This is a genomic window from Methylophaga muralis, from assembly GCF_001720165.1.
Taxonomy (GTDB): Bacteria; Pseudomonadota; Gammaproteobacteria; order Nitrosococcales; family Methylophagaceae; genus Methylophaga; species Methylophaga muralis.
Genome location: NZ_MCRI01000015.1, coordinates 1 through 57,485, shown reverse-complemented (window position 1 = coordinate 57,485; position 57,485 = coordinate 1). Strand labels below are relative to the sequence as shown.

Annotated in this window: 54 protein-coding genes, 1 tRNA gene and 2 pseudogenes; 32 read left to right on the top strand and 25 right to left on the bottom strand. The window is 44.4% G+C overall.

Annotated features, from left to right (window positions below):
* The coding region (locus tag A9E74_RS14500) for a hypothetical protein (protein ID WP_218104300.1) at positions 1-263 on the bottom strand (263 nt) is incomplete at its 3' end.
* A 104-nt stretch (positions 264-367) separates the two neighbouring features.
* Here A9E74_RS14500 and A9E74_RS07970 point away from each other — a divergent pair.
* The gene (locus A9E74_RS07970) at positions 368-622 is read left to right on the top strand and encodes a type II toxin-antitoxin system Phd/YefM family antitoxin (RefSeq protein WP_069296106.1); all 255 of its coding nucleotides are present in this window, start codon (positions 368-370) and stop codon (positions 620-622) included.
* Positions 615-878, top strand: coding sequence for a Txe/YoeB family addiction module toxin (locus A9E74_RS07965; RefSeq protein WP_069296105.1), 264 nt, complete (start codon positions 615-617; stop codon positions 876-878). Before A9E74_RS07970 ends, A9E74_RS07965 begins: the two co-directional genes overlap by 8 nt.
* Positions 879-1,535: 657 nt before the next feature.
* On the opposite strand, the gene A9E74_RS07960 is transcribed toward A9E74_RS07965, so the two are convergent.
* Entirely contained in the window at positions 1,536-3,548 is a 2,013-nt protein-coding gene (locus A9E74_RS07960; protein ID WP_084002999.1) for a cache domain-containing protein, read from the bottom strand.
* Between the two features lie 279 nt (positions 3,549-3,827).
* On the opposite strand from A9E74_RS07960, the gene A9E74_RS07955 reads away from it, so the two are divergent.
* Both A9E74_RS07955 and A9E74_RS07950 read left to right on the top strand, forming a co-directional pair.
* Positions 3,828-4,094: a DksA/TraR family C4-type zinc finger protein gene (locus tag A9E74_RS07955; RefSeq protein WP_069296104.1), complete on the top strand. Its 267-nt coding sequence runs from the start codon at positions 3,828-3,830 to the stop codon at positions 4,092-4,094.
* A 203-nt stretch (positions 4,095-4,297) separates the two neighbouring features.
* A complete protein-coding gene (locus A9E74_RS07950) occupies positions 4,298-4,714 on the top strand; it encodes a hypothetical protein (RefSeq protein ID WP_069296103.1) in 417 nt (138 codons plus the stop codon).
* A 51-nt stretch (positions 4,715-4,765) separates the two neighbouring features.
* On the opposite strand, the pseudogene prlC reads toward A9E74_RS07950, so the two are convergent.
* Positions 4,766-6,804: pseudogene (prlC, locus tag A9E74_RS07945) on the bottom strand (oligopeptidase A).
* 139 nt (positions 6,805-6,943) lie between these two features.
* Here prlC and A9E74_RS07940 point away from each other — a divergent pair.
* The 10 genes from A9E74_RS07940 to A9E74_RS07895 all read left to right on the top strand — a co-directional run bounded on the left by A9E74_RS07940 (position 6,944) and on the right by A9E74_RS07895 (position 17,079).
* Positions 6,944-7,738, top strand: a complete 795-nt coding sequence (locus A9E74_RS07940; protein WP_069296102.1) for a UDP-2,3-diacylglucosamine diphosphatase — start codon at positions 6,944-6,946, stop codon at positions 7,736-7,738.
* Positions 7,738-8,784 carry a glycosyltransferase family 4 protein gene (locus A9E74_RS07935; protein WP_069296101.1) on the top strand — a complete coding sequence of 349 codons (1,047 nt, stop codon included), beginning with the start codon at positions 7,738-7,740 and terminating at the stop codon, positions 8,782-8,784. The genes A9E74_RS07940 and A9E74_RS07935 overlap by 1 nt, the downstream gene beginning before the upstream one ends.
* A 127-nt stretch (positions 8,785-8,911) precedes the next feature.
* Positions 8,912-9,643, top strand: coding sequence for an MlaA family lipoprotein (locus A9E74_RS07930; protein ID WP_069296100.1), 732 nt, complete (start codon positions 8,912-8,914; stop codon positions 9,641-9,643).
* An 82-nt stretch (positions 9,644-9,725) separates the two neighbouring features.
* Complete coding sequence (locus A9E74_RS07925; protein ID WP_069296099.1) at positions 9,726-10,712, top strand: calcium/sodium antiporter; 987 nt, start codon at positions 9,726-9,728, stop codon at positions 10,710-10,712.
* Positions 10,709-11,686 carry a KpsF/GutQ family sugar-phosphate isomerase gene (locus A9E74_RS07920; RefSeq protein ID WP_069296098.1) on the top strand — a complete coding sequence of 326 codons (978 nt, stop codon included), beginning with the start codon at positions 10,709-10,711 and terminating at the stop codon, positions 11,684-11,686. Before A9E74_RS07925 ends, A9E74_RS07920 begins: the two co-directional genes overlap by 4 nt.
* Positions 11,687-11,703: 17 nt before the next feature.
* On the top strand, positions 11,704-12,225 hold the full coding sequence (kdsC, locus tag A9E74_RS07915) for a 3-deoxy-manno-octulosonate-8-phosphatase KdsC (protein WP_069296097.1): 522 nt from the start codon (positions 11,704-11,706) through the stop codon (positions 12,223-12,225).
* Entirely contained in the window at positions 12,209-12,778 is a 570-nt protein-coding gene (gene lptC / locus A9E74_RS07910; protein WP_069296096.1) for an LPS export ABC transporter periplasmic protein LptC, read from the top strand. The genes kdsC and lptC overlap by 17 nt, the downstream gene beginning before the upstream one ends.
* The gene (gene lptA / locus A9E74_RS07905; RefSeq protein WP_069296095.1) at positions 12,759-13,568 is read left to right on the top strand and encodes a lipopolysaccharide transport periplasmic protein LptA; all 810 of its coding nucleotides are present in this window, start codon (positions 12,759-12,761) and stop codon (positions 13,566-13,568) included. The genes lptC and lptA overlap by 20 nt, the downstream gene beginning before the upstream one ends.
* A gap of 14 nt (positions 13,569-13,582) precedes the next feature.
* Positions 13,583-14,308 carry an LPS export ABC transporter ATP-binding protein gene (lptB, locus tag A9E74_RS07900; protein ID WP_069296094.1) on the top strand — a complete coding sequence of 242 codons (726 nt, stop codon included), beginning with the start codon at positions 13,583-13,585 and terminating at the stop codon, positions 14,306-14,308.
* A gap of 86 nt (positions 14,309-14,394) precedes the next feature.
* Entirely contained in the window at positions 14,395-17,079 is a 2,685-nt protein-coding gene (locus tag A9E74_RS07895) for an ABC transporter substrate-binding protein (protein WP_069296093.1), read from the top strand.
* On the opposite strand, the gene A9E74_RS07890 is transcribed toward A9E74_RS07895, so the two are convergent.
* Positions 17,061-17,900 carry a peptidoglycan DD-metalloendopeptidase family protein gene (locus tag A9E74_RS07890; protein WP_069296092.1) on the bottom strand — a complete coding sequence of 280 codons (840 nt, stop codon included), beginning with the start codon at positions 17,898-17,900 and terminating at the stop codon, positions 17,061-17,063. The genes A9E74_RS07895 and A9E74_RS07890 overlap by 19 nt on opposite strands.
* Positions 17,897-19,399: an exodeoxyribonuclease VII large subunit gene (xseA, locus tag A9E74_RS07885; RefSeq protein WP_069296091.1), complete on the bottom strand. Its 1,503-nt coding sequence runs from the start codon at positions 19,397-19,399 to the stop codon at positions 17,897-17,899. Before xseA ends, A9E74_RS07890 begins: the two co-directional genes overlap by 4 nt.
* 62 nt (positions 19,400-19,461) lie before the next feature.
* Here xseA and guaB point away from each other — a divergent pair, with 62 nt between their 5' ends.
* From guaB to A9E74_RS07860, 5 genes and pseudogenes are all read left to right on the top strand, one after another.
* Entirely contained in the window at positions 19,462-20,925 is a 1,464-nt protein-coding gene (guaB, locus tag A9E74_RS07880; protein WP_069296090.1) for an IMP dehydrogenase, read from the top strand.
* Positions 20,926-20,987: 62 nt separating this feature from the next.
* Positions 20,988-22,564, top strand: a pseudogene (gene guaA, locus A9E74_RS07875) (glutamine-hydrolyzing GMP synthase).
* Positions 22,555-22,830 (top strand): acylphosphatase, encoded by a 276-nt coding sequence (locus A9E74_RS07870; protein ID WP_069296089.1) that lies wholly within the window; start codon positions 22,555-22,557, stop codon positions 22,828-22,830. Before guaA ends, A9E74_RS07870 begins: the two are co-directional and overlap by 10 nt.
* A gap of 27 nt (positions 22,831-22,857) precedes the next feature.
* The gene (locus tag A9E74_RS07865; RefSeq protein ID WP_069296088.1) at positions 22,858-23,286 is read left to right on the top strand and encodes a DUF6524 family protein; all 429 of its coding nucleotides are present in this window, start codon (positions 22,858-22,860) and stop codon (positions 23,284-23,286) included.
* A 154-nt stretch (positions 23,287-23,440) separates the two neighbouring features.
* Positions 23,441-24,319 carry an SdiA-regulated domain-containing protein gene (locus A9E74_RS07860; protein ID WP_069296087.1) on the top strand — a complete coding sequence of 293 codons (879 nt, stop codon included), beginning with the start codon at positions 23,441-23,443 and terminating at the stop codon, positions 24,317-24,319.
* On the opposite strand, the gene A9E74_RS07855 is transcribed toward A9E74_RS07860, so the two are convergent.
* The 10 genes from A9E74_RS07855 to A9E74_RS07810 form a co-directional block, all read right to left on the bottom strand.
* Positions 24,308-25,078, bottom strand: a complete 771-nt coding sequence (locus A9E74_RS07855) for a lipopolysaccharide kinase InaA family protein (RefSeq protein WP_069296086.1) — start codon at positions 25,076-25,078, stop codon at positions 24,308-24,310. The two genes, A9E74_RS07860 and A9E74_RS07855, sit on opposite strands and share 12 nt — an antisense overlap.
* Before the next feature lie 99 nt (positions 25,079-25,177).
* Positions 25,178-26,641 carry a decarboxylating NADP(+)-dependent phosphogluconate dehydrogenase gene (gene gnd, locus A9E74_RS07850; protein WP_069296107.1) on the bottom strand — a complete coding sequence of 488 codons (1,464 nt, stop codon included), beginning with the start codon at positions 26,639-26,641 and terminating at the stop codon, positions 25,178-25,180.
* 5 nt (positions 26,642-26,646) lie between these two features.
* Positions 26,647-27,603 (bottom strand): nucleotidyltransferase domain-containing protein, encoded by a 957-nt coding sequence (locus tag A9E74_RS07845; RefSeq protein ID WP_069296085.1) that lies wholly within the window; start codon positions 27,601-27,603, stop codon positions 26,647-26,649.
* Positions 27,604-27,650: 47 nt separating this feature from the next.
* Positions 27,651-28,358: a hypothetical protein gene (locus A9E74_RS07840; RefSeq protein ID WP_084002998.1), complete on the bottom strand. Its 708-nt coding sequence runs from the start codon at positions 28,356-28,358 to the stop codon at positions 27,651-27,653.
* 149 nt (positions 28,359-28,507) lie between these two features.
* Positions 28,508-28,726, bottom strand: a complete 219-nt coding sequence (locus A9E74_RS07835; RefSeq protein WP_069296083.1) for a hypothetical protein — start codon at positions 28,724-28,726, stop codon at positions 28,508-28,510.
* 29 nt (positions 28,727-28,755) lie between these two features.
* A complete protein-coding gene (locus tag A9E74_RS07830) occupies positions 28,756-29,022 on the bottom strand; it encodes a hypothetical protein (RefSeq protein WP_069296082.1) in 267 nt (88 codons plus the stop codon).
* Between the two features lie 2 nt (positions 29,023-29,024).
* Positions 29,025-29,210 (bottom strand): hypothetical protein, encoded by a 186-nt coding sequence (locus A9E74_RS07825; RefSeq protein WP_069296081.1) that lies wholly within the window; start codon positions 29,208-29,210, stop codon positions 29,025-29,027.
* A gap of 110 nt (positions 29,211-29,320) precedes the next feature.
* Positions 29,321-29,836 (bottom strand): Slp family lipoprotein, encoded by a 516-nt coding sequence (locus A9E74_RS07820; RefSeq protein WP_069296080.1) that lies wholly within the window; start codon positions 29,834-29,836, stop codon positions 29,321-29,323.
* Positions 29,837-29,900: 64 nt separating this feature from the next.
* Positions 29,901-30,815 carry a ribosome biogenesis GTPase YlqF gene (gene ylqF / locus A9E74_RS07815; RefSeq protein ID WP_069296079.1) on the bottom strand — a complete coding sequence of 305 codons (915 nt, stop codon included), beginning with the start codon at positions 30,813-30,815 and terminating at the stop codon, positions 29,901-29,903.
* 53 nt (positions 30,816-30,868) lie between these two features.
* The gene (locus A9E74_RS07810; protein ID WP_069296078.1) at positions 30,869-34,027 is read right to left on the bottom strand and encodes an HD domain-containing phosphohydrolase; all 3,159 of its coding nucleotides are present in this window, start codon (positions 34,025-34,027) and stop codon (positions 30,869-30,871) included.
* Positions 34,028-34,272: 245 nt separating this feature from the next.
* Here A9E74_RS07810 and A9E74_RS07805 point away from each other — a divergent pair, with 245 nt between their 5' ends.
* Genes A9E74_RS07805 through A9E74_RS07795 form a run of 3 tightly spaced genes read left to right on the top strand, consistent with a single transcriptional unit; the run spans position 34,273 to position 35,680 of the window.
* A complete protein-coding gene (locus tag A9E74_RS07805; RefSeq protein WP_069296077.1) occupies positions 34,273-34,662 on the top strand; it encodes a YbaN family protein in 390 nt (129 codons plus the stop codon).
* Entirely contained in the window at positions 34,652-35,317 is a 666-nt protein-coding gene (locus tag A9E74_RS07800; RefSeq protein ID WP_069296076.1) for a nitroreductase, read from the top strand. The genes A9E74_RS07805 and A9E74_RS07800 overlap by 11 nt, the downstream gene beginning before the upstream one ends.
* A 15-nt stretch (positions 35,318-35,332) precedes the next feature.
* Positions 35,333-35,680 carry a HopJ type III effector protein gene (locus tag A9E74_RS07795; protein ID WP_069296075.1) on the top strand — a complete coding sequence of 116 codons (348 nt, stop codon included), beginning with the start codon at positions 35,333-35,335 and terminating at the stop codon, positions 35,678-35,680.
* Positions 35,681-35,739: 59 nt separating this feature from the next.
* Here A9E74_RS07795 and A9E74_RS07790 read toward each other — a convergent pair whose 3' ends face one another.
* On the bottom strand, positions 35,740-39,597 hold the full coding sequence (locus A9E74_RS07790; RefSeq protein ID WP_218104299.1) for a DUF3683 domain-containing protein: 3,858 nt from the start codon (positions 39,595-39,597) through the stop codon (positions 35,740-35,742).
* 121 nt (positions 39,598-39,718) lie between these two features.
* On the opposite strand from A9E74_RS07790, the gene A9E74_RS07785 reads away from it, so the two are divergent.
* The 4 genes from A9E74_RS07785 to A9E74_RS07770 all read left to right on the top strand — a co-directional run bounded on the left by A9E74_RS07785 (position 39,719) and on the right by A9E74_RS07770 (position 42,042).
* Entirely contained in the window at positions 39,719-40,516 is a 798-nt protein-coding gene (locus A9E74_RS07785; RefSeq protein ID WP_069296073.1) for an undecaprenyl-diphosphate phosphatase, read from the top strand.
* An 86-nt stretch (positions 40,517-40,602) separates the two neighbouring features.
* Positions 40,603-41,031, top strand: coding sequence for a 50S ribosomal protein L13 (gene rplM, locus A9E74_RS07780; protein WP_014705973.1), 429 nt, complete (start codon positions 40,603-40,605; stop codon positions 41,029-41,031).
* Between the two features lie 12 nt (positions 41,032-41,043).
* On the top strand, positions 41,044-41,433 hold the full coding sequence (gene rpsI, locus A9E74_RS07775) for a 30S ribosomal protein S9 (RefSeq protein ID WP_014705972.1): 390 nt from the start codon (positions 41,044-41,046) through the stop codon (positions 41,431-41,433).
* Between the two features lie 123 nt (positions 41,434-41,556).
* Complete coding sequence (locus A9E74_RS07770) at positions 41,557-42,042, top strand: acyloxyacyl hydrolase (protein WP_069296072.1); 486 nt, start codon at positions 41,557-41,559, stop codon at positions 42,040-42,042.
* Here A9E74_RS07770 and lpxL read toward each other — a convergent pair.
* On the bottom strand, positions 42,032-42,952 hold the full coding sequence (lpxL, locus tag A9E74_RS07765) for an LpxL/LpxP family Kdo(2)-lipid IV(A) lauroyl/palmitoleoyl acyltransferase (RefSeq protein WP_069296071.1): 921 nt from the start codon (positions 42,950-42,952) through the stop codon (positions 42,032-42,034). The two genes, A9E74_RS07770 and lpxL, sit on opposite strands and share 11 nt — an antisense overlap.
* Before the next feature lie 135 nt (positions 42,953-43,087).
* Between lpxL and waaA the strand changes: the two genes are divergently transcribed.
* The 3 genes from waaA to mltF are packed head-to-tail and all read left to right on the top strand — an operon-like array spanning position 43,088 to position 46,248.
* Positions 43,088-44,311, top strand: a complete 1,224-nt coding sequence (gene waaA, locus A9E74_RS07760) for a lipid IV(A) 3-deoxy-D-manno-octulosonic acid transferase (RefSeq protein WP_245652105.1) — start codon at positions 43,088-43,090, stop codon at positions 44,309-44,311.
* A complete protein-coding gene (tadA, locus tag A9E74_RS07755) occupies positions 44,298-44,747 on the top strand; it encodes a tRNA adenosine(34) deaminase TadA (RefSeq protein ID WP_069296069.1) in 450 nt (149 codons plus the stop codon). The genes waaA and tadA overlap by 14 nt, the downstream gene beginning before the upstream one ends.
* Positions 44,748-44,778: 31 nt before the next feature.
* Positions 44,779-46,248, top strand: coding sequence for a membrane-bound lytic murein transglycosylase MltF (gene mltF / locus A9E74_RS07750; protein ID WP_425412313.1), 1,470 nt, complete (start codon positions 44,779-44,781; stop codon positions 46,246-46,248).
* Positions 46,249-46,303: 55 nt separating this feature from the next.
* Here the strand turns inward: mltF and A9E74_RS07745 are convergent, their stop codons facing one another.
* From A9E74_RS07745 to A9E74_RS07730, 4 genes are all read right to left on the bottom strand, one after another.
* Positions 46,304-46,945, bottom strand: a complete 642-nt coding sequence (locus A9E74_RS07745; RefSeq protein ID WP_069296067.1) for a thiol:disulfide interchange protein DsbA/DsbL — start codon at positions 46,943-46,945, stop codon at positions 46,304-46,306.
* 23 nt (positions 46,946-46,968) lie between these two features.
* Positions 46,969-48,117 carry a c-type cytochrome biogenesis protein CcsB gene (ccsB, locus tag A9E74_RS07740; protein ID WP_069296066.1) on the bottom strand — a complete coding sequence of 383 codons (1,149 nt, stop codon included), beginning with the start codon at positions 48,115-48,117 and terminating at the stop codon, positions 46,969-46,971.
* 43 nt (positions 48,118-48,160) lie between these two features.
* Positions 48,161-50,167: a cytochrome c biogenesis protein ResB gene (locus tag A9E74_RS07735; protein WP_069296065.1), complete on the bottom strand. Its 2,007-nt coding sequence runs from the start codon at positions 50,165-50,167 to the stop codon at positions 48,161-48,163.
* A 74-nt stretch (positions 50,168-50,241) separates the two neighbouring features.
* Positions 50,242-50,850 carry a c-type cytochrome gene (locus tag A9E74_RS07730; protein WP_069296064.1) on the bottom strand — a complete coding sequence of 203 codons (609 nt, stop codon included), beginning with the start codon at positions 50,848-50,850 and terminating at the stop codon, positions 50,242-50,244.
* 85 nt (positions 50,851-50,935) lie between these two features.
* Between A9E74_RS07730 and yihA the strand changes: the two genes are divergently transcribed.
* The 3 genes from yihA to A9E74_RS07715 all read left to right on the top strand — a co-directional run bounded on the left by yihA (position 50,936) and on the right by A9E74_RS07715 (position 54,462).
* The gene (yihA, locus tag A9E74_RS07725; protein WP_069296063.1) at positions 50,936-51,550 is read left to right on the top strand and encodes a ribosome biogenesis GTP-binding protein YihA/YsxC; all 615 of its coding nucleotides are present in this window, start codon (positions 50,936-50,938) and stop codon (positions 51,548-51,550) included.
* A 208-nt stretch (positions 51,551-51,758) separates the two neighbouring features.
* Positions 51,759-54,266 (top strand): glycogen/starch/alpha-glucan phosphorylase, encoded by a 2,508-nt coding sequence (locus A9E74_RS07720; protein ID WP_069296062.1) that lies wholly within the window; start codon positions 51,759-51,761, stop codon positions 54,264-54,266.
* A gap of 119 nt (positions 54,267-54,385) precedes the next feature.
* A tRNA-Arg gene (locus tag A9E74_RS07715) sits at positions 54,386-54,462 on the top strand.
* A gap of 122 nt (positions 54,463-54,584) precedes the next feature.
* On the opposite strand, the gene A9E74_RS07710 is transcribed toward A9E74_RS07715, so the two are convergent.
* The 4 genes from A9E74_RS07710 to A9E74_RS14040 all read right to left on the bottom strand — a co-directional run bounded on the left by A9E74_RS07710 (position 54,585) and on the right by A9E74_RS14040 (position 57,099).
* Positions 54,585-55,934 carry a sigma-54 interaction domain-containing protein gene (locus tag A9E74_RS07710; RefSeq protein ID WP_069296061.1) on the bottom strand — a complete coding sequence of 450 codons (1,350 nt, stop codon included), beginning with the start codon at positions 55,932-55,934 and terminating at the stop codon, positions 54,585-54,587.
* Between the two features lie 125 nt (positions 55,935-56,059).
* Entirely contained in the window at positions 56,060-56,521 is a 462-nt protein-coding gene (locus A9E74_RS07705; RefSeq protein WP_136554055.1) for a DUF2383 domain-containing protein, read from the bottom strand.
* Between the two features lie 7 nt (positions 56,522-56,528).
* Positions 56,529-56,822, bottom strand: a complete 294-nt coding sequence (locus A9E74_RS14045; RefSeq protein WP_084002997.1) for a BON domain-containing protein — start codon at positions 56,820-56,822, stop codon at positions 56,529-56,531.
* Between the two features lie 22 nt (positions 56,823-56,844).
* Positions 56,845-57,099 (bottom strand): BON domain-containing protein, encoded by a 255-nt coding sequence (locus tag A9E74_RS14040; protein WP_084002996.1) that lies wholly within the window; start codon positions 57,097-57,099, stop codon positions 56,845-56,847.
* Positions 57,100-57,485: the final 386 nt, after the last annotated feature.

The window sequence follows — 57,485 nt, the reverse complement described above, 5'->3', positions numbered from 1 at the left end:
CCCCCCTTTTGTGTTGACGAGTAGCGGCTTTTTGTCAGGATTAGAGACTTACCTGTTTGAGCGCAGCGAGTTTGGTGAGTCTCCCTGACAAAAAACGCAACGCAGTGGAGCCGCAGGCCAACACATGGGGTGCCCTTTTCTTTGGTTCGTTTCTTTTGGGCAAACAAAAGAAATGAACGCCCCGCGGCAGCATTCCAAATCATAAAGTTAATAAATTGTTGAGATTCCAAAGCCCAATTGTTGGGTTTCGCAGGATCAACCACAACCTACCAAAATGAATTTTTTGACGCAAACAACTTGAACAACTTATTGTACAAGTAACCCCATCCACCTATACTTGTACAACTCATTGTACAAAGGTGCCGATATGAAAATCGTCTCATTTTCTGAAGCCAGAAATAGCTTAAAAACCATTCTCGATGGTGTGGTGAACGACGCCGATACCACCATCATTACCCGCCGTGATGCTGAAGATGCGGTGGTGATGTCGTTGGACTACTTCAACGGCCTGATGGAAACCGTGCATTTACTGCGTTCGCCCGAGAACGTTAAACACCTGAATAAATCAATTGAACAATTCAAAGCTGGCAAAACCAAACCACGAGAGCTGATGGATGACTAAACGCTTATTGTCATGGACTGACGAGGCTTGGAAAGATTATCTCTACTGGCAAGGTCAGGATAAAAAAACACTACGCCGAATCAACAAATTGATCACCGATGTAATGCGAAGTCCATTTGAAGGGATCGGCAAACCGGAAGCCTTAAAAGAAAACCTCTCCGGTTTCTGGTCACGACGGATTGATGACACCCATCGCTTGGTTTATGCCGTCGAGGATTCAGCGATTACGATTATTTCCTGTCGGTATCATTATTAAATGGAAACAAATCATAGTGCAGCAAACCTGGTTTTATTTGCGGACTGAAGCCCACTGTTCATTTTTTGCGTGGCCAAAAAACGAACCAAAAAAGGCCAGCCCATACTCGCCCTGCGGGTTCCCTGCGCTTCTCGATCTGATCGGGCATGACGGAAACTCGCTTCGCTCAAACAGCCGTCATGCTGATCCGACCAGCTCTGCGATGCTCGGCTTCGTATAAGGGCATCGAGGAGATTGACTCAAGCGTGGTGCTCGTGGATTCCCCTTTTGTGTTGCCGATAAAAATGGTTATTTCAGGATTAGAAATCGGAATGTCTGAGCGCAGCGAGTTTTTTCGATTTCCCTGAGATAACCATTTTTATCGGGGAGCCGCAGGCCAACACATGGGGTGCCCTGGGGTTGTTAGGGGAATGGGCACGCATTCCCCTGACTCGACTTTAAGTCGAAACAAAATCTAATGAGGGTTCGTTTTTTTGATTCGAGGCATCCATGCCTCTCACCCTTCGGGCGCTTCCGGCGTCCAAATTTGTTCCAGACAAATTTGTGAGCGAACAAAAGAAATGAACGCCCCGCGGCAGCGTTCCAAATCAAAATTTAACTCTGATTGTTGGGTTTCATTGCATTCAACCCAACCTACCATCGAAACCAAAACCCCACTCACACTGGTACAAAAATCAACGCCAACACATCATTCTGATAATCCCCGGTCGTTTTATACTCACGATAGCCTTTTGACATAGCAGCACCTACAGCATATTGATCGCCGTTATATTGCAAAATTACCGAATCACGCTGACCATTTTCCAGTTGAAAAAAGTGGCTTTCGAGCTGCAATGTTTGTCCAGGTAATAAATCGGGTTTGGTGCTGGCAATAATTAAACCGTGCCGATCGGTGAACAGACCAAAGGCTCCGCTGAGGATCTGATGATTATTATCTCGCGGTAATGAGTCTTGTAACATCGCTAGAAATTCGGGTTTGCCATCGAAGACCACGCAGATTCCGCCAACAGTTTTATTGTTATGAGGCGCTCGTATGGAGGTCAGATAAAGATATGTGTGTTGGCCGTTATACAGAGGCGTAGCGGCAAATGGTGAAACGGTATAGTGCTTGGAATCTGAGACAGCGAGAGTTTTTTTAATCACCGCCTGATCGGGCATGGTTTGGCCGATTAAATGGTTTTCATCGATATTGGAAACCGCGACGATTGTGCCGTTGCTATCGAATAACATCAGGTTGGTGTAAACCGTATAAAGACCATTGATGTACTCAAGTACGCTCGCCAGGGTTGCATCATCCTGATGACTGCGTAACGGTTGAGCCAAAATTTCACGAAAACAAGATGTAAGTGCCCACCAACGAACATCATTGGCGCGTTCATAAAGATTGCGATCCATAATGTCGACTGCGAGAAATGCCTGAAACTGCACGTCACTGAGTAAAGAACTGACGACGGTGTTGCAAAGATCGTCTATCGATTCATCAAACACGCCTTTGGTGCGATAACCGATAGTGCGGATTTCTTCCAGCACTGGCATGAATTCAATAGCATTGCGCTTGGCAGAAACAATCTGCCCATTGAGAACTACCAGACTTAAATCATCCACCACCCGTTCGGCACGGTAGGCAATATTTTGCAGGGTCTTGGAAAAGATGCTTGAGCGCTGTAATTGAACGGCATCACTTTTAGTAGCAGCGCTTTTTTCTGCAAACGCTTTTTGCACTGGCCGTAAGATAAGCCCAAGCCAATTGAGTCCGTTATAGCCTTGGTAACCTTTGGTTTTGTTTTGATGAGACAGGAAATTCTGCTCTTCCAGTTCAATGAAATTGATTCCGCTTTGACCTGAGCCACTGACCCGGTAACCAAATGGCAGAATCTGTTCGTTACTGCTACTTATCACCCGATTGTTTTGATCGAGGATGGCGATTATTTCATCCTCGCCGACCAGATTTGCGAAAATGCCGTTTACTTCATCTTCAAATCTAAAACACAGGCAGAGCACACCCAACAAATTGCCACCATGCCGTTCATCATCTCGAATAGGTGCCGAGAAAATATGTGCAGCCCGACGCCCGGATTGAAGATTGGAACGGCGAAATGTTTCAATATAAGGCTGAGTGGTTTCCAGAGTTTCTCGAATCAACGGATCGTTACTGCTTACAACTTGGTTAGTCTCATCAAGATTTACTCGGACACGCCCTTTTGTATCGAGAATCAAAATCTCGTCATAGACACTGTATTTGGTGGTGTATTCATGAAGGCGATCAACAATGGCCTGATGTTGCTGCTCAGTCGGGGTGGATTCACGCAGAAAGGTACGAATATCATCGTCGGTGGCAAGGAAACCCACGTCTGCAGTACGTTCAAACAAATTGCGGATCAGGATATCAATGGCGACCTGGGCCCGCGCACTGCATTCTAACTCCAGTTTACGGATATTCTCCTTCACCAGATTATTGATAAGATTGGCTTGCAACTCTTTGAAGTGTCGCCGTGTTACCTCCATATCGTCAATCAACGTTGGCGTCACAGAATGACTATTGATTTTGCCGATGAGCGTGACCTTCTGCCACCATTCTCCAAGTGAAAGAAACGTGTGATTGTATTGCGTTACTAACGGCATAAAGCGAATACATGAGGCGTGTAACGTTGAAATATCTTTATTGTCCATTTCGTCTGCATATCCATCCGAACGACACTACGCAGCCTGCATCCTTACAGTTTTCGCCCCGTTGCTAAGCTGAAGTCATCTATGGCTGACCCGAAACTTTTTGAGTGATTTGCTTATATCACTTGGCGCTAACAGTGACATTTTCAGCTAAAAGGCACAATACCTATTAAGTTTAATTTTCATACAACAATTTATTAGCTTGCTTTTTAATCTAATCAGCCCAATATTAGTTTTACAATTGTTAAATAAAACTGTGAAAACAGCAGGTTGGAGGTTGCTATGGCTGGAGGTTGGTCTCGAGATGGCGCAGTTCAGGATCAGATAGATGCCAGTGTTGAAGATGGTATTCAACAGGCTCGTTCTCGTTTGCCAAAAGGCGAAAGTCTGACGCATTGTGAAGAGTGCGAAAAAGAAATCCCCCAGGCAAGGCGTGAGGCGGTTCCAGGTGTTCGCCTGTGTGTGACTTGTCAGGAAATTGTCGACAAAGAAAACAAAGCGTTCAATCTGTTTAATCGACGTGGCAGTAAAGATAGTCAGCTGCGCTAGTCTTTCATTATGAATATAAATAAAAGAGCACTTCAGTGCTCTTTTGCTTTTAATCCCATTACTGTGTAAAGCTGTAACGGGGTTGTGCTCGGGAACCAGTTTTCTGAATCCTCCGCAGTTCACAAGAAATTGATATAGGCCAGTTTAAAGTCTGAGATTGAAAGTCTGATGCTTTATCTGGCTCACTTTTAGAGAGATATAAAATGAAGAAATTATTACTCGCGTTGCCTTTCATTTTCGCAGCGCAGCTGGCTGTGGCAATTGATGATCAGGATAAAGAAAATTATAAAAACAATTACACCACACAATTAAAACCACTGGTTGTACAACAGTTAAGTGCTGACAGACCAGAAATGACTGCTGGCGCCGTTGATGCTGAAGCAACTGCTTATGTCGCTAAAATGGCAGAATGTCAGTTCGTGGCATTAAGCCAGTTCCCAGAAAACTATCGTGATAAAGCGATTATGCCGGTAGCCGAAGGCGCTGATATCGCTGAGACGACATATGCGTTAAATCAAGAGCTGCTGCAAGATATTGAAACAGGCAAGCTGTCTAAAGATAGAGCAACGATGATGATTACCAATGCTCAGGAATCTGTGCAAATGTGTATGAACTCATAAAATTAAGACAACTGTGTTTTATAAAAAAGGGCCTTTCGGCCCTTTTTTTGTTTATGCAGCAATGCCAGTATGTCTTAACAGCGCATCAATCTGCGGCTCACGGCCACGGAATTCGATAAACAGTTCCATCGGTTCGCGGCTACCGCCTTGCTCCAGAATAGCCTCAAGGAATTCCAGACCAGTTTGCCGATCAAAAATGCCTTTCTCTTCAAATTTAGAAAACGCATCAGCAGACAACACTTCGGCCCATTTATAGCTGTAATAGCCTGCGGCATAACCGCCAGCAAAGATATGGGCAAAACTGTGCGCAAAGCGATTGAATTTGGGCGGTTTGACCACAGTAACTTCATCACGAACCTGTTCAAGAATTTTCTCGACCTGATTCGGCTCATTTGGATTAAATTCCAGATGCAGACGGAAATCGAATAACGAGAATTCCAGCTGACGTAACATCATCATCGCCGACTGGAAGTTACGCGCTGCAATCATTTTATCGAACAGTTCATCAGGCAGTTTTTCACCGGTTTGGTAATGCCCGGAAATCAAATCCAGTGCCTCACGTTCCCAGCACCAGTTTTCCATAAACTGACTTGGTAATTCGACCGCATCCCACGCCACACCATTAATACCCGATACTCCGGCATATTCAATTTTGGTGAGCATATGATGTAGACCATGTCCGAATTCATGGAATAACGTGGTCACTTCATCATGAGTGAACAAAGCCGGTTTATCACCGACGGGCTCAGAGAAGTTACAGGTCAAAAACGCCACTGGAATTTCAATACCGTCGGCGGTACGACGGCGTGCTTTACATTCATCCATCCACGCACCGCCACGTTTATGCTGACGGGCATATAAATCAAGATAGAACTGAGCACGAACGCTGCCATCCTCGGCGACAATCTCAAAAAAACGTACATCTTTATGCCAGACATCCACATCATGACGTTCCCGAATATCCAGACCGTATAAACGATTCACCACGCAAACAGCCCACTGACCACTTTGTCTTCCGGGAAATACGGTTTTAATTCTTCCTGTGAAATCGAATATCGCTGCTGACGCAATTTCTCAGCAAAATAGGTCACATCCCAGGCTTCCAGCTGACCTTGATCAGCGGTGACTTTGGCAAAGGCACGTAATTCGGCATATTCATTTTCGGCAATCGGTTTAGACCGCTTTGCCAAATCTTGCAAAAAGTCTAAAACCTGCTGCGGTGACTGGGCCATTTTGGTCGCCAATGAACGCTCTGCATGGTTGGCAAACCCCAGCAGATTCGCCAGTTGATGACGCAGATTCAGGATATCCAGCATCACCTGGGTGTTATCCCATTTACCTGCATGCGGACCTTGATCAGAAGCCTTGGTGGCAAACGCGGTATACATTTCCTCACGCAACTCACGATTATCGGCGTAAGACATGACTGGCATGTAGGATGGGAAATCCAGGGTAAACAACCAGCCTTCTTCACCTTCACGTTTAGCCATTTGCTCAGCCATTTCAATAGTGGATGGTGGCAAACCGGATAATAAAGATTCGTCAGTGATCAGCTTGCGCCATGCGTGGGTGGCATCCAGCAGGTTTTCTTCAAACTTGGCGGTGCGTTCGGTCATCTGCTGCGACAACTTTTTAAATTCATCACGCTTGGCCTGATCTAATTCAACACCGGATAAACGAAAATCACGAACGGCGTTATCAATGACTTTTTTCTGTGCCGTATCCAATTTCTGATACTCAGTGCCTTCGGCAATGGCTTTATAGGCTTGATACAGCGTTTCATTCTGACCCAGTTCAGTGGAAAATTCGCTGAGCTTTGGCAGGCAGGCATTGTATGCCTGACGCAACTCTTCGGAATTCACGACTGAATTCATATGGCTGACTGGCGACCAGACACTGTCGATCAGTGCGTCCATTTCTTCCATCGGATGCACTAATGTTTCCCATGTTGGCTCTGACAGCGTACTTAAAATAGTGTCGATTTTATTGCGAGCGGTGCTCAACGCATGATCAATTGCGGGCTCAACATGCTCGGCTTTAATTGCGGAAAATGGCGGTAAACGGTGATTTTCCAATAATGGGTTGCTCATAATTATGTCCTGATTAAGTTCGGTATCGCCCGCAGTATGGCGTTTGAAGTTACTGTCATGGTAACGCAACAAAACAGTCATCACACTGCAATATCATATAGATAAGGTTCGCTCAGAATTTTAAGTGAATGAGTGCCTTATGCAAACACAACTAAGTCACAAGCAAAAGCTGAAAGTTCGCACCGTGTTCATATCGGATATTCATCTTGGCTTCCGAGGATGCAGTGCAGAACTCCTCCTTAACTTTTTACATAATGTGGAATGCGAATATCTTTATCTGGTCGGCGATATTATCGACGTCTGGGAAATGAAAAAGCGCATGTACTGGCCTCAGGAACATAATAACGTCGTTCGTACGTTGCTGGGTAAAGCCAAACACAATACCAAGGTCATCTTCGTCCCCGGCAACCATGATGAGATTCTGCGGGATTATGATGGTGCTGTGTTCGGTAACGTTCAAATTCACAATGAAATCATTCACACCACCGCTGACAAACGAAAATTGCTGATTATTCACGGTGATCAATTTGATAGCGTGGTGAAAATATCGCCGATGCTGGCCAAAATTGGCAGCCGGCTGTATGAGTTTTTACTTAGAGCCAACCGCTGGGTAAATTATTTCCGTCGTAAGATGGGGTTTACTTACTGGTCACTGGCGGCATTTTTGAAACACAAAGTAAAAAATGCGGTGCAATACATCAGTAATTTTGAAGAAGCTGTGGCGCATGAAGCGGCTAAACAAGGTGTTGATGGCGTAGTCTGCGGCCATATTCACCGAGCCGAAATTACCCGTATTCAGAACATCGATTATTACAACTGCGGTGACTGGGTAGAAAGTTGTACAGCTTTAGTTGAACACTCGAATGGCCAGATGGAAATTATTCCCTGGGCAGAACTGTTTAATGAGCAAGTTTTGATAGCAAAAGCCGCTTAATGAAATTAGTGATTGTGACTGATGCCTGGGAGCCTCAGGTCAATGGTGTTGTGCGCACCTTGGGCAAAACACGTGATCATCTTTTAGAGATGGGCTATGAGGTGATCATGATCACCCCACTGAATTTTAAAACCATTCCCTGCCCTACATATCCGTCTATTCGTTTAGCTTTACTGCCTTATCGAAAACTTGCCAATATGTTGGAAAATTTGCGGGCTGATGCAGTGCACATCGCGACTGAAGGCCCGTTGGGAATGGCCGCAAGACGTTGGTGTTTACGCAATGAAATTCGTTTCACCACTTCATTTCATACCCAATTTCCTGAATATTTACGACTACGTTTACCGATACCACTGAGTTGGAGTTACGCGTGGTTACGACGCTTTCATCGGCCAGCTGCACGAACCTTAGTACCGACCATTTCACAACAGCAACGTCTGCAGCACTATGGGTTTCGGGATGTTTACGTGTGGGGACGCGGTGTAGATACCCAAATATTTAAAGCGGATATTGCCATCGAATATGATTTGCCTCGCCCGATTTTTATTAACATGGGCCGAGTGGCCGTTGAAAAAAACATTGAAGCATTTCTGGATCTGCAGTTGCCGGGCAGCAAAGTGGTGATTGGTGATGGTCCCGATTTGGAAACGCTGCAAAAACGTTATCCCAAAGTATTGTTTACTGGGGCCAAATATGCCGAGGAGCTTGCAGCTTATTTATCTGGGGGTGATGTATTTGTGTTTCCCAGTAAGACAGATACCTTTGGATTGGTAATTTTGGAAGCGATGGCCTGTGGGCTTCCGGTAGCAGCTTTTCCAGTGACCGGCCCAAAAGATATTGTCATTAAGGGCCAAACCGGAGAGCTCGATTGGGACCTGCAACAAGCGGCATTGAATGCGCTGAATCTGCAAAAAAATGATTGTATTGTTTTTGCTCGTGAAAATAGCTGGCAGAAATGCAGCGAAGTTTTCGCCAGCTATATGTACAACAATGGGGCTCCCACCCCAATCAAAACGGCGCAAAAGCTCAGTCCAAAAGCTGAATAGTTATCAATAGCGTGTTGCAAAGTGACAACAGCGTCATACTTTCTAGGTATTCGTACAACAGACTACTTGATTAGCCTAGAACTGCCGTGAGATTATTCCTCGTATATTCGTATAAGGAATACCGCAAATGTTCAAAGCAAAAGGTTTTTTCAGAATCAGCCTGATCAGCATGGTTGTTCTGTTTACAGGATGTGCGACAACACAACAAAATCCGGATGAACGTGATCCGTTCGAAAGTTACAACCGCGCCATGTACAAATTTAACGATACCGTTGACCGCGCTGTCTTGAAACCGGTAGCAAAAGGTTATGATGCCGTGGTTCCCGATGCAATCAGCTGGGGTGTCAGTAACTTTTTCAGCAACCTGAATGATATTACTGTCGCGATCAATAGCTTGCTGCAAGGTAAATTCAGCCAGGCAGCTGATGATACTGGACGTTTTCTGTTAAACAGTACGGTGGGTGTTGCTGGTATTTTTGATGTCGCTGGTCATGCTGGTAACAAAAAACGTAATGAAGATTTCGGTCAGACGTTGGGGGTTTGGGGAGCAGAACCTGGTGCCTATATCGTATTACCATTCTTTGGCCCGCGTACCGTGCGTGATTCGTTTGGTTTAGTCGGAGACATGTTTACTGATCCAGTCATGTATGTTGAAGGTCCGGGAGCACGAAATGCTTTAGCTGGAACCCGTCTGGTTGATACCCGCGCCAATCTGCTTAAAACGCAACGTGTATTGAGCGAAGCGACAGACGATGAATATGCATACGTGCGCAACGCTTATCTGCAACGTCGTCAATATCTGGTTTACGATGGTAATCCACCAAATGATGATGATTATGATTTATTTGATGACGAGTAATCCGTCACACCAATCGTTATAATAAAAAGAGCCGGATTTATTCCGGCTCTTTTTATTTCAAGGATCCACCATCGGTAGTTAAATGACTTCACTCTTATTTACCTTGGCGATTATCAGTGGTTTTGTCTTGCTGATTTGGGGGGCAGATAAATTCATTGATGGCGCGGCGGGCATTGCGTCAAACTTGGGTGTTGCCCCGCTGATTGTCGGATTAACCATTGTTGGTTTTGGCACCTCCGCTCCGGAAATGATGGTATCAGCCCTTGCCGCTTTTGACGGCGCCCCTGCACTAGGCATAGGTAATGCGATTGGTTCGAATATCACCAATATCGGGCTGGTTTTGGGGATCACAATTGTTATCGCCCCTTTGGCAGTTCATTCAGTTACGTTAAGACGTGAATTCCCGGTTTTAGTATTCATCATGTTCCTTGCCCTGCTGTTATTACTGTGGGATATGGAGCTGAATCGTATTGATGGCATTATTCTGTTTTCCGGGTTTATTCTGACCTTGTGCGGCATGGCATGGTTAGCAGTTAAAAGTGCACAAGACGATCCGCTCAAAATTGAATTCACCCAGGAATATGCACAACCTAAATTACCGCTAAAAAAAGCCATCATCGTTTTTTTTATAGGTCTCATTGCTCTGTTAGCGGGTTCCAAACTATTAGTTTGGGGAGCCACAGAAGTTGCGCAGTTATTAGGTATAAGTGATCTGGTGATTGGTTTAACTGTGGTCGCCATTGGCACCAGTCTGCCCGAATTAGCTGCCTGTATATCTTCTGCATTAAAAAATGAGCACGATATTGCTGTGGGCAATATCCTGGGCTCGAATATCTTTAACCTGCTGGCAGTATTGGCGATGCCGGGGCTGATTCAACCATCCAAAGTGGATACATTGCTGCTAACACGCGATTTTAGCTTTATGATTGCGCTGACAATTGTGCTTTATTTGTTTGCACGTTTTTGTTTGAAAGGCCAACTTGGACGCCCGGTTGGTTTATTACTGCTCATGGTTTATGCAGGCTATATAAGTTTGCTGGCCTATCAAGGTATGCATAACGGTATATGAAGATTGATGCGGAAAAATTAAAAAAACTGGCACTAGCGGTCATTGATACTGAACTGGAGTCAGTGATGTTGTTGCGGGATCGGATCGATGATGATTTTGTCCGTGCCTGTGAATACCTGCTGCAATGTCAGGGACGAATCGTGGTAATTGGAATGGGCAAATCCGGCCATATCGGCAGCAAAATTGCCGCCACATTAGCCAGTACCGGTAGCCCTGCTTTTTTTGTTCATCCCGGCGAAGCCAGTCATGGTGATTTGGGCATGATTACTGATAAAGACGTGGTACTTGCCTTGTCAAACTCCGGCGAAACCGCTGAGATCCTAACCATTTTGCCTCTGATTAAACGTCTCGGTGTGCCGTTAATTACTATGAGCGGCCGGATGGACTCCACACTTTCGTCATGTGCTGATGCGGTGATTAATGTCAGTGTGTTTAAAGAAGCTTGTCCACTTGGCTTAGCACCGACATCCAGCACGACGGTTGCGTTGGTAATGGGCGATGCATTAGCGATTGCTTTATTGGAGACTCGCGGCTTTACCGCCGAGGATTTTGCACTTTCCCACCCGGGCGGTAATCTTGGTCGACGTTTATTGCTACGGGTCAGCGATATCATGCATAGCGGAACCGCTATACCTCAAGTCAATCAACAGGCATTATTGCGTGAAGCACTGATTGAAATGTCCAAAAAAAGTCTGGGCATGACGGCAGTGGTGGATAATGAAGGCAAATTAGTCGGGATCTTTACTGATGGTGATTTGCGTCGTGTGTTGGCACAGGAAGTAGACATTCTGACAGCCCCATTAAAAGATCATATGACACGTCATTGCAAAACCGGTCAGGCAGAGATGCTGGCAGCCGAAGCATTGCAGATGATGCAGCAATACAAAATCAACGGTCTGTTGATTACCGATAAAAACCATAACTTAACTGGCGCACTGAATATGCACGACTTATTACGTGCTGGTGTGGTCTGATTTTCAGGAAAAAAATGATGCAAGATATAGCGGCTCGTGCCAAACAAATTAAGCTGGTGATTTTTGATGTCGATGGGGTACTGACTGATGGCAGTATTATCATTGGCGATGATGGCGAAGAATATAAAGCCTTTCACTCGCGGGATGGTCATGGCATGAAACTGCTGCAATATACCGGTGTCGATATTGCTATCATTACCGGCCGCACATCCAGAGTGGTTGAACATCGTATGCAAAGCCTGGGAATCAATCTTGTCTATCAAGGACAGAAAGTAAAATTACCGGCGTTTGAAGAGCTGCTGAAAACCCTCAAGTTAAAACCGGAACAATGTGCCTATGTAGGCGATGACTGGGTAGATTTATCCATCATGAGCCGGGTAGGTTTAGCGATTGCTGTGCAAGATGCTGATGCCGTGGTGAAAAAACACGCTCACTGGATCACCCCTTCAAAAGGTGGAAAAGGTGCAGCACGTGATGTTTGTGAATTAATTATGGAAGGACAGGGAACCCTGCAGGACCAAATTGAACGCCATTTTTAATATACCCAACTATCTCAAAATTGGCTTACTGCTATTGGCAGTAATCAGTCTGTGGATGCTGTTTACCCGTCCAGAACCGCCTAAACCTGAGGCATCCGTGCAATACAGCATTGATTTTGGCATGACTGACTTCAAACTCACTGTGATGGACATTAACGGTAAGCCATCTCGCGTTATCACAGGGGATACGCTCTATCACTATCCGGAAAATGATCGGACCGAAATTTTCAATCCGAATACCTTATTTATCGTGCAGCAAAACAACGATTGGATCATTGAGTCGGACCACGCAGAAACACAGGGTGAAGGCGAAAACATTCTTCTCACTGGCAATGTTATTATTACCAACAAAGATCAACCGGAAATACAGTTATTAACTGAAGTTTTGAATCTGGATACCGTTCATAATACGGCGTATACCGATCAGCCGGTGACCATGAAATCGCCGCATGGTAATACCCATTCAGTCGGGTTTCATGCGGCTTTACAAGAAGAAACTATTAATCTGCACTCTAGGGTGAGAGGACAATACAATGCGCCACCTGTTAATTAATCTGCTTTGGGTTCTGACAGCAATCCCATCGATTGCCCTCGCCCTACCCAGCGATCGTGAACAACCCATCAATATCGAAGCAGATCATGCGCAGCTTGATGATCAGACTGGTGTCACCCAATACAAAGGTAAGGCCATATTAACGCAGGGCACTTTACGCATTGAAGGTGATGTTATTACCTTCTTTTATGACGAAAATCGTGAACTGGAAAAAGCGATTGCAGAAGGCAATCTGGCCACCTATGAACAGGTGCATAAAGAAGGTGACAAACCGGTCAAGGCCAAAGCCTTACAGATGGAATATCACGCCCGAAATCAACGTATTTACCTGGTCGGACAGGGTTATGTCTGGCAATCCGGTGATGAATTCCGCGGTAATCATATCGAATACGATATTGATAAAAATATTGTTATTGCCAACTCCAGACCCGTTACCGTGGATGGCCAACAACAATCCAGTGGCCGAGTTCACATTACCATTCAGCCGCCTGGCCAACGCGAAAAAAATAACACTAAACCAGCCAGACCAGCCGTTCAAACTCCTGAACCGTTAACCGAGGCTCCAGAACAGCAATCCGAAATGAGTTATCCAACCGCTGTCACTCAAACCACGTTAAACGTCAGAACCGGTCCCGGAACCCAATATGAACGTATCGGGGCCTTCGTTGAAAACACTGAGGTAATCGTTTTAACGCGTCAGCCAGAGTGGATACAAGTGCGTGGCATGAGTGGCGATAACGCTATTATCGGTTGGGTGAGTGCGCGATACCTGCAAATGAATCCTGAATAAATCACGGAATTTAAATGAGTCAGCTTTCTGCAAGGTCACTCGCCAAGCAATATGGCGATAGGCTGGTTGTTAAAAATATTTCTTTAGAAGTAAATAGTGGTGAAATTGTTGGCTTACTTGGCCCAAATGGGGCCGGTAAAACCACCAGCTTTTACATGATTGTGGGCTTAATTCCGGTTGATCATGGCAGTATCTTTCTCGATCAAAGAGAACTAACCCACGAACCTATACACAAACGCGCCCAACTTGGCATTGGCTATCTGCCCCAGGAAGCGTCGGTGTTTCGGAAACTGTCGGTTGAAGATAACCTCTACGCGATTATCGAAACCCGAAAAGATCTCAGTCTTGATGCCAAACAACAGTTACTCGAAAGATTACTGGAAGAATTTCACATCAGTCACATTCGCAAATCACTAGGCATGGCGTTATCCGGTGGCGAAAGGCGTCGGGTTGAGATTGCCCGCGCCTTGGCCATGGATCCACAATTCATTTTGCTGGATGAGCCATTTGCCGGTGTTGATCCGATTTCTGTTCTGGATATTCAAGGCATTATCAAAGCGCTTGCTGCTCGGGGTATTGGCATTTTAATTACCGATCATAATGTCCGTGAAACACTGAGCGTTTGCGAAAGGGCCTACATCTTTAATGAAGGTGAAGTTATTTCCAAAGGCACCCCCGATGAAATACTGCAAGATAAGCGTGTACTTAGCGTTTATCTGGGACGGGACTTCCGCCTGTAAATTAGCAGGCAATTTCCACAATAAGTTTCTGGTCATTCCCCAGAGCAGTAGAGTAATATGAATTGAACTCTGTTTGAGTACTTTTTATGTATCGACTGATCGGGCTTGTCTTATTGTTATTTGCCAACTTAGCACTGGCAGATGAAACAAATCAGAATCTAACTTCCGTATCAGTCAAACTTCACTGGCAACATCAATTTCAATTTGCTGGTATTTACTCCGCCGTAGAAAAAGGCTTTTATCAAGAAGCCGGGCTGGATGTCACCCTCCTCAATGGACAGAAAGCGCCTTTCAATGAAATTGAAAATGGTGATGTTGAATTCGGTATTTCTGGAGCCGGTCTGGTTGTCGAAAGATTGAAAGGCCGCCCGTTTGTTGCGCTCGCGGCAATCTTTCAAAGTAGCCCCTATACCTGGTTGGTTCGAGCGGACTCAGATATAAACCATCCTAACGATTTCATCGGCAAAACCGTGACTCGGCAATCTTATGCCGATGATTTATCGGCTATGTTGCTGAGATTTAATATTCATCCTCATCAACTGAATATTGTGGATCCGACCACAGATGACATTGACAATCTAATCGCTGGCAAAGTGGATGCACTTACTGCTTATATATCCAATGAACCCTTCTGGATGAGAGAACAAGGCGTCAATTACCGTACCCTGTCACCGCATGAATTCAATATCAATTTCTACAGCGATATTATTTTCACTTCCGAACAGTATTTGAAACGTCAGCCTCAAATCGTTGATGCATTTCGAGATGCCACTATACGTGGCTGGCAATACGCCTTGGAACACCCTCATGAAATGATTGATGTGATTGAAAAGGACTATAACAGCCAAAATAAATCACGGGCACATCTGGAATTTGAAGCGGAAAAACTCAGTGAGCTCAGCTTATATCCCACCGTCTCAATAGGTCATATGACTATCGAGCGCTGGCAAAAAATTGCTGAACATTATCAGCAATTAGGTTTAATTAATGATGATCATCGGCTGGAAGGTTTTATTTATGACCCTACGCCCAGCTTGTCGGTATGGCTGAAATGGCTGGTTTTTTCGTTATTTTTGATCGCAGCATTAATGGCGATGGGTTATTTCATCAAACGTCAGCATGCCAAAGTATTAAGTCAACAAATTGCCATACAAACTGCCACATTGGAAGCTGAGCTGGAAAAAGGCAAACAATTGGAAGAGAAGGCTAAACGTGAAAGTGAACGTTTACAAACTCTGCTGAATCATACAATGGAAGGTGTTATCACTATTGATGAAACTGGCATTATTCAAAACTTTAATGTCGCCTCAGTTCGTTTATTCGGCTATCAACCAGAAGAAATTATTGGCCAGAATATTACCCTGCTGATGCCAGCTCAACATCGACACCATCATGAAGCTGGCATGTCACGTTTTCTCAGCACGGAGCAATCCAAAATAATCGGCCAACCGATTGAGCTGGAAGCCTTACATAAAAGTGGGCAAATGATTCCTATTGAATTGACTTTAAGCGCCTTTAAATGGGAAGGCCATTATTTCTTTACCGGTATAGCACGTGATATTTCTTTGCAAAAAGCGGAGCATCTGGCATTGATTGCCGCCAAAGAAGAAGCCGAAAAAGCTAACCAGGCCAAATCCGAATTCCTCTCTGCAATGAGCCATGAATTACGCACACCATTGAATGCCGTTTTAGGTTTCGCTCATCTATTACAGAGCGATCAAATGGCTCCCCTTAACGATACTCAGCAGGATAGTCTGAAGCTAATCATTCAAAGTGGTGAGCATTTGCTCAAGCTTATTAATGATGTTCTGGAGCTGGCAAAAATCGAAACGGGTACAGTGGAAGTATCCATTGAGCCAGTAGATGTCAGTGTCGCCATTAAACATTGTTTGCCAATGCTGCAAAACCTGGCCTCACGGTATAAGGTCAACATTCTAACCGGCGAAATACCCGATCACCTGGTGCTCGCTGATTTAACCAAACTCAAGCAAATTTTGATTAATCTGGTGAGTAACGCTATCAAATATAACCGACCAGATGGTGAGGTCTTTATTAGTGGGGAGATCATCCATGGTCTTAATCGCTTGCGAATTACTGTCCAAGATACAGGCATTGGAATTCCGCAGGATAAACAAAATTATCTGTTTACGGCGTTTGATCGATTAGGGCAAGAGAACTCAGGAATTGAGGGCACTGGCGTTGGACTTATTGTCACGCAACGACTTATAAAAGCCATGGATGGTCACATTGGATTTGAAAGTAAAGAAAACGTAGGCAGTCGATTCTGGGTGGAATTACCGATAACCAACCAGACACTTCACAATGGCAGTCTGAGTCAGCAAACCTCTTCACTGCTCTCGGAACCTTCGGTTAAATCTGCTTCCGGCACAGTCATTTTGCATATCGAAGACAATCCGGCCAATATCAAACTGATGGAAGCCTTTTTTGATCGCCTGCCACAATATGAATTATATGTTTGCAAAACGGCTGAAGCCGGATTGGAATGGCTGGAAAACAATATGCCAAAAGTTATCCTGATGGATATTAATCTCCCCGGAATAAGTGGCTTACAGGCTACCGAGCAGATTAACGCTAATCCAAAGTTTCGCCATATCCCAGTGATAGCTGTCACTGCTGCCGCCATGCCTTATGATTTACAACAAGCAGAAGGTTTGTTTACCGCCTATCTCACCAAACCCGTTAACTTCAGCCTGCTAAAAGAATTATTAAATCAGTTTGCTGGACCAGCAGCTCAGTCCAAAGATGGGTAACCCTGTCGCTTAGGGAAGAACAATAATGGTTCTACCCGGGCATCGTTCAAACTGACTCCAAGATGCAAATGTGGGCCAGTGACTCTCCCCGTTGCTCCAACCGTACCAATGATGTCTCTTTGTTTAACCAGTTGACCAACTTTGACATCAATCTTATCCAGATGACAAAACATGGTGACGAGGCCCTGACCGTGATCAATCATTACGGTATTACCATTGAAAAAGTAGTCACCAGTATCCGTTACAATACCATCGGCAGGCGCCATAATACTGGTGCCGGTGGGCGCTGCAATATCAATTCCACTATGAGGATTACGTTCTTCGCCATTGAATACTCTGCGCCGACCAAACAGGCCGCTGACACGACCTTCAATCGGCCACACAAAATTGAAAGGTACGTCGTCACTCACCCGCCAGTTACGTAGGGCTGTATTGATCTTAGCGGTCTCTGCTTCGATGCGAACCATATCTTCAGCATAAGGATTTACCTTACGATCATCGGGCACGTTCACATGCTGGGTAGGATAAGATTTGTGTTTGACCTCAAACAGAATGCTGCTTAATGCGCCTTGGTCATCCACCAGCACTTTATGATTGCCAGGTTTGGCTGCTAAAGGAATGCCCACTACGGCCTGCCATTGGGAATCCTCTTTTACCACCAGCACCTGTTGTTTTTCGTAGGTGACTTTAGGAGCTATATTTCCATCAATTTCCAACGGCAAAATGATGACGCCACCAGGTACCGGAAATTGTTGTGGTAATGCCCAAACAGACGAACACAGCAATAACAGAATGGGCAAACAGATAAAATTTAATTTCATTTTTTCTCACGCACTTCACAGTTCAATTGACCTTCAAATAAACGGATTTGCAGTTTCTGACCAATAGCCACTTCATCCGCGCGGTAAATAACATTACCGCTTTGCTCATCACTAGTGATGCTGTAACCCCGCTCCAGCGTATTTAAAGGACTGACAACTGAAAGTGTTCGCATCAATTGCATCAACTGTTTTTTGTGATCGGTAATCTGCTGTCGAGTCAGCCGGTTTAATTGTGCAGAAAGCGCTTCTACAAGCTGCTGTTGTTGTTTCAATCGGGAGACCGGCACTAATCGCTTTAACCGATCAGTAAGATTTTGGCTTTGTTGTCTGAAATGCTGTTGTTGTATAGCAAATGCTTTTTCGAATCGCTGTGATAAATCCTGCAAACGGGTTTGCCGCCAGCTGATCCGCAGTTGGGGATGCGGTAATCTTGCAGACAAATAATCCAACTGCTGTTGCTTGCTTTGTATGCGCCGCTGAAAGCTGTAATCCAATTGGGACTGCAGGCGTTTTAATTGTTGCTGCTGAAGTTTCAGTTGCTGTTGCGGGCGTGGTAACCGCTGGGTTAAATAACGTATATGTCGTTGTTCATTAAACAGTTTCTGTTGGACTCGACTACTTAGATTTTGCAACAAATTGCGTAAATTTAACGCTAATTGACGCGCTTCGGGTACCGCCAATTCTGCTGCTGCCGAAGGTGTCGGCGCTCTAACATCAGCCACAAAATCAGCAATGGTAAAATCAATTTCATGACCTACCGCACTGATAGTTGGAATCTGACAGGCAAATAAAGCTCTGGCGACCAGTTCGTCATTAAAACTCCACAGATCCTCCAGCGAGCCACCGCCTCGTCCCACTATCAGCAAGTCACATTCCTGTCGCTGATCGGCAGTTTGAATAGCAGCTGCAATTTGCCGTGGTGCCGTTTCACCTTGTACCGCAACGGGATACAGAATCACTTTGATTGCCGGGAAACGACGTTTCAAAACATGCAAAATATCGTGAACCGCCGCGCCATCTGGTGAGGACACAATGCCAATGGTTTGCGGCAAAAATGGTAACGGTTTTTTATGGGCGGTATCGAAAAGACCTTCTTGGCCCAGTCTGGCTTTTAATGCTTCATAAGCACGCTGCAAGGCACCGCTGCCTGCCTCTTCCATGTGCTCAACAACTAGCTGAAATTCGCCGCGACCTTCATAAAGCGTGACTTTGACACGCAATAATACCTGCATGCCGTTTTCCGGCGTAAAGCGTAATTGTTGATTGCGTCCACGAAACATCGCACAGCGCACTTGCGCAGCTGAGTCTTTAAGTGTGAAGTAAATATGCCCAGAAGCCGGCATCGCTAAATTGGAGATCTCGCCTTCCACCCACAAAAGTGGAAACGAACCATCCAGCATCAGCCGGACTTCTCTGACCAATCGCGAAACCGGATATACATCCTTGACAGCACGGGTAGCGAGTTTACCTTGCGAATCCGATGTCATAAGTGATGCCATAAACCACTAAGTTCCTGATATAATTTGTCGATCATATTACAGTAAATTCGGGAACCCGCCTCATGAGAATTGCGCAAGAAGCCCTGACATTTGATGACGTTTTATTAGTCCCCGCCTATTCAAATGTTCTGCCGCGCGATGTCAGTCTGTCAACACAACTGACACGTGACATCACCATCAACATTCCGTTGTTATCCGCCGCTATGGATACCGTCACTGAAAGTCGTCTGGCAATTGCTATGGCACAGGAAGGCGGTCTGGGTATTCTGCATAAAAATATGACTATCGAGCAGCAAGCTGACGAAGTCCGTAAAGTGAAAAAATTTGAAAGTGGTGTGGTTCGTGACCCAATTACAGTTGGCCCGAATACTACTATCGGCGATGTCGTTGCTTTGACCCGAGCTCACAATATCTCTGGCGTACCGGTGGTTGATGGTGATGATCTTGTCGGCATTGTGACCAGTCGCGATTTACGTTTCGAAAAACATTTTGATAACCCTGTCTCTTCAATCATGACCGGCAAAGATAAACTGGTCACCGTTGGTGAAGATGCCAGCCGTGAAGAAGTTTTGCACTTGCTGCATAGCAATCGCATTGAAAAAGTACTGGTAGTCGATGACCAATTTCATCTGCAGGGCATGATTACCGTTAAAGATATTCAAAAACAAACTGATAATCCTTTGGCCTCCAAAGATGCGCAGGAACGTTTACGTGTCGGCGCGGCAGTTGGCATTGGCGCGGAGAGTGAAGCGCGTGTTGATGCATTAGTCGCAGCCGGAGTGGATGTCATTGTTGTCGATACTGCTCATGGTCACTCACAAGGTGTATTGGATCAGGTTCGCTGGGTTAAACAACACTATCCTCAAGTTCAAGTGATTGGCGGCAATATCGCTACTGCAGCTGCAGCCAAAGCTTTGGTTGAGGCAGGTGCTGATGCGGTTAAAGTCGGTATCGGTCCCGGTTCAATTTGTACTACACGTATTGTTGCTGGTGTCGGTGTTCCACAAATCAGCGCCATCAGTAATGTTGCAGCAGCACTTGCTGGAACCGGTGTTCCACTGATTGCTGATGGTGGTGTGCGTTACTCGGGTGATATCGCTAAAGCAATTGTAGCCGGTGCTCATACCATCATGATTGGCGGCATGTTTGCTGGTACCGAAGAAGCGCCAGGTGAAGTCGAATTATTCCAAGGTCGTGCCTACAAATCCTATCGTGGCATGGGCTCTATGGGTGCGATGCAGCAAAAACAAGGTTCCAGTGACCGTTACTTCCAAGAATCCAGCGAAGCCGACAAACTGGTACCGGAAGGTATTGAAGGTCGTGTGCCATTTAAAGGCAGCCTGAGCCCGGTTATTCATCAGCTGATGGGCGGCGTTCGTGCTTCCATGGGCTATACCGGAAGCCGTACTATCGAAGAAATGCGTACCAAACCTGAATTTGTTCGGGTAACTTCTGCCGGCATGAATGAAAGCCATGTGCACGACGTGACTATCACCAAAGAAGCACCGAATTACCGCGTTAATTAACTTTTTAAATACCGGCTTTGTTTATTAAAGCCGGTATTTTTATCTGACTGTAAGAGAGATTCATGAGCAGCCATATTCACGACCATCGCATTTTAATCCTTGATTTCGGTTCACAATACACCCAGTTGATTGCCCGTCGTGTGCGCGAAGCCGGAGTTTATTGTGAATTACGTAACCCGGATATGAGTGAAGCCGAAATTCGTGAATTTGCCCCAAAAGGCATCATTCTTTCTGGTGGTCCTGACTCGACCATAGGTGAAGCCGCACCTGCCGCACCACATTGTGTGTTTGAAATGAATGTACCGGTGCTGGGCATCTGCTATGGCATGCAAACCATGGCGACTCAATTAGGTGGTCAGGTCGAATCATCAACACACCGTGAATTTGGGTATGCAAAAATCCGCGCTCGTGGTCACTCTGCCTTTTTGAAAGATATTGAAGATCACACCACCCCAGAAGGCTTCGGCATGCTGGATGTGTGGATGAGTCACGGTGATCGGGTTAGTCAATTGCCTCATGGATTTAAAGTTATTGCCAGTACCGACAGTGCACCGATCGCCGGTATGGCTGATGAAGAGCGCCAGTTTTACGGCGTGCAATTCCACCCTGAAGTGACCCATACCACTCAGGGCCAACGAATGATTTCGCGCTTTATCACCGAAATCTGTGGCTGTGAAACATTATGGACCTCTGCCAATATCATCGAAGACAGCATCGAAACGATCCGCCAGCAAGTCGGCACTGATGAAGTATTGCTGGGCTTGTCTGGTGGTGTTGATTCCTCTGTGGTAGCGGCTTTGCTGCACCGCGCAATTGGCGATCAGTTAATTTGTGTATTCGTGAACAACGGTCTACTCCGTGAAAACGAAGGCGATCAAGTGATGGCGATGTTTGCCAAACATATGGGCATTCGTGTGATTCGCGTTGATGCTGAAGATCGTTTTCTGTCAGCATTGGCGGGTGAGAATGATCCAGAGACCAAACGTAAAATCATTGGTCGTGAATTTGTTGAAGTCTTTGACGAAGAAGCTTCCAAGCTGACTAATGTACAGTGGCTGGCTCAAGGAACCATTTATCCTGATGTAATTGAATCTGCTGCTTCCAAAACCGGCAAAGCCATGTGATTAAAACTCATCACAATGTCGGTGGCTTACCAGAGCACATGAAGCTCAAGTTAATTGAGCCTTTACGTGAACTGTTTAAAGATGAAGTACGCAAACTTGGCGTAGAACTCGGATTGCCAAGTGACATGGTCTATCGTCATCCCTTCCCAGGCCCAGGCCTCGGTGTGCGGATCCTGGGTGAAGTCAAAAAAGAATATGCCGATTTATTGCGTAAAGCCGATAACATTTTTATCGAAGAATTACGTGCCCATGATTTGTATGATAAAACCAGTCAGGCGTTTGCGGTGTTTTTGCCGGTCAAATCAGTTGGCGTAATGGGCGATGGCCGTCGTTATGACTATGTAGTTGCTCTGCGTGCTGTTGAAACCATCGACTTTATGACCGCTCGCTGGGCGCATCTTCCGTATGAGTTTCTGGATCTGGTATCGCGACGCATCATTAATGAAGTCAGCGGCATCTCACGAGTCGTCTACGATATCTCTGGTAAACCACCCGCTACGATTGAATGGGAATAAAGCGTTATCATTTATTGATTAAAGGCCGAGTGCAAGGTGTTGGCTATCGTATGTCGACACAAATTGCGGCAAAGAAAATAGGTTTAACGGGCTGGGTGCGTAATTTAAGTGATGGGCAGGTTGAGATTGTCGCCGAAGGTGATCTTATTCAACTCCAGCAGTTTGTCGATTGGGCCTGGCAAGGCCCTCGTTTTGCAGAAGTGCTCGATATCCAAATAAACGAACAACCCGTTACTGGCGAGTTTGAAACGTTTGAAATCCACTAAGTCAAATTAGCAATAAAGGGAATCACCATGGCACAACGTTTTAATAGCAAAGGCTTTTTATTACGTTTGTTATTTGCTGTTTTGTTGGTCTATATCAGCTATAACCCGAGTGGCTATAGTTATTTCCATTGGGCCAATGATGCGATTTTTGGTAATGGCACCAACATTACCCCGCCCTTTGCCATGGCTACCGTAGTTATCTTGATTGGTTGGACGGTATATTTACGCGCCACGTTTCGTTCGTTGGGTGGCTTTGGCCTGATTCTCGCCTTTGCCTTTTTTGCCATTATTGTCTGGTGGCTGTTTGATTTAGGTATTCTGGAACTGCGTCATCACGCCGCATTTACCTATATAGCCTTATTCCTGGTCGCTGCCGTGTTAGCCGTGGGCATGTCGTGGTCACATATTCGCCGACGCCTGTCTGGACAAGCTGATGTCGACGATGTGGATGAATAATGTTATTCCAATAATCAAAAATTTTCACAACGTAATTTAAAGTAGATTTATCCACCGCTTAATTTCAGCTTGAATTAAGTCTCGCACGTTATCTTTCCACTTAAATCATATCAATACGTCATATTGAAAACTATTTAAGCTGAAGGATTAACGCATGTCATTTTTCTCGAACAAAACCAAATCGAGACTGTGGATTACCGCTCTGGTGATCACGACGGCGTTAAGTGGATGTCTATGGTTCAGTACGGTAAGTTCTGCTAAAACAGTTCAAGATAGCCAGTGGAATCTACAACAAGATTATCAATTCGGTAACGTTCTCACGATAGATGGAATTGAGGATAATTTATCCGGACTGACTTATCATCCGCAATCCGGAAATTTATATGGCGTTCTTAATAATCCTGAACAGATTGTTGTTATCAGTAAAACAGGCGAATTGTTACGAACCATCGATTTGATTGGCTTCTCGGATACCGAGAGTATCGATTATGTTAAAGACAATATTTTTATTGTCGGTGAAGAACGATTGCAAACCATCAGCTTTATTACAATTGATGACCTAACGACACAGATCCATTATCAAGATGTTAAAACTATTGCGGTTTCCTCCCCAGAAAAAGAAAACAAAGGCTTAGAAGGTATCGCCATATCACAACAGCACGGCTTGTTTATGGTGCGAGAAAAACCATCGCGGATCCTACATTTCTCGCTGTCGAATGATAAGGATGAAAGCCAATTCGATGCCATGAGAAACCTACGACTGGATGTGGGTGATTTTTCGGGATTAACCCTGCTAAATGAGGGCTCAGAGCAGAAATTACTGGTACTCAGCGATGAATCATATAGCCTGCACGTAATTGATTTATTAGGGCAGGAGCGTTCACGTGTCAGACTGGGCCGCGGCCCATTTAATCTATGGCCGTTAATGCGACAGCCGGAAGGTGTCACTGCTGATAGTGACGGCAATATCTATGTCGTCGGCGAACCTAATCAATTGTTGATTTTAACGCGTAAAACGCCTCTAAACAGCTAATTTAGGAGCAAAACTACATGCTCTTCGTTCTTTTCTCGACAACAATTGTTGTAGTTGACGTTTGTCTTCACCAGTTAAACGCTGATGCCCTCGATATTGCAGATAAAACCGCATTCGTTGACTACGTGTGAGTTTATATTTGGCAACACGATCCAGCATGACCAGATCTTTAATACAGCGATAACGCAACAAAGCTCCGCGCCAAAAGGCCCCTAGAGGGCAATCAATAACATATAGCCTATCCTGATCATCGACTAACAAATTGCGCCATTTAAAATCATTATGAACAAAGCCCTTTTGATGCATTTTCTGGAGCATTTGCGCGGCTTGTAAACTGATATTTTTTACCCAAACTGCATCATTTAACCGAGGGTCATTGGCTCTTGCCAAACTGGCTAAATCTTCACTGTTGGGAATTCCTTTGGTCACCATCGCCCCGCGATGAAACAAACCCCAGCGGGTTTCCAAACCATAAGCAATCACCGGCGCGGTACTAATGTCTTGCTCGGCAAACCACAACAGATTTTCCCATTCACTGCGAATTCTTGATTTGCCCAGAAAGCGGCGTAAACCTTTGCCCGCAACTCGATAACGTTTAACGTAATAAAAATCATCGGCAATTTTGATTCGTATTAAATCAGATAGCCGTTCACTGGTAATCGTTTCGCCCTGCAAGTTAAAGATTTGATTCAAATCAGCAAACTCTGTCTGCAGATGTGGGAATTCGGGCAGTAAGCGCCAACTCGTTATTTTTTTCATGTCACAAATGATAACTAGTCTTGCAGCAGATACCAATTTTCAAATACAAAAAAGGGCGAATAATCGCCCTTTCTATAGTTACTTTTATTGAGTTATTTCTCAGGCATCATAAGTGGACGCTGAGACATTACCACCACGACCCGTCCAATTAGTATGGAAATACTCTCCGCGTGGTTTATCCAAGCGCTCATAGGTATGCGCGCCAAAATAATCCCGTTGCGCTTGCAACAAATTGGCAGGCAGTCGTTCACTTCGATAACCATCATAAAACGCTAAAGCACTGCTGAATGTTGGCGTCGGCACGCCCAGATTGATGGCACACACCACCGCTTTACGCCAGCCGGGTAAGGCTTCGGTGATGGCATCAATAAAAAATGAATCCAATAACATGTTTTCTAATTGTGGATTACGTTCAAAAGCATCACGAATATTGCCGAGGAAGCGGCTGCGAATAATACAGCCACCACGCCACATCAATGCAATACCACCATAATTAAGTTCCCAGCCATAGGTTTTGGCAGCTTCCCGCATCAACATATAGCCTTGAGCATAAGAGATAATTTTCGAGGCATATAGAGCGTCACGAATGGCATTTACCATCTCAGCTTTGTCACCTGAAAACTCTCCAGCAAATGCCGGTAGAACATTAGAAGCTGTTACCCGTTCATCCTTGAGTGCCGATAAACAACGAGCGAAAACGGCTTCACCGATCAACGTCAAAGGAATACCTAATTCTAATGCATTCATGCCAGTCCACTTGCCAGTCCCCTTCTGTCCGGCTGTATCTAAAATATGATCGATCAACAGGCTGCCATCAGGTTCTTTAACAGTTAAAATATCGCGAGTAATTTCTATCAGATACGAATCCAACACACCTTCATTCCATTCAGCAAACACCTGCTGAATTTCATCTCCCGACATGCCTAGCCCTTCACGCATCATTTGATAGGCTTCGCAAATTAGTTGCATATCACCGTATTCAATGCCGTTATGCACCATCTTTACATAATGGCCTGCTCCGTCATTGCCAACCCAATCACAACAGGCTTCACCATCAACCTGAGCTGCTATGGATTGGAAAATAGGTTTAATCGCTGACCATGCTGCATGATTGCCTCCCGGCATTAATGAAGGTCCGAAACGCGCTCCCTCTTCTCCGCCAGAGACGCCACTGCCGACAAACAGAATGCCTTTTTTATGCAATTCATGAGTACGTCTGTCACTGTCATTAAACAAGGAATTTCCACCATCGATAATGATGTCACCTTTGTCCAGATACGGTACCAATTGTTCAATAAAGGCATCCACTACTGGACCGGCTTTGACCATCAACATCACGCGTCGTGGGATTTGCAGGCTTTCAACAAATTTTTTCAAATCGTGGCAGCCGATAATATTGGTATCTTTGGCCGGACCTTCGAGAAATTCATCAACTTTAGAAGTTGTGCGGTTATAAACCGCCACCTTAAAGCCTTTATCATTCATATTCAGCACCAGGTTCTGTCCCATAACGGCCAGCCCTACTACTCCGATATCTGCTTTTGCTTTCTCATTTTGCACCATAGTACTCATTTTTGATCTACCACCTTTATATATTCGCCTCGAGCTTCACGGGAGGAACCCACAACAATACGGCAGGTTCCAGAAGCATCACATTCCAACGCACCACATACCTCGATAAATTCACCTTTGACCACCTGTCCAACATAGGTGTGAGTAAAGGAAATCAATTCGGGAGTAACGGCGTTGTCAACTTGGTATCGTGCCGGAAAATCAAATGCACGACTGTCATCAGTCACCCGGCATTGAATGGTTTTAATGCCTTGCTTAAGAAAATGCCGATGTTCGATATCTAATTCATCTATTAGACAGACCATGCCAATATCAAATTTACTGCCATCGATCATCGCTTTATTGTATTTTCGGTATTCATGCCAGCTGAAACTAGCGTAATCCAGCTCACTCGCACGTCTTTGATAGTTCTCCTGCATTTGAGTTTTATCCAGCTTCTGCAACTGATTATCAGCAATTGCAGTTTGGATAGCCTGTCTGCATTGATGGAATGCGTCACGCCCATAGATAACCAAATCGATATCTGATGTAGATTTCTGCTGATTGATCAACATCGAGCCTGTCAGCCCCATTGCATCAATATCTACCTGATAGCGTTGCAAAATCGTTATCAATTTATGAAGTTTTTGTTGCAGAGGATCTTCTGCCGGTTGGTGCATTAAAATTTGCAGTCGTTCTTCAGGGCGATGGTGGCATATTATTCTGTCTACCGGCACCGCATGAAACGTCGCATCAAACTGATTTGAATAATAAAGATAATCTGGATGATGCCGTTCAAGTAAACGATTGGCCTGTTCGGTATCCACTTTATGCCAGCCGTTTTGATCATTTACGTAACGTAAAAAGCAGCCTACTTTGTGTTCATGCGGATGGTAACTGACTACGGCAAAGATCAATCCCTCTTCAGTTTCAATGAAGTCTTTGGGCAGAAATGGAAACTCTGGCAGTCTCAAAAACTTACCTCCGAATAATGAATCGTTATAATCGCATAGCTGTCCGATTATGGCTTGTCTAACATTCCAAACATGCCTCGCAATGCAAGTACCAGTATCAACAACAATAATGCATCAATCAACCAGCGTCCTTGTTCACCAAAAAACCTGCCGTTATGCAGATCGGATAATAAGGCTGTTAATTTGACACCATAGGTTTCAAACTGCTGCCTGAGCTGATTCATCGTTGATTCTGGAACAGGTACCGATTCACTCCATGATACGCCGTCTAGTGAGATCAATTGCCAATCATCCAATATCGAATTACCTTGCCACATGCCCGTTCGTGTTTGCAACACCGGAAGGCCATGATGTAAGCCGATATTTTGAATTTCAGCAGGAATAAGCTCTGCAGCACCCAACACGCTAATGTACTGACCAGTGCTATCAAACAGGATCAGATTATCATCGGTCGCCAAAACGATAATATCGTCCAGTAAAATCCCACCTAATAATGGACGATTCAAACGCAGTTTACGTTCAGCATTCACATAGAGTTCTGAGTCAATTTCAATAAACAGCTGATCGGCCAATAACCATCCATGCTCCACCGGGACATCGGTTACTTTGTAATGCTCAAGTAACCAGGGATGCGCGAGCGTGTGTTGTTCCAACTTTAGATCTCTGGCGTGATTCAGCAGCAATCCGCAGACCAGCCAAATCAGAATCAGTAGCAAAATCAACAGCTGAATTGCGACTTTAATCCCTTTCACCATTCCGCGCATTCCTCAACAGATCTTTATCACTAGCCTATAAGCATAGCTGAAAAGTGCTGCAGGATATTAAATTAGCTTTTATTAGCTCGCAAAATATGAGGCATGGTTTGCTTACTTCAGGTGAAGTTAGCTATTAGGACTTATATTAGTTACATCATTACCCGCATATCGGCCTGATGAATTTCACGTTGTCGCATATGAAATAAGGCTTTGCTGATATCAATCGCATAAGCTGCAAAATGTTGTTCGGTCATGCGAATGGTGATGGCCCCCATGTTGAGGTGCACCATCTGGCAATCAGGACAGAATTGAATATCGCAGGTACTGGAAGAAAATACATGTTCAGGTTGGCAGGAATTTGAAGCCATCAGGAAGATCCTTTTTTAAATATGAAGATTCAGAGGCTTTCCAACATATCGGGTAATCCCCGTTGTTGACCTCGATGAAGTTGATAACTCAGTAACCAGCGTTGAGATAAGGCCCGCCAGTGCTGTTTCTTTAAGGGATGTTCGTTGTGAGTAAGTAATAATCGATAATTTCTAGAAATTTGTAGCGCCAGACATGCTGAGGCATGTTGGCGATACATTGATTCCAACTGTTCATTGGCGGCCAAAATAACCGCTTCACACCAGGTTTCTGCTCGTTCAGCTCTGTTTGCATTCATGATTAACTCAATCGGTGAGCTGCGGCGGCGAGCAGCATGCTCCACACAGTGCGTTTGGACTTTTTGTCCAGACAGTTAAAGTCGGCAGCGTGTAGTTTTCCCTGACTGATTAAAGCTTCCAGTCGATCAGGGCTAAACGCCACATGTATGGCATTTTGTTTAGGAAAATACGTTTTTGAAGTCTGCATCTTTTGATACCTCAGCAAGATTGATAAGGTTAGATGCAGTATAAAGATGGATTAATCTAAATGCAAATAATTATTATTTAGATTTAATAAAGATGACTTGTGCTTTGCTTTTATGGGGCGTAAGTACCCGTTCCATAATATCCGTACCCCAGAAATGGAGCGTCATGCTTAGGATTATAGGTACGTGATGCGGATGGATTATTTTGTGGCCAGACATGGCTTTGCTCAGTCGTAATCAGCGGTAAACTCAACATTTTCTGATCCACTTTTTGCAGCTGTAATGTCTCTACGGTACCGATAATGGTGACCAATTTATCCGGTGAATAAATTAGCGGGTCCAAAAAATGCTCACTACGTACAATAAAACGGCCAGCACTTGGTTCCGTTGAAATCGGCACCCCATGACGAGTTAAAGGAAATTGTACGATGGTTAATTCAGAGAAATTTTCATAATTAGCTACCTGGCCAATCATACCGCCCCACCGCACCAATTGACCTTGGTAAAGGTCTACGTTTTGTATGACCTGCTCATAGCTAATATCGTTGTTTGATTTTGCATGGATAGAAGGCTTGGTCGGGCCACAAGCGGTTAATACCAGGATCACGAACAAAGTTAAAATACGCATAAATCCATGCTCCAATAACAGTTTTTAAATTGACCTGCTTTCTTTCCAGATCTATCCACAGCAATTAACGCTTAGTTTTAGTTTTACGTGCCGCTTTCTTGGCCGCTTTTTCTTCGCGTCTTCTTAACACTAATAACCATTCACGTTCGGTCATTTCAGGTGTTTCCAGAGTCAGTCTGCCCAATTGACCACTACGTAATTCCGTCAGCAAAATTTTACTGATCCGTTCAATATCCGCCACGCCACCCGCTTTTATGCAACCCCGTTTACGCGCCAGGTTTTCCAGCATCACTTGTTCATTGTCAGCAATGCCATCGATATTAAAACGGCTTTTTAACGCTTCAGGATAAAACTGCATAAGATATTTGACGGCGTATAAAGCGATATCGGGGTTTTCAAAAGCGGTTTCTTTTATCGCATGGGTAATCGCCAAACGATACCCGCTGTCATGATTTTCCAAATTTGGCCATAACACACCCGGCGTGTCATGTAACACCACTACATCATCAACAATAATACGTTGCTGTACCTTGGTTACAGCTGGTTCATTGCCGGTTTTGGCAATCAGTCTTCCTGCCAGGGCATTAATCAATGTCGATTTACCGACATTGGGGATCCCCATAATCAACGCCTGAATTTTTTTGACGCTATTGGCTTTATTGGGGATCAGCTTTTGGCATAGAGCAATGAGTTCTTTACCCCGAGAAGTTTCATTTGCCGATAACACCAGCGTTTTGATTCCCTGCTCCTGTTCAAGATGCTGCTGCCAAATCACAGTCAGTTCAGGATCGGCCAGATCAGCCTTGTTCAATATTTTGATACAAGGTTTATCCCCTCTCAGGGTAGCCAACATCGGGTTGGAGCTGCTGTAAGGAAGTCGGGCATCCAACACTTCGATGATCAGATCCATCTGTGGCAGGATTTTTTTCATCTCCAGTCCGGCTTTATGCATATGCCCTGGGAACCACTGAATTGCCATCAAGAACTCACTAAAAACACCAGAATTGGTTTAGCCATTATAACGCTTAAGCGTTAAATATAACGGTCCTCTTCGCGCAGGTACTTGCTGATATCCACTTCGTCAATTTGTTCGCTGGCCATAAAACGTTCAGCATACTGTTTATAAACACCACTAGTCAGAAACAACTCGAAGACATCGCGATCCATTAATTCCTGTTCGACCAGTTGATGCAAAATAAAGATAGCCACACTTAAGGTTTTGCCTTTCTTATATGGTCTGTCAGCAGCGGTTAAAGCTTCAAACACGTTGGCCAGCATGATGATACGTTCCGGCACGGATAACTCTGCCGCGGTTAAACCGCGAGGATAACCGCTACCATTAATGGTTTCCAGATGGGTGGTGGCGTAACGTGGAATATTGGAAAGCTCATCGACATAAGGTAGCGATTCAAGCATCTTGATAGTCGTCAGAATATGCTCGTTAATTCTGAAACGTTCTTCCATAGTCAGCGTACCTGACTCAATGGTGAGGTTATACAGTTCACCATGGTTAAAGCCGTGTTCCGGCTGATTAAGGTTGTTTTTACCAGCGATGGCATCTGCAGTGGCTTTCGCATTACGCGGAATAATATGCTCAGCCTTATCAGCAAGTAATTGCTCTGTCGCCGGTAGACTGTGTGTCGATGCGCGCTGCTGATCGAGTTCCACAGGAGATAAACCAAGCTGATCATCGAAATGTCGTTCCCAGGTTTTCTTTGCCAATCTTTTCAGCCGTTCATTGGCATTTTGGTCCATAAACTCTGTGCCAATATTGCACTGCGCCACAAAGGCAAAATCATCTTCAAGCTGCAGTTGTTTAACCTTTAAAGCCTCTTCATACATCTCTCTGTTTTCAGGCTGCTGCATGGATTGCTGCAAGAAGTCGATTTCTGCATCGCGCCACAACACCTCGAAACGCATGCGGATTTCGTGAATCCGGTTATAAAGCATTTCCAGTTTGGTACGTTTATCGACCAGATATTCCGGTGTCGTGATCTTGCCGAAACTGTGCAACCAGGCAGCTAAACTCAATTCGCGACGCTGGATTTCATTAGCAAGTTGAAAATCTGTAAAGGCTGGATCAGTAGACTCCGCCGCTTTATCTGCCAGCAGCATTGTCAGTTCAGGCACTAATGCGCAGTGGCGGGTCGGATAAGCTGATTTAGCATCAATCGCCCGCGCTACTGATTTCACCAGACTATCCGTCCAATAGTGATGTGATTGTTGATACAACTGTGTAGCAATCGCCAAATCATTCAGCTTGCGACTTAAGTCATTAAACTCCAGCAAGTGACTTGCTTGAGTTTCGACAGCCGTAAAACGACGTTGTTGAAGATGATCGATATTGTGCTGAGTTTTTTTCAGCGCATCTAAAATCACCGAAACAAACCACCAGCTGACAGGCAATAGCAGCAGCAACATCAAACCAGCGACTAGCATGGCATTTTTAGTCTTACTCCACACCGCGTCCATCACCGTCTTTTGTGGTGAAATGATAGTCAAATAATGGTTTTCGGCATCATTAATCGCAACGGCTTGATGATAGACAAAATAGGACTGATTATTGAGGGGGAGTGACTGCACGTCATCAGATACCGGCAAGGCATTATTCTGGAAACGTTCAATATGTAATGCTTGCAGGTTGCGATTTTTATCAATCGAGTTAAACCATTTATCGACTAAGGCCTGGTGATGGTTATCCGACAAATTTTCCAGTGAACGATTGAGGATATCAGCCAGCCCAGCTCGTTGTCGGTTAACCATAAAATGTAAGCCCGTGGGTAATTGTGCCGGAGCAAAATCAACCCCTTGATGCACTGTTATCTCATCAGCATGTTGTTGTGCGGCGATATACTGCAAAGTGATCGCCGTATCCATACCTGCGTCAACCTGCCCGGAAATAACCGCTGAAAATACTTCACGAACTGTTTCAACTTCAATAATGTTTATATCCGGAAATTCAGCTTGCAGCCTCTCTGTTAAAGACCACCCTTGAGGAATAGCAATCGTTTTACCGTTTAACTCTGAAATATGGTTAACGGGTAAATCTGAAGTAGTAATCACACCGTAAGGAACATCGACAAAAGGAATGGTCACTTCACCCATAAAATTGCGAAATTCACTGTAAAAAACCGGCTGCATGATCTCCAGTTCACCATCGACAAACTTTGTTGCCAATTCTTGCCAGCTTGCTCCCGTGACAAAGTGCATTTCCAGACCGGTCATCCGTGAAATGTAATTCAACATATCCACGGCATAACCACTGGGAACGCCGTTATTGGAAAAATTTAATGGTGGCCAGTCAGTTTCGCTGGTGACTCGTAATACAGGATTGTCCCGAATTAGTGATAACTGCTCATTGCTTAACTCAAGTCTGGGTGCGGCAGGCAATGATGTCAGTGCCTCTTCTGCTTGGTTTGAGGCAATCACGCTACCTGTTTGCGGATAAAAATAGATTTCAGTAGCACTACCGGCATCACGATTTTTCAGCATAGTGGATAATGATGATAGTTCTGTCGAGATGGCAAGAACTGTCTCGCTTTCTGGTAATTTTATGGAATAACTCTGGGCTGGTGTCGAAGCTTCGGCCAGCAAATAGGATTGGGTTTTGACAGCCTCATCGGTATTAGCTGCAGAAAACCATGATTGCTGACTTATATCGATATTGCTTTGATGCTGCCAGACGTGTCGTAGCGTAAAGTTGCGATCATAATATTCCAATCGTCGCTGCTGCTGTTCGCCCTGGTTAATCACCTTGATCAATAACCAACGATCCGCCTCTTCTGCCCTTAACTGCTGACGTAATGTGGGAGAAGCCTGTAAATTTATCAGTTGTTCAACCTCACCATTTTGATGCCCAAGATAGACAGACTGAAATAACGGATTACGTTGCATCACCGCAACCAGTAGCTGGCGGGTTTCATCACTAATTTGTGGGTTATCGATTAGTCTGGGTAGTTGTTTTAATTCATTAATTTCGTGAAAAGCGCGTGTATCTATCGACTCAAGATAATCGCGGATATTGGCTAATGTTTGTTGATAACGTGTATTAAGCGTGCTCTCGGCTAAATTTTTATTAACGTAATATTGTGTTGTGATGGCGACCACCGCCACCAATAAACTGGAAAACATGAAACCAGCCATAACAGCAGTGCGGATTGATAATTGAAATTTTTTGTTTCGCTGTTCCATCCCAGCCCTCTTTGGCGAAAAAACTTAGTCAAACAGATAATCGACCGCTGAAGCTTGTCACATAGTTTTAGTTACTTACTAAGAACACGTTCAGATTTTGCAAATTAAGCTGAATATGCAAACCTAAGCGAATTTGCCAGCACGTATAATCATTGCTTGATAATGACATTAAACATTTTAGCTGTCTGGAAAGACAACCCTTTATTACAAATAAGTCCAAGGCTTGGACAGCACTGCTTTTCATTATGCAAAAAAGAATCAAACATTATTTACTGTTCAGTTGCGGCTGGTTATGTGTCGTTTTAGGCATTATTGGTGCCCTGCTGCCTGTTGTTCCGACCACACCATTTATGGTGCTCGCTCTGGCATGTTTTGCCGAGACATCTCCACGTTTTCATAATATGTTGCTGAATAACCGCTGGATTGGCGCACCATTAAAACAGTGGGATCAAACCAAGACCGTTCGGCGACGTACTAAAATCCAGGCGGTTATCATGCTGGTAATTGCTTTTAGCTTTTCCATTACGATGTTATGGGGTCGTACCGGCATGCAACTGATGGTGCTGGGTTTGGCAGTAATAATGATAGGCTTTGTGCTGAGATTAAAAGAAGCTGAGCCGAAATATGAAGATTGATGAGCTTATCAAACAACGTCACAGCACCCGAGCCTTTATCGACAAAGCGGTAGACGAAAAGCTTATCCATGACATACTCGACACCGCCCGATTTGCACCTTCTGGCGCCAATACTCAGCCCTGGCAAGTTGCCGTAGTGACTGGTAAGACCAAACAGCAAATCAGTGAGTGTTTGGTTGAGGCTTTTCAAAGTGGTGTTAAGCCAAAACCTGACTACCCTTATTATCCCGAAACCTGGCGCTCAACTTATATCGAACGCCGCCGTGCCTGTGGTTTGCAGCTTTATCAAAGTTTACAGATTGATCGAAAAGATAAGCTGGCTCAACAGCAACAATGGGAAGCTAATTATCGGGCGTTTGATGCGCCGGTGATGTTGCTGTTTTTTATGGATGCAGAGATGCAGACCGGCTCGTTTCTCGATTTAGGTATGTTTCTGCAAAATTTGATGTTAGCGGCTCAAAACAAAGGTCTTGCCAGCTGTCCACAAGCGGCATTGGCCGAATATGCCGAACAAATTAAAAGCATTTTGCATTATCCTGCTGACACTATTTTGGTCTGTGGTATGGCTTTGGGTTATGAAGATGTTGATGCTGCGGTTAATCAATACCGCACAGCACGTGAACCGGTCGCCGCATTTACCCGCTTTTTTACCTGATTTTGGAGTTTTTATATGGATTTAACGACATTTCTAAGCACCTTAAATGATAATCCTTCGGCGCTGGATTTCGAAGATACCATTGCGGTGATTGATGCGAATTATCAATTCACGCCCACCGCATTTCATAACGGTGAGTTGCATAATGAGGCTGGAGAAAATAATGGCTCGTGCAAAATTCTGTTTTTTGGCATTTTGCACGAATTAGGTGAATCACAGACTTTGGCCTGCTTCGGTCGGTATTACCGAAGCGATGTCCTGCTCAACCCAAAAGGTGAAGATCACCAGAATATTCGTAACTTTCTAAAGTTTGGCTGGGATCGTGTGAGTTTTAATGGTGAAGCTCTTACCCCCAATCATTAAGACTGACAAATAAAAACCCCGAACGCAGAGTTTTGCATTCGGGGTTTAAATTGGTTTGCTTAGAGCAATACCCGCTCAATACCACCAGCTTTCACATTATCAATAAACTGTGTATGCCATTTGTCACCTAAAACATGTTTGGCCACTTCGACCACAATGTAATCAGTTTCAATGCCAGTATCTTCGCTGTAACGTGAAAGACCTTGCTGACAAGCCGGGCAAGAGGTCAACATTTTCACATTGCCTTTTACTGCTTTGTCTTGTCCGGTCAGCTCTTTAATGCCTTTGGTGATTTCTTCTTCCTTGCGGAATCGAACCTGTGTGGCAATATCCGGACGCGACACAGCAAATGAACCAGCCTCACCACAGCAGCGATCATTCAATGTCACCTGCTGGCCCAGTAAGGAAGCCGCCACATTGGTGGATTTGTAGGTTTTCATCGGTGTGTGACAAGGCTCGTGATACAAATATTGCACGCCATCCACACCTTCCATCTTGACGCCTTTTTCCATCAGATATTCGTGAATATCCAATAACCGGCAGCCAGGGAAAATCTTTTCAAATTCATATTTGAGCAGCTGATCCATACAGGTACCGCAAGACACGATAACGGTCTTGATATCCATATAGTTCAATGTATTGGCAACCCGATGGAATAATACCCGGTTGCTGGTGGAGATCGCCGTCGACTTTTCATCATCACCGATAGAAGCCTGCGGATAACCACAGCATAAATAACCCGGCGGCAATACGGTTTCCGTACCCACCTCATACAACATCGCCAAGGTCGCCAAACCTACCTGACTGAATAGTCTTTCGGAACCACATCCCGGGAAATAGAACACCGCATCCGAATCTTCTGTGACTTTGGTGGGATCACGCAGGATCGGCACCATTTTGTCATCTTCCAGCCCCAACATGCCTCGCGTGGTACGCGTTGGCAAATTGCCTGGCATCGGTTTTTTGACAAAATGTACAACCTGTTCCCGGATCGGTGTTTTACCCGTAGTAGGCAACGGCCGTTTTTTCTTGCGATTCGCTAATATCCCTAAATATTTTGCTGCCGCATGTGCCAGTCGCTGAGCTTTGAAGCCCATTTGAATCATGGTTTTATGCATGATTTTAACGGTTAACGGATCTGTTGCATTCAGATACGCCATCGAAGACCAGGTGCCCAGATTCATATGCCGTTTGCCCTGCTTTTTCAGCACGGCACGCAACTTCATCGACACATCACCAAAATCGATATTCACCGGGCATGGGTTCAGGCAGCGATGACAAACTGTGCAATGATCAGCTACATCATTCATTTCTTCAAAATGACGTACTGATATGCCGCGGCGGGTTTGTTCCTCATAAAGAAACGCTTCCATAATCAAACCGGTACCCAGGATCTTGTCGCGCGGCGAGTAATACAAATTGGCACGCGGCACGTGGGTAGTACATTCTGGTTTACATTTACCGCAACGCAGGCAGTCCTTGATATCGTTGTTGATCTCACCCAAGTCACTGGCTTCAAGAATCAATGCTTCCTGCTGCAATAATCTCAATGATGGCGTGTAGGCATTTTCTAATCCGGAGCCTGCCAGCAATTTACCGGCGTTGAAACGACCAAACGGATCGACTTTTTGTTTATAACCGGCAAAGGCATCAATTGTAGCTTTGTCCAGATATTGCATCTTGGTAAGACCAATACCATGCTCACCGGAGATAACACCGCCCAAATCACCTGCCAGTTTCATAACATCATCAACGATCAATTCTGCTTCATGCATCATTTGATAGTCGTTGGAGTTCACCGGAATATTGGTGTGCACGTTACCATCGCCCGCATGCATATGCGTGGCCACAAACAGACGGCTTGAACGCAGCTCTTTATGAATCTCATCCAGCTTATTGCGCAATGCTTCCAGCGATTGCCCCTGGAACATTTCTTTAAGCGGCTTTTCAACTTCTTTACGATAGGAAACGCGAAGATCACGGCGCTGCAACACATTAAATAAGGTATCACTTTCCGCCAGCAGATTAATCACGCCATCGGCTAACAGTTCGCGATGATTCAAAGCCACTGAATCCAGATTATCTAAAACCTCTTTCCAGCGAGTCTGAACCACACGTAAATGGCTACATGCTGCATCAATTTTGGATTGCAGAATGGCGTCATTTTCCGCACTGTCATCGAGTTTTTTGACCGTTTGTTTTAACTCTTTCGGCTGACTGCTTAAAAACTGCAGCACCGCATCCACCATGCGTAATTTATTCTGGGTCGAGTGAATGATATTGATGCGTTCGATGCCGTCGTTATATTCTGACAGGCGTTCCAATGGAATAACCACATCTTCGTTAATTTTGAAGGCGTTGGTATGTTTGGCAATGGCCGCCGTACGCGCACGGTCAGCCCAGAATCGGGCTCGAGCTTCAGGGCTAACAGCAACAAACCCTTCACCTTCACGGGCATTTGATAAACGTACTACCTCAGAACTCGCTTCAGCCACCGCGTCTTCATCATCACCGACGATATCGATCAGTAGTACCATTTTGGGTAATTCTGAACGTGGCGCTTTAGTGCTGTAATCCACGGCTTTTACATAACGTTCGTCCAGATGTTCCATACCCGCCAACAACACTTTTTTGTTGTTATCAAGGAAATCTTTGGTTTCCACAATTGCCGGCACGGCTTTACTCAGATCGTTACCAAAGAATTCCAGGCACACGGTGCGAATAAATTGCGGCATACGATGCAATACAAATACTGCAGAAGTAATCAGGCCATCACAGCCTTCTTTCTGGATGCCGGGCAAACCGCCCAAAAATTTATTGGTAACGTCTTTACCCAAGCCGAGCTTACGTAATTGTTGAGCGGGAATAGCAATGTCTTCCGGCTCTTCCAATAAAGTTTTGCCATCAGCCTGAAAACGGCTGATACGGAAAGTCGCCATCTCAATATCATGGATTTTGCCCATGTTGTGATTAAGCCGCTCCACTTCCATCCAGGTAGCATCGGGGGTCACCATTCTCCAGGAGACCAGATTGTCCAGCGCAGTTCCCCACATAACGGCTTTTTTACCGCCGGCATTCATCGCCACATTACCACCGATAGTGGACGCATCCTGAGAGGTAGGATCAACCGCAAATACCAGACCATGCTTGCCAGCAAGATCAGATAAACGTCGGGTAACCACCCCTGCTTCAGCCCTGACGGTGGCTACTTCATCATCACGTCCATGAAGTTTGCGATAGACAACCGATCCCAAGCCTTCCAGCTTTTCGGTATTGATCACCACGCTGTCAGCGGTCAAAGGAATCGCACCACCGGTATATCCAGTACCACCACCGCGTGGAATAACCGTTAATCCCAACTCGATACTGGCGGCGATAATGGCAGCCATTTCTGCTTCAGTATCCGGTTTAATAACTGCAAGTGGATACTCTACACGCCAGTCTGTGGCATCCGTTACGTGTGAGACTCGGGACAAACCATCAAAACAGATATTGTGTTTTTTGGTGACACGGCTAAGACGGCGCATCACCACTTTGCGGCGATCGGCAGTTGCCAGCAATTCACGCTCAAATTTTTCTACTGCCTTACGGGCTGCTTGTTCCAGCTGTAATGCCAGTTGATTATCGTTTTCTGTCGCACGCTGACGGATCTGATCCAAACGGTGATGCAAAGCATGGCGCAATGAATCCCAGCGCTTGCTGTTTTCAATCAAATCATCCTGAATATACGGATTACGGGTGATAACCCACATATCGCCCAGCACTTCAAACAGCATCTTTGCACTGCGGCCTGTTTTGCGTTGTTCACGTAACTGTTGCAGAATTTCCCACATCGGTTCTCCCAGATATCGAATAACGATTTCGCGATCTGAGAAAGAAGTATAGTTGTAGGGGATTTCTCTTATACGAGTTGACATAATGGGTCAGCTAATCCTGATTGAGAAGTGAATTTAATCGCAGATTTTAACACGAAGCCCGCTATTATAAGACCCATTTATAGTGAGCCTTTTGCCGGAAGTGGCAGTTAACGAGAAAAATATGGAAATTATACAAATTGTTGCACTTGCCCTGTTACAGGGCCTGACTGAATTCCTGCCCATTTCAAGCTCCGCTCATTTAATACTGCTACCGATTATTGCCGGTTGGGAAGATCAGGGACTGGCTTTTGACGTTGCTGTGCATGTTGGTACATTGGCTGCGGTCATTTTTTATTTTCGCGCCACTATCAGACAACTTATCGCAGACTGGTTTCGCTCACTGCAACAAAGACAAACCGTAGGTGAAAGTAAATTAGCCTGGGCAGTAATTCTTGGCACCATTCCGGTTGGCCTTGCCGGATTGTTTTTAGGCGACTTCATAGAATTATTCCTACGCAGTCCGCTGGTCATAGCCGCCACTACTATTATATTCGGCCTGTTATTAGGCTTTGCAGACTGGCAAGGCAAACGAGATCGCACTGAACAACAAATGAGCTGGAAAGATATTCTCATTATCGGTGTAGTTCAGGCATTAGCATTAATTCCCGGTACTTCACGCTCAGGTGTTACTATGACCGCAGCGTTGATGTTGGGTTTGACACGGGAAGCCGCTGCCAGATTCTCCTTTTTATTATCAATACCAGTAATTTTTCTTGCCGGTAGTTTGGAAACAATCAAACTAATTGAAGCGGATCAAGCTACGGATTGGTTTGCTTTAACTGCAGGTGCTATTTTTTCTGCGATTAGTGCATATCTTTGTATCTTTTTGTTTCTGAAATTACTTGAACGGATAGGTATGTGGCCTTTTGTCATTTACCGCTTAGCACTTGGTGGCATCCTGCTGTTTATATTTAGTTAATTGCAGTTGACATACTTTGCTCGAATCCGTAACATTCTCCCTCTTTATTTGACCGCATGCGTATATTTTCAGGAGCACCCCGCGGAATGAAAACCTTAAGTGCAAAACCAGCAGAAGTTCGTCGCGACTGGTTCGTAATTGATGCCGATGGCAAAACTCTGGGCCGTATGGCAACAGAAATCGCTCGCCGTCTGCGCGGCAAACACAAAGCTATCTATACACCTCACGTTGATACTGGCGATTACATTGTTGTTGTGAACGCTGAAAAACTGCGTGTATCTGGCAACAAAATGAAAGATAAAATTTACTATCACCACACTGGTCACATCGGTGGTATCAAATCTATCTCGCTGGAAAAACAACTGGACAAAGCGCCTGAGCGTGTTATCCAGACAGCAGTGAAAGGCATGTTGCCTAAAAATCCTTTGGGCCGTGCTATGTTCAGCAAACTGAAAGTTTATGCTGGTACTGAACATCCACACGCAGCTCAACAACCTAAAATGCTCGAAATTTAATCGGATAACGTCATGGCAGATTCTTACTACGCTACAGGCCGCCGCAAAAGCTCAACCGCTCGTGTATTCATGAAGCCAGGCAGCGGCAACATTACCATCAACACTCGCAGCCTTGAAGATTACTTCGGTCGTGAAACATCTCGCATGGTTGTTCGTCAGCCACTTGAACTAGTTGAAATGCTAGATAAAGTCGACCTGAAAATCACCGTTCGTGGTGGTGGTAATAACGGTCAAGCTGGTGCGATTCGTCATGGTATCAGCCGCGCATTAGTTGAATACAACAGCGAACTGAAAACTGACTTACGTAGCGCAGGGTTCATTACTCGTGATGCTCGTGCCGTTGAACGTAAGAAAATCGGTCTGCATAAAGCACGTAAGAAACCACAATTCTCAAAACGTTAATACGACGTTTTCAGAACAAAAAAACCACCTTCGGGTGGTTTTTTTTGTTTAAAACTTCACAAACAGCTTGAATCATGTTATCTAATAGACTGATTTTGTTAGACTATAAAAAGGATAAGAGAGATGAGAATACAGGGCATTATTGGACTGATTGGATTACTGACCTGCTTCAGCGTTCAAGCGCAATCCCCAGAAATCGCTATCTCAGCAGGTAGTTTTGAAGTTTTTGAAGACAGCTCACTAGAGTTGGGCATTGAATATCGTTTTGCATCACAAGAATCCTTTTTCAACATCATTCCTGCTGTAGGTGTCAGCGCGAATACCGATGGTGGCTATTGGGCTCATGCTGGCGGCCGATACGATATCAATCTCGGTGAGAGATGGATTTTAACTCCTCAGCTCGCCGTAGTGGGTTATGAGGATGGAGATGGTCAGGATCTGGGTAGCGGCTTTTTATTTCGTTCAGGCATTGAGCTTGGTTACCGGGTAGCTCCAGGTTCCCGTCTGGCATTAACGCTCTATCATATGTCTAATGCCAATCTCGCCAAAAACAATCCTGGTTCAGAATCATTGATCCTGAGCTACACTTTTTCACCGTTTAATCGCTGAGTTTTTTATAAAATAAACCTTTGCCCTCAGGCTGCGTTTTAAATCGCCGATGCATCCACAAGTATTGCGCCGGCGATTTTTTTATTTCCGCTTCGACCCAATCATTGACTCTCTGCGCATCTGCCAAGTCATCGCCAATTGGGTAATTCTCCCATGCAGGCCCGATATCAATTGAATAGTTGCCATTAGCCAAGCGCCTCGGCACATAAGGCACAATGGCTGCCCCACTCATTTTGGCAAGTCGTGCCGTCGCCGGGATAGTCGCCGCATTAATACCAAAAAATTTCGCAAACACACTGGTTCTACGGCCAAAATCTTGATCCGGGGCATACCATACAACCTTATTTTTCTTTAAAGCTCGTAACATGCCTCGCATATCCGCCTGTAACACTGTGCCTTCACTATGGCGTTCGCGTTGAACTAGCATTACCGCATTGAAGAGCGGACTTTTCAGTTCTCGAAACATGACATAGCACGGCTGCTTCAACATGATCAGCCGTCCACCTAACTCCATACTGGTAAAGTGTCCTGTTAATAACAGCACACCCTTGCCCTTTGCCAATGCATTTTGAATATGTTCAAGACCATGGTATTCAACGCGTTTTTGCAGACTTTTATCACTGGCCCACCAACTCACAGCGGTTTCAATCGGCATCATGCCCATCGTCAACATATTTTCTCTAAGTAAACTTTCGCGTTCGCTTGATGGCATATCAGGAAAACATAATTCAAGATTCCGTTTGGCGACTCGCTCGCGATCTTTCATAAATAATCGCATCAAGCGCCCTAAGTTGCGACCAGCAAAAAGTTGCCATGATTTTGGCAAATAAATCGAAAGTCGCATAAGCAGCAAGCCAAGCCAATTAGGCCAGAATCGAGGGTGAAGGAATTTTTTACTGAGAATTTTCATCGCGGCATTAACAATACAAAACAGCGTCTATGCTATCATCCCAACTCAATTTAAGCTTAAAAAACTCCCTGCAGTGAGACCAATTTGAAAGTTTTTTACTCAATTTTATTCTATCTTGCTACGCCACTTATTCTAATGCGATTAATCTGGCGAGGATTTAAAGCACCGGATTACTTTAAACGCTGGAATGAGCGTTTCGGATTTATTAAATCGCGTACATCTACACAAAAACTCATCTGGGTTCACGCCGTATCGGTAGGCGAAGCTGAAGCCTGCAGACCTTTGATTCAAGGTTTACAACAACGTTATCCTGCACACAAAATTCTTATCACCACCATGACACCGACCGGAAGTGCACGGGTGAAAATGCTGTTTGCTGATAAGGTAATGCATGTCTACCTGCCATATGACCTCCCTTTTGCTGTGAAACGATTCTTGAAAGCAATGCGCCCTCAATTTGGCGTCATTATGGAAACAGAGCTTTGGCCAAACTTGATCATGGAATGTGCAAAACAGTCCATACCTTTGGTCATCGCAAATGCACGATTATCTGCACGCAGTGCACGTGGTTATCAGAAAGTAAGCAAGCTGGCAGGACAAATGCTACAAAGCTTGCCATTGATTGCTACGCAAACTCATAGCGATCGTGAACGATTTATACAATTGGGTGCCGCGAAAGAAAAAGTACATGTTGTTGGCAATCTGAAGTATGAAATCACCCTACCCGCCAGTGCTATTGAACGAGCCGAAGCTATTCGTGCTTTATGGGGTAATCGGCCGGTATTTATTGCTGCCAGCACCCATGAAGGTGAAGAAGAACAGATTATAGATGCGGCTCGCAAAATTCGCGGGCAGTTTCGTGATTTATTATTGATTATCGTACCCCGCCATCCTGAACGTTTTGACCGAGTTGCAGCTTTATGTCGACGCTCAGGATTAAACACACTGCGTAGAAGTGAAGGTAAGCCTTGTAACAGCCAAGTTCAGGCCTTAGTTGTCGATTCCATGGGTGAGCTGTCCACCTTTTATGGAACCGCTGATGTAGCCTTTGTCGGGGGCAGCTTGGTTGCTCATGGTGGTCATAACCTATTAGAACCGGCAGCGCTTTCCAGACCCGTCATTATCGGGCCGCATTATTTTAACTTTCTTGAAGTCACCAAACAGTTTGTGGAGCATCATGCCGCTATTGAAGTAAAAAATGCTGAGCAATTAGCCGATACTGTGATTGATTTATTAACAGCGCCGCAACGTCGAGCCGAAATGGGTGATGCAGGTCGGCAATTAATTGAACAAAGTAAGGGGGCAAGTCAGCGCCTGCTTAACCTTATTGATATTTATATCAGTCATGCTAAGCGATGAAGACTGGATGCGTCAGGCTTTGTTGCTGGCGCAGCAAGCTGAGCAACTGGGAGAAGTACCCGTTGGCGCAATCATTGTATTAGACGATCAGATTATCGGCTCTGGATGGAATCAACCCATCAGCCAACATGATCCGACAGCACATGCCGAAATTATTGCTTTGCGTGCAGCCTGTTTGCAGCAACAGAACTATCGACTACCTAACGCCACAATGTATATCACATTAGAACCCTGCATCATGTGTGCTGGAGCCATTGTGCATGCGCGAATTGAGCGAGTGGTATTTGCTGCAGCTGAGCCTAAAACCGGCGCTGCCGGTAGTTGTTTTAATGTTTTCAATACTCCACAACTGAATCACCGCGTTAAATGTGAGGGCGGACTGTTAGCTGACGAAAGTAGTGCAATACTTAAAACTTTTTTCCGATCTAAGCGATAAACATCACATTTACTAATGTTTACCGCCGAATTTGGGGAAATTAAGGTGTGCAAACCAATACTTATGTAGCATAATTTTGTGCCCTACTGACAGTAGTGATGTTTTGAAAAAGCTATTTTTTCTCATTCTCATGCTCTGCATATTAAACGCTTGCAGCACTTCCAGTAATCAACTTGAACAGATTCTGGAACGCGGCGAACTGCGAGTCGTCAGCCGTTATGGTTTAACCAGTTATTACACTAACTCTGGTCAGCTTGCAGGATTTGAGTTCGATCTGGCACAAGCTTTTGCAGATTATCTGGGGGTTGAACTCAAAGTAACGGTTCCCAATACACTCAGTAAAACTTTGGATATGATTGAGAATGGTCAGGCAGATATCGCTGCGGCTGGATTAACCATTACCCGAGCAAGGCAAAACCGGTTACGTTTTGGGCCGATTTATCATGAAGTGACTCAACAATTAATTTATCGTCACGGCAGCCCTAAACCCCGTGATATTACTGAAATCAGCAGCGGTCAGTTAGAGATTCTTGCCAATAGCAGCCATGCTGAACAGCTCGCCTTATTGCAACAAGAAATTCCACTACTCTCATGGACAGAAAATCAATCTATCGATTCAAGTGGCCTATTACAGCTGGTTCAACTTGAATTAATTGATTACACCATTGTTGATTCTAATGAGATGTCGGCCAGTCATGGTCTATATCCCGAATTACGTGTCGCTTTTGATGTTTCGGATCCTCAACCTCTTGCCTGGGGAATGCGCCGCAGTGAGGATATGAGTTTACAACTCGCGGTAACAGCTTTTTTTGAAGAAATTGAAAACACAGGCTATCTGGATCAATTGATTGAAACCTATTTCGGTCATATCCGTCGTTTTGACTATGTCGATTCCCGCGCCATTCATCGCCGAATCCAAACGCACCTGCCTCAATACGAATCGATGTTTAAAGCGGCCGCATTAGCCTATGGTTATGATTGGCGATTACTGGCGGCTATGGCCTATCAAGAATCACACTGGAATCCGGAAGCTGTTTCCAGTACCGGTGTTCGGGGCTTAATGATGCTCACTCAGGCCACCGCCAATGAAATGGGGGTTACTGATCGGGAAGATCCTGAGCAAAGTATCTTTGCTGGTACGGCCTATTTGACCATTATAAAGAACCGTTTGCCTGAGCGTATTGCCGAACCGGATCGAACCTGGCTGGCTTTGGCAGCCTATAATATTGGTCTGGGTCATCTGGAAGATGCTAGGATCCTTACCGAAAAAAATGGCGGTAATCCAGATCGCTGGGCCGATGTTCGTGAAAATTTGCCGTTACTGGCAAAACAACAGTGGTTTAGTCAGACTCGTTATGGTTATGCCCGTGGTGGAGAACCTGTACGTTTTGTCGGTAATATCAGGCGTTACTACGATATCATGCTGCACCATGATGAGGTCAACCGAAACTCGACCACACCGCCGGCAGAACCCAATCAGACACTGCCAGCAGCCTTATAAAAGGCAAAAAAAAGCCGGTTAATTAACTAACCGGCTTTTTTAATTCTAAAGCGCTTTATTTTTCTGCTTCAATTTTTTCAATCAAATGCTCAACGACATTTAACATTTCAGTCATGCTGCCGGCTTTAGGAGCATCGGTATGATATCGCCCATCAACGATGATTGAAGGTACGCCGCTTACACCTGCCGTTTGGCTGATCACCAGAGCTTTTTTCACATTGGTTTTAACGGTAAATGAATTCATAGTTTCCAGGAATTTGTCACGATCAATACCTTGCTCAGCAACAAAATCCAATAAACGCTCTTCTGTATCCAAACGACGTTTATCAATATGAATGGCATTAAATAAGGCTTTATGCAGTTTCTCAAAATCCCCTGTCACTTGTGACGCATAAAAAACTCTTGCCAGTTGCAACCAGCTATCACGAAAAATAGCCGGTACCTGAGTAAATTTAACATTCTCAGGCAAGGTTTCTTTCCACTGCATAATTTGTGAATCTAAGGTAAAGCAATGCGGACAGGAATAAGAAAATAATTCCATGACTTCAATCTGTTCACCGGAAGTGTTTTTTGCCATACGCTGAGAGGTAGGCTCATAATGCTCACCTTCTTTGTATTTTGCTGAGTCTGCTGACACAGAAAATGGCACCAGCAAAGCTGCTGTGGTCAGTAACAGAGCGCGGAATGATCTTGTCATTTAAATATCCTTAAATTTTAAAATTACAAACTGCCGTAAGAATGAAGACCGGACAGAAACATATTGACACCTAAAAAGGCAAATAAGGTCACAAACAACCCGACAATTGCCCACCAGGCCATCGGTACACCATTCCAGCCTTTTGTCATACGCATATGTAACCAGGCAGCGTAGTTTAACCAGACAATCAACGCCCAGGTTTCTTTTGGATCCCATGACCAGTAGCCACCCCAAGCTTCTGCTGCCCACAAGGCGCCAAGTATGGTTGCCACGGTAAAAAAGGCAAAGCCCAAGGCAATGCTTTTATACATTAAGTCATCCATCATGGTCAGTGGTGGCATAGCTTTAACCAAGCCACTGTCAGGATTCTTGTTAGCTCGCCAACTGACCAGCAAATAAGCGATTCCGATCATGGCAGCCATAGCAAATGCACCGTAACCGATGAAATTTGCCGGTACATGAATTTTCATCCAATAACTCTGCAGTGCAGGAACCAATGGCTGAATTTCATGCGCATTGCGTTCAAACGCATACCAGAGTTGGAAAATAACGGCAGCGGAAATGACCAATAAAACAAAACCACCCAAACTACGGACTTGATAGCGACGTTCGTAAAATAAATAAATCAGTGCAGTTACAACGGCAAACAGGATAAAGACTTCATACAGGTTGCTGACCGGAATATAACCAATATCAGCCCCCATCATATGGGTCTCACGCCAACGTACCATCAGACCGGTCATACCAAATGTAGTTGCTATCCAGGTAAAGGCACTACCAACTTTTTCGGTATAACTGGAACGGAAAATCAATCCGCCAAAATAAGTGAAGGTTGCGGCAATGAAAAACACACTCATCCACATGATTGCAGATTGACTGGCCAGCATGTATTTGAGAACGCCATTGGTTTCAGCGGCACCCAGATCGCTTCCATACAGTTGCAAAGCAATTAAACTTAATATCGCAACAGCAATTGAGTGTCCTCTAAAACCGGGCCATTTATTACCCACCATTGCCATACTGATAGCGGTAAAAATTAGAATGGAAACTTCATAAACATCCAGCACTTCTTGGTAAACCGTCAAAATACCTATGGTTGCCAGTAATAAAAGGCCGTACCACCACCAAGTATGGGCAGCAGGTTTTGTCATTATTTCAGTATTTGTTGTCATAGGTTTCTCATACTCTTTATCGCGCTTTCATTTATGAACCTGGCTAAAGGTTGGAGTTCCCCGTTTTAGCCGCCAGCTGTGTTCTTTGCTCGTTGAAAAATGTATCAAATTCTCGTGCGTTTCGATTGGTTGAACCCGCCAGAATAATGTTGGTTTGACCGTTCTCCTGTTCAAGCCATGCCCAAAATCGTCTTTGAGGAAGGTAGAACAAGAGAAAAATACCAATTACTAACAAGGCGCAGCCGAAATACACCACATTTTTGCCAGGCGCTTTAGCAATTTGCAGGCCTGTTGATTGGATATGTTCAAAATCGGTCAAATGTAAAAATACCGGCGAGCCATAACGCGACAAGGTACCAATGCTATCGACCGTATCCTGTAAAAACAGTAATTGTTCATTGCTGACTGTTTCAGCATCAATTCCATCCATGCTGAAATAAATCCGCGCCAGCATTTCTCGTAACATTCCTAGATAAGCAGGCGCCAAATTGTCACGTTCTGCATCCGGAAGATTGTTGTCAATAAAGTCCCTGACCTCATCAAAACCACCACGCACAAACATTTTAATAAGGGTTTCCAGAGTTTGTTGCAAACTCTCTTCCAGCGATTCGTCTCGCTCCGGCAACATAGCCAGCGCCTCAATCATCATCGAATTAGCAATACTCGATACTAATTGCTGATCTCGAAGCAGAGCTGAATATTGCAGGAAACGATTCAGGCTGCCATCTTCATCAACAGGTAAATAGAGATAAGCAAAAGACTCGGACGGAGTATTCCGCACACCACTTAAAAAGTACTCGCGACCATCACGTTCTACAGGAAACATATAGTTTTCATATTCCCTGGCTTCGCCTGTCTGAGTACGCAACTTGAACGTAAAGTTCGGGCCAAAGTCACGAACATTTCGCGAATCGTCTTCAGTGGGATCCGGGTTGATATTGAATGGGCGGAAATCAATCATTTCCAGCTGCATGCTTTCCTCACCCCACAGCATTTGCCGATTTTCAAATACTTTGGTCTGGATAGACACGGGCTCGGTACCAGCTCGACTATCTAATGGCCAGGCATCAAGACTTAATATTGAACCGCCATCACTGAAACTGGCTTGATAAATAGCATGGCCACGATAAATCAAAGGATGATTTACTGCGATAGTTGCTTCCATAGGCGCATCCAACTCATCATCGTGAATCACTAAATCAGACTCAAATGATTTCGGTTGACCGTTTGGATAATGTTCAATTCGGAAATCTTTAACTTCAATACGAAACGGCAAAGCTTGTAACAAATAACCGTCACGCACTGGTAAAAAAACTACTTCTGACGCCTTACCTTCCGGAATACTAACTGAACCTCTAAATCCCTGATTGCCCTCTCCCAGCCGACTCTCAGCCGGAATCTCACGAATAGATAGATCGCGGGTTTCAATTTTGATATCGCCGCGCCATTCTGCAAGCTTAAGCGGCATATTGCTGTCAAATAAACCACCGACACATATGACTACAATCGCAATGTGGGTGAATAAGTAGCCGAGACGATTCATCCCGCCACGCATGGCGGAAATTAGGATCGCATCTTCTTGTTTGACAGTTTGCCGACTGCGAAAGCCGAGATTTTTGAATTCCTGTTGCAGATTATTGGCAACGGTTTGCAGGGTATTATTTGATTGCCATTGAGCATTGTGATGCATGGCTTTTAGTGATTTTTTCTGCACATTAGTGCGCAGTTGCCACATCTCTTTGGTCATAGCGGGAAAATGACGGATAACACAGACAGATGTTGAAATAACCAATAACGCCAGGATGGCGACAAACCACAAAGCACTATAAACATCATAGAGCCCGAGCTTATCGAAGACATCAAACCAGTAAGGTCCAAATTTGATGACATAATCAGCATAAGGTTGATTTTGCTGCAGAACGGTACCGATAACAGAGGCGATGGCCAATGTCAGCAAGAGCGTAATAGCCAATTCCATTGAGCCGATAAATAATAATAAACGGCGAGTAAAACTCAGGCTGGATGGACCTTTTTTTGTGGCGTCAGACATGAAATTGCTCAAAAATGGGCTGATTTTTAACTCCGGTGCAATTTTAGATAATTGCACCGGAGCAACATCAGCAATTAATGCAGACCGGATACATAAGCGGCAACCGCTTTGATCTCTTCCTCTGTCATTTTAGAAGCAATATCACGCATCATACCGTTAGGATCGTTATGACGTTCCCCATTAGCAAAAGCATGTAATTGCGCTTCTGTATAGGCACGATATTGAGCAGATAGTTTCGGCCATTTCGCCGAAGGCATGCCGCTTCCGTTTGGTCCATGACATGCCATGCAGGCTGGTACACCAGACTCACTGTTTCCACCGCGATAAATCTGTTTGCCAAGTTCTAACAAATCCTCACTTACCGCGCCTGGGGTGGCTTCTTTGCTGGCATAAAATGCCGCTAAATCAGCCATATCTTCTTCAGACAAACCGGCAACCATTGGCGCCATGATGGCATTTTCACGTTTACCGCTTTTGAATTCGACCAGTTGTTTGTAGAGATAACTGGCATGTTGTCCAGCCAGTTTAGGATACATATCTGATGGGCTGTTACCATCAGCGCCATGGCAGGCAGCACATACGGCTGATTTTGCCTTCCCGGCTGAGACATCACCTGCCGCTAAACCAAGTGGCGAACTCGTTACTCCCAAACCCAGCACCACCGCTGAAATAATTTTTTTCATTGTAATTCCTAGACACTAACTTTCGGATACAAAACTTCCGGTATGCTACTCTTATTGGCACTTTTTTGCACCTGGAAAGACTGACATGTCAGAGTTATACCGTAGCGCGCATTATACTGTCAGCGCGACACAATTGTCTCAATTGCCCTCCGACGCCGGATACGAAGTCGCTTTTGCGGGCAGGTCTAATGCCGGGAAATCCAGTGCTATCAACACTATCACCGGTATCAAAGCCTTAGCGCGCATTAGTAAGACACCCGGAAGAACACAAATGATCAATTTTTTTCATCTGGATGAAGAGCGCGCGCTAGTCGATCTTCCCGGTTACGGTTATGCCAAAGTCCCGGAAAAAATGAAGCTGAAATGGCAGGCAACCTTAAGCAAATATCTGGAAACGCGCCAATCTTTACGCGGATTAATGTTGATGATGGATATTCGTCATCCGTTAAAAAACTTTGACCTGCAAATGCTAGGCTGGGCAAAACAAGCTGAACTACCGATCCATATTCTGCTGACCAAATCAGATAAACTGGGCCGTGGAGCAGGTGGCAATACATTACAACAAGTTCGCAAAGAATTATCAGAGGCAGGTTTAGTGGCTTCGGTTCAATTATTTTCGTCTTTAAATCATCAAGGTCGTGATGAAGCTATACAGGTTCTGGATGAATGGTTTGAACTTTCAACGCCAGAACAACAATAGAAATATCTGCTAACACCATTAAATTACAAAATTTATGCTTCAGGTGATGGCAGATGTCGCCACTCTCTGCTACCGTTAACTGCAATGGGTGAGGTCTTACCAAACCATCTTCAGTTCTATGCTGAAAGCCGTTTCATGGCAACGCAGCCAAAGCCCCTCACCTAAACCTGTTTTTTTCCATAACGATGCCCATTCAAGGATTGCCGCTATGACGCCAAGATATACTGCGATTACTACCCCTTTGCCTGAACTTTATCAGACGTCAAAACTGGGTATGAACACGCTCGCTTTAACAGAAGATTTTAAACGCTATTTTGGAATTTATCTGGGACAGGACAAGGGCTGTGCTTCAGGTCATTACTTGTACTCAGCTATGGCGCACACACTGCGGGATAGATTGTTTGAAAGAATGAAAAACACCAAACATACCTATGCAGAATCAAAATGCAAACAAGCCTACTATCTCTCAATGGAATTTTTAATGGGTCGTGCCACTGGCAATGCCGCATTAAATTTGGGTATTGAAGAGCCATTGAAAAAAGCCTTGGTCAATCTTGGGCTTGAATATGAAGAACTTGCAGAGTTTGAACATGATGCAGGTTTAGGTAACGGCGGTCTAGGCAGGCTGGCCGCATGCTTTATTGATAGTTGTGCCACCTTACAACTACCGGTTACTGGTTATGGACTGCGTTATGAATATGGCATGTTTCAGCAAAAAATAGAAAATGGTCGCCAACAGGAAATGCCCGATCACTGGTTACGTGATGGTAATCCTTGGGAGCTTGAACGTCCTGAGTTCACTCAGCGAGTCAAATTTGGCGGACATACCGAATTACGTCGCAACACCAGCGGACAAATGGAAATCCAGTGGGTTGATACCAATGATGTTCTGGCAGTGCCATACGACTTACCAATTCCCGGTTATCAGAACGGAACCGTGAATCGCTTGCGTTTATGGAAAGCCGCTGCGACCGATGAATTTAATCTGGAAGATTTTAATGCTGGCTCTTATACCGAAGCCGTAGCTGCTAAAAATGAAGCAGAAAATATCAGTATGGTGCTCTATCCAAACGATGCCAGTGAAAATGGCAAAGAATTACGTTTGCGTCAACAGTACTTTCTTGCGTCAGCCAGCTTGCAGGATATTCTGGATTACTGGGTTAACACCCATGGTGAAGATTTTGAAAACTTTGCTGATAAGAATGTATTTCAACTAAACGACACACATCCGACCGTTGCTGTTGCTGAATTAATGCGTCTGCTGATGGATGAGCATCAATTGGGTTGGGACAAGGCTTGGAAAATTACTTCTACGACTATGGCCTATACCAACCATACTTTATTGCCTGAAGCACTGGAACGTTGGCCGGCAAATCTGTTTGGTCGTTTATTACCGCGTATATTGGAAATCATCTACGAGATAAACGCCCGTTTCTTGCGAGAAGTTGCCAATCACTGGCCTGGCGATAAAGAGCGTCTGGCACGTATGTCGATTATTGAAGAAGGTGCTCAGCAGCAAGTTCGTATGGCACATTTGGCTATTGTTGGCAGCTTTTCAGTTAATGGCGTTGCGGCCTTACATTCAGAATTACTGAAAAAAGGTTTGTTTGAAGATTTTTATCAATTGTGGCCGGAAAAATTCAATAACAAAACTAATGGTGTTACACAACGTCGCTGGATGGCCTGGTGTAATCCTGTGCTTAGCAAATTGATTACTGAAACTATCGGCGATAAATGGATCACTCGCCTCAGTGAATTGCAAAATTTAGCGCCTTTGGCTCACGATAAAGATTTTCAAAAATCCTGGCATGAAGCCAAATTTGAAAATAAAAAACGTCTGGCAGCATTGGTGGAAAAAGATTGTGGAGTAACTTTCAATCCTGAAGCTATGTTTGATATTCAAGTAAAACGGATTCATGAATACAAACGCCAGCTACTAAATGTTTTACATGTTATTCATCTCTATGATCAAATCAAACGTGGTCATACCGAAGGATTACCTAAACGCTGTGTCTTATTTGGTGGTAAGGCGGCTCCGGGTTACTTGATGGCAAAACAAATTATCAAGCTCATTAATAATGTAGCCGAAGTTGTGAATAACGATCCCGATGCGAACGATTGGCTTAAGGTCGTCTTTTTCCCTAACTATCAAGTCTCGGTCATGGAAGTTATCTGTCCTGCAGCAGATTTATCCGAACAAATTTCCACAGCAGGTAAAGAGGCATCTGGTACCGGCAATATGAAATTTATGATGAACGGTGCCATTACCATTGGTACCCTGGATGGAGCTAACATCGAGATCCGTGAAGAAGTGGGCGATGACAACTTCTTCCTGTTTGGTTTATCAGAAGAAGAAGTTGCCGAAAAACGTGGAAGCTATAACCCTCAAGCTATCATAGAAAATGATGCTGATTTGAAACGGGTGGTGGATCTATTGAAAGGTGGCCATTTCAATCAGTTCGAGCCAGGTTGTTTTGACAATATTATTCATGCCTTCACCAGCCCACATGATCCTTGGATGACAGTTGCTGATTTCCGCAGCTATATTGATGCACAACATCTTGCGGGACAGGCTTATTTAGATAAAGAACGCTGGACTTCAATGAGCATTATTAATGCGGCACAAAGCGGTAAGTTTTCAACTGACCGTACCATGGATGAATACAACCAGGATATCTGGAAACTTGAAAAAATAGCACCACACCCAGATAGTTAATCGCAGATATACTAATCCCCCGGCCTATAAACGAAATGACGTTATAGACCGGGGTGTTTTTTACGGTGGTTTCAGACTGGTAAAGTCCGTATAATTCGCGCTGTCAGCACAAACACAATGCGCCTGTAGCTCAGTTGGATAGAGTATCGGTTTCCGAAACCGAGGGTCACAGGTTCAATTCCTGTCAGGCGCACCATTTTCAGTGTTTAAAAATTCCACCATACCTATACCTATGAACCAACCCTCAAGGTTGGTTGTAATTCACATAGTCACTTCGATGAAATTTTCGCGAAGCTGAACTTCCGCTTTGGTTATGACTTAACTTGATTCTGATCTTGTTTGAAGCGGTGGTTCAACCTGCCCATACAGTTCAAGTTTGTTATAAAGTGTTTTAACCGTTATACCAAGCTGTTTTGCTGCTTGGGTTTTATTTTGCTGGCATGCATTCAAGGTTGAGATAATCAAGCTCTTTTCGGCTTCTTTGATAGATGTGCCTGGTCCAACACTGCTTTCACTTGTAACCTGAATATTGGAAAAATCAGGTAGTTCGGCCACTGTAATCATATCTTCCGCCAGAATATGCGCTCGCTCTACACAATGTTTAAGCTCCCTGACATTGCCCGGCCAACTGTATTGTGCAAAAACATCCAGCACTTCGTCTGCAAAAACTTTTCCGGTATTTGTTGCTTTATTACGATATGCAAGGAAATGTCTTGCCAACTCGATAGCATCATTATCACGATGGCGTAATGGCGGAATTTTGATGGGGAAATGTGCCAGACGAAAATATAGATCTTCACGAAGGAAACCAGATTCAATGGCTTCTTCGGGTTCTCGATTGGTTGCTGCAATAACCCTTACTTGAGACTGACGTACGACGTCACTACCCACGCGTCTGAATTCACCGCTTTCCAAAACGCGAAGTAATTTACTTTGCAATGCCAAAGGCATCTCGGTAATTTCATCTAATAACAAGGTCCCCTTTCCGCCTTGTTCAAAGAAACCGATATGTTGATTAACGGCACCTGTAAAAGCACCTTTTTCATGGCCAAACAATTCGCTTTCAACCAAATCTGCAGCCAACGCAGCGCAATTCACAGAAACCATGGGTTCACTGGCCCGCTCACTTTGTTCATGAATTGTTCTGGCTGCAACTTCTTTCCCACAGCCACTCTCACCAATCAAAAACACATTCGCATCTGTCTGGCTGACACGACGTATTAATCGATATAGCTTATGCATAACCGCAGAAGAACCTAAAAGCGAGCCATATTGGTCAAGGGTAGATGTAAATGTGGCAGTTTTACGTTGTTTTTTAAGATGTTTAAATTCTTCAGCAAACTCTCTGACAATTTCGACGAGGGGTGTAAAGTCTTTCATCTGTCGAAAATGATAAGCCACTCCCTGAGTCATCATCATGTCCAAGCATTTATTCGGCAGGCCATCACTTAATAAAATCCAATCTGCCGTGTTTTGTAATGGATGTGTTGAGAATAACTTACAGTCAGCTTCAGTGGCTTGTTGAGGCGCATAGATTACCAAGTCTGCTTGATAACTATGATCGCTAAGATCGGCTACCTGAATTAGACTAAAGTCGCATGCTGAAAGTAGATGACTCAATGTCGCTGACAGGACATCATCGGTCGTGATTAGTAGTAATTTAGGCATAAGACTCGTTATCAATTTAGTAATTGATTTTGAGTCTAACATTAGCTATCCGCGGGTTTCTTAACCTAGATAAAAGAGGCTGGAAATAATTTTCCAGCCTCTTTTTACAAGCAGATCCAATAATTTCAACTTACTCGACGTTGCAGAGGTTGTTCGCTTTTCAACCGTTGTAAACGATCTTGACTTAATTGAATATTTGCCAAGTGACCAGCTAAATATGAAGAAATTCGACGATCATTCATTCTTCTTACATAAATTTTAAAAATTTCTAATGATCGCTTTTCCATCATTTCTAAATCAGCGAGATGCTCTTTATTAATCAGCTCGCTAAATGTTCCGTATGCGAGCTTATAGATCGCTCGCATGGTCAAAGCTAACTCAGTGGTACTAGGCTCTGAGTTTTTTAATCCAGAAAAACGTTTGTTAATATCATTAACAATTTCAGCCCGTACCATAGCCATTTCACGAAACAACATTCTTATCTCGCTACTGACCGCCTTCCTTGCGGTCATATTGTAGAAGCTGTATCCATCTGCACAGATACTTTTCAACTCCTGAATAAGCTGTTGTTCTCTGCTATTTAACATGTGACGATCAGTTTGCCACGACAAGTTGATCTTTCACGTCCACGACCTTGTCATAGCCTCTGGCCATTTCAACTGCAAGATCTTTCTCAGTAGCGTTTTTCACATTACCTTTCAAAGTGACAACACCATTATCAGTGGAAACACTGATCTCTGAAGCTTCAAGCTCATCATGCGCTGCAAACTCCATTTTAAGACCCGCAGTCACCGTCATATCATGCCATGCACGACTGAAAGATTTATTATCACTATCGGCTGAATCGTCATTTCGATAGTTTGCATCTACAGTGAGATTATTTTTCACATCTGTAATGCCTTCAATATTCTTAGCAATCTCGCCCGCTAAATCTTTTTGGGTTTGGTTTTTTTACCTGCCCACTTAATACCGCTACACCATTATCAATATCAGTATCAATATTAAAGTTATTTAACTGGGTGTTGAGTAATAATGCCGTCTCCAACTTGCCATCTAACCAAGCATCTTTTGCTTCACCCTGCCAAGAATTATTGGCCATAACAGGCGCTGTCATTAAAGTTGTTATGGTCAAAACAGCTAAAGCATTCTTTTTAAAATTCATCATTTATCTCCTAAATTTAAGATGTCACACAGTTATTGTTGCCATAACCATGCCAACCAGATAAACAAATATTAATCAAACACTTACAACAAAACCACTCATATTGAACTAATAAATCATGTAGAAATTACAAATGTCTTCAGGAAAAATTTCATGTTTGAGGATCCTTAAATACAATAAAAAAGGCGCCCGTCGGCGCCTTCGTTTCGTTATAAGCGTTATCAAACGCTAATAATTTAATTGAGCACTTTTAAAAACCTGTTATTTGGTAAGTGCATCAATTTCTTTTTCGGCCTGATCTTTTGCCAGACCATAACGCTCTTGTAATAAGCCAGCCAGTTGCTGAGCATTACCTTTGGTTTGCTCAACTTCATCATCCGTCAAATCAC

Bases quoted from the DNA above. Each gene is read 5' to 3' on its own strand.
- A9E74_RS07970 (WP_069296106.1), top strand. From the start codon at position 368: ATGAAAATCGTCTCATTTTCTGAAGCCAGAAATAGCTTAAAAACCATT.
- A9E74_RS07965 (WP_069296105.1), top strand. From the start codon at position 615: ATGACTAAACGCTTATTGTCATGGACTGACGAGGCTTGGAAAGATTAT.
- A9E74_RS07960 (WP_084002999.1), bottom strand. From the start codon at position 3,548: ATGGACAATAAAGATATTTCAACGTTACACGCCTCATGTATTCGCTTT.
- A9E74_RS07955 (WP_069296104.1), top strand. From the start codon at position 3,828: ATGGCTGGAGGTTGGTCTCGAGATGGCGCAGTTCAGGATCAGATAGAT.
- A9E74_RS07950 (WP_069296103.1), top strand. From the start codon at position 4,298: ATGAAGAAATTATTACTCGCGTTGCCTTTCATTTTCGCAGCGCAGCTG.
- A9E74_RS07940 (WP_069296102.1), top strand. From the start codon at position 6,944: ATGCAAACACAACTAAGTCACAAGCAAAAGCTGAAAGTTCGCACCGTG.
- A9E74_RS07935 (WP_069296101.1), top strand. From the start codon at position 7,738: ATGAAATTAGTGATTGTGACTGATGCCTGGGAGCCTCAGGTCAATGGT.
- A9E74_RS07930 (WP_069296100.1), top strand. From the start codon at position 8,912: ATGTTCAAAGCAAAAGGTTTTTTCAGAATCAGCCTGATCAGCATGGTT.
- A9E74_RS07925 (WP_069296099.1), top strand. From the start codon at position 9,726: ATGACTTCACTCTTATTTACCTTGGCGATTATCAGTGGTTTTGTCTTG.
- A9E74_RS07920 (WP_069296098.1), top strand. From the start codon at position 10,709: ATGAAGATTGATGCGGAAAAATTAAAAAAACTGGCACTAGCGGTCATT.
- kdsC (WP_069296097.1), top strand. From the start codon at position 11,704: ATGCAAGATATAGCGGCTCGTGCCAAACAAATTAAGCTGGTGATTTTT.
- lptA (WP_069296095.1), top strand. From the start codon at position 12,759: ATGCGCCACCTGTTAATTAATCTGCTTTGGGTTCTGACAGCAATCCCA.
- lptB (WP_069296094.1), top strand. From the start codon at position 13,583: ATGAGTCAGCTTTCTGCAAGGTCACTCGCCAAGCAATATGGCGATAGG.
- A9E74_RS07895 (WP_069296093.1), top strand. From the start codon at position 14,395: ATGTATCGACTGATCGGGCTTGTCTTATTGTTATTTGCCAACTTAGCA.
- A9E74_RS07890 (WP_069296092.1), bottom strand. From the start codon at position 17,900: ATGAAATTAAATTTTATCTGTTTGCCCATTCTGTTATTGCTGTGTTCG.
- xseA (WP_069296091.1), bottom strand. From the start codon at position 19,399: ATGGCATCACTTATGACATCGGATTCGCAAGGTAAACTCGCTACCCGT.
- guaB (WP_069296090.1), top strand. From the start codon at position 19,462: ATGAGAATTGCGCAAGAAGCCCTGACATTTGATGACGTTTTATTAGTC.
- A9E74_RS07870 (WP_069296089.1), top strand. From the start codon at position 22,555: ATGGGAATAAAGCGTTATCATTTATTGATTAAAGGCCGAGTGCAAGGT.
- A9E74_RS07865 (WP_069296088.1), top strand. From the start codon at position 22,858: ATGGCACAACGTTTTAATAGCAAAGGCTTTTTATTACGTTTGTTATTT.
- A9E74_RS07860 (WP_069296087.1), top strand. From the start codon at position 23,441: ATGTCATTTTTCTCGAACAAAACCAAATCGAGACTGTGGATTACCGCT.
- A9E74_RS07855 (WP_069296086.1), bottom strand. From the start codon at position 25,078: ATGAAAAAAATAACGAGTTGGCGCTTACTGCCCGAATTCCCACATCTG.
- gnd (WP_069296107.1), bottom strand. From the start codon at position 26,641: ATGGTGCAAAATGAGAAAGCAAAAGCAGATATCGGAGTAGTAGGGCTG.
- A9E74_RS07840 (WP_084002998.1), bottom strand. From the start codon at position 28,358: ATGGTGAAAGGGATTAAAGTCGCAATTCAGCTGTTGATTTTGCTACTG.
- A9E74_RS07835 (WP_069296083.1), bottom strand. From the start codon at position 28,726: ATGGCTTCAAATTCCTGCCAACCTGAACATGTATTTTCTTCCAGTACC.
- A9E74_RS07830 (WP_069296082.1), bottom strand. From the start codon at position 29,022: ATGAATGCAAACAGAGCTGAACGAGCAGAAACCTGGTGTGAAGCGGTT.
- A9E74_RS07825 (WP_069296081.1), bottom strand. From the start codon at position 29,210: ATGCAGACTTCAAAAACGTATTTTCCTAAACAAAATGCCATACATGTG.
- A9E74_RS07820 (WP_069296080.1), bottom strand. From the start codon at position 29,836: ATGCGTATTTTAACTTTGTTCGTGATCCTGGTATTAACCGCTTGTGGC.
- ylqF (WP_069296079.1), bottom strand. From the start codon at position 30,815: ATGGCAATTCAGTGGTTCCCAGGGCATATGCATAAAGCCGGACTGGAG.
- A9E74_RS07810 (WP_069296078.1), bottom strand. From the start codon at position 34,027: ATGGAACAGCGAAACAAAAAATTTCAATTATCAATCCGCACTGCTGTT.
- A9E74_RS07805 (WP_069296077.1), top strand. From the start codon at position 34,273: ATGCAAAAAAGAATCAAACATTATTTACTGTTCAGTTGCGGCTGGTTA.
- A9E74_RS07800 (WP_069296076.1), top strand. From the start codon at position 34,652: ATGAAGATTGATGAGCTTATCAAACAACGTCACAGCACCCGAGCCTTT.
- A9E74_RS07795 (WP_069296075.1), top strand. From the start codon at position 35,333: ATGGATTTAACGACATTTCTAAGCACCTTAAATGATAATCCTTCGGCG.
- A9E74_RS07790 (WP_218104299.1), bottom strand. From the start codon at position 39,597: ATGTCAACTCGTATAAGAGAAATCCCCTACAACTATACTTCTTTCTCA.
- A9E74_RS07785 (WP_069296073.1), top strand. From the start codon at position 39,719: ATGGAAATTATACAAATTGTTGCACTTGCCCTGTTACAGGGCCTGACT.
- rplM (WP_014705973.1), top strand. From the start codon at position 40,603: ATGAAAACCTTAAGTGCAAAACCAGCAGAAGTTCGTCGCGACTGGTTC.
- rpsI (WP_014705972.1), top strand. From the start codon at position 41,044: ATGGCAGATTCTTACTACGCTACAGGCCGCCGCAAAAGCTCAACCGCT.
- A9E74_RS07770 (WP_069296072.1), top strand. From the start codon at position 41,557: ATGAGAATACAGGGCATTATTGGACTGATTGGATTACTGACCTGCTTC.
- lpxL (WP_069296071.1), bottom strand. From the start codon at position 42,952: ATGAAAATTCTCAGTAAAAAATTCCTTCACCCTCGATTCTGGCCTAAT.
- waaA (WP_245652105.1), top strand. From the start codon at position 43,088: ATGCGATTAATCTGGCGAGGATTTAAAGCACCGGATTACTTTAAACGC.
- tadA (WP_069296069.1), top strand. From the start codon at position 44,298: ATGCTAAGCGATGAAGACTGGATGCGTCAGGCTTTGTTGCTGGCGCAG.
- A9E74_RS07745 (WP_069296067.1), bottom strand. From the start codon at position 46,945: ATGACAAGATCATTCCGCGCTCTGTTACTGACCACAGCAGCTTTGCTG.
- ccsB (WP_069296066.1), bottom strand. From the start codon at position 48,117: ATGACAACAAATACTGAAATAATGACAAAACCTGCTGCCCATACTTGG.
- A9E74_RS07735 (WP_069296065.1), bottom strand. From the start codon at position 50,167: ATGTCTGACGCCACAAAAAAAGGTCCATCCAGCCTGAGTTTTACTCGC.
- A9E74_RS07730 (WP_069296064.1), bottom strand. From the start codon at position 50,850: ATGAAAAAAATTATTTCAGCGGTGGTGCTGGGTTTGGGAGTAACGAGT.
- yihA (WP_069296063.1), top strand. From the start codon at position 50,936: ATGTCAGAGTTATACCGTAGCGCGCATTATACTGTCAGCGCGACACAA.
- A9E74_RS07720 (WP_069296062.1), top strand. From the start codon at position 51,759: ATGACGCCAAGATATACTGCGATTACTACCCCTTTGCCTGAACTTTAT.
- A9E74_RS07710 (WP_069296061.1), bottom strand. From the start codon at position 55,934: ATGCCTAAATTACTACTAATCACGACCGATGATGTCCTGTCAGCGACA.
- A9E74_RS07705 (WP_136554055.1), bottom strand. From the start codon at position 56,521: ATGTTAAATAGCAGAGAACAACAGCTTATTCAGGAGTTGAAAAGTATC.
- A9E74_RS14040 (WP_084002996.1), bottom strand. From the start codon at position 57,099: ATGATGAATTTTAAAAAGAATGCTTTAGCTGTTTTGACCATAACAACT.